The sequence below is a fragment of the Aquamicrobium aerolatum DSM 21857 genome (genome assembly GCF_900113935.1).
Lineage (GTDB): Bacteria > Pseudomonadota > Alphaproteobacteria > Rhizobiales > Rhizobiaceae > Aerobium > Aerobium aerolatum.
In genome coordinates this window covers 1-56,833 of the sequence record NZ_FORF01000009.1, presented here as the reverse complement: position 1 = coordinate 56,833, position 56,833 = coordinate 1, and the positions used below count along the sequence as shown (strand labels likewise).

The window sequence follows — 56,833 nt, the reverse complement described above, 5'->3', positions numbered from 1 at the left end:
CGCACATTGTCCGCAAATTTGCGTATCGCGAAAAAGAACGGGATTGAGAGGAGCCCGAGCGTGACGTGAAAAATGTCTCCGCGCAGCAGAAAGCCGATTGAAATGGGCATGGTCAGTGACAGGATAAGCACCATGACCATGCGGGGCGAGCCATAGTTCCGTCCGGCGATCGACGTCGCGGTGGCCAGCGTGATGCAGATGGCGGCAATCTCGGCGAACTGATCCGGAACCAGGTAGATGCCGGCAAAACAGAAAAGCCCGAGCGATGCCCCGTGCAGCGCTCCTCCGACGATGTAGATATTTTCCAGACGCCTGGCTTCTTCTCGTGTCCGCAATTTATGCGGGTCCGGCGCATGACGCATTCCGTAGAGACGTACGACGCCGATCAGCGCAATGGACGTTGCAACGACCAGATAGACCGGCTCAAGCGTCTTGAGATAAACCAGCAAGGCGAGAAAAGACTGCGCAACGATGCCGACGGCGAGCGTTACGCCATCGCGGAACAACGCCTGCACGAACGGGATATACAGGTCGAGCGGAAGCTCTTTATACTTTCTCGCCGGCATGGAATCGCGCACCGTATTAGACCGCCACCTTGCCACACGCCCATTAAGAAACACTTATGTGGAAGCGTACAATCCCTCCGTGATCGCTCAACTATTCTGCCATCGGCTTGCGCGTCCCACTATTCCGCGGCATGCAGAAGCGCCTGATCTTGCTGGTTCATCAGCCGTTGCATGAGACGCTCGCGTTCACCGGCTGCCTTCTCGACATTGGCGTGCTTGACGTGGCCGAAACCACGGATCAACGCGGGCACCGATGCCAGCGCCGCCGCTGCATCGATACGACCCGGCGCCATCTTGTCGAGAATGATTGTCAGATCGCTCTCATATTGGGACAGCAGGCGGCGCTCCATCCGTCGTTCCTGCGAATAGCCGAAAATGTCAAAGGCGGTTCCACGCAGCCATTTCAGCGTGGAGAGAGCTGCAAAGCCCTTCATCATCCATGGCCCGAAGGTCGACTTGCGTGCCTTCCCATCGGCGCCCTTGCGGCCAAGTATTGGCGGCGCAAGATGAAACTCCAGCCTCTCCCAGTCCTGGAACTGACCGGCCAGTTGCTGCCTGAAGCTGCCATCCGTATAGAGACGGGCCACCTCATATTCATCCTTGATTGCCATCAGCTTGAAAAGATTGCGGGCAACCGCATCGGTCACGGCGGTCGATCCCGGCACGGCTCTCGCCTCGGCATTGCGGATTGCCGCCACCCGGTCACGGTAGCGCTGCGCATAGGCAGCGTTCTGGTAGGCGGTCAGGAACTCCGCACGACGCTCGATCACCTCATCGAGTGTCTCGCTCAGCCGGCGAACCGGCGTGGAGGTCGTCTTCGCCTCCACCAGCACGCGCACGGCTTCCGGTTCGTGGGCGGCGCGACGGCCCCAGCGGAAGGCCGAGATATTCATCTCGATGGCCTGGCCGTTCAGTTCGATGGCCTTCTCAATCGCCTCTGCCGAGAGCGGCAATCCGCCATGCTGATAGGCAAATCCCAGCAGGAACATGTTCGCGCCGAGCGAATTGCCAAACAACTTGGCCGCTGCCTGCGTCGCATCGACGAAATGCGCCTTTTCCGGGCCAACAGCGACAGTGATCGCTCTCTTCAGCCGCTCCGTCGGCAATGAGAAATCAGCCGACCGCGCAAAGTCGCCGGGCATCACTTCGGCGGTATTGGCAACGAAGATCGTCTCGCCTTCCCGAACGGCCGACAGCACCTTCTTGTTGCCCGAAACGACAAGGTCGCACCCAAGGATGAGATCGGCCTTGCCGGCGGAGACACGTATGGCGTGAATATCGTCAGGTGTCGGGGCAATCCGCACATGAGAAAACACCGCGCCGCCCTTCTGCGCCAGACCGGCCATGTCGATCATGCCGCAGCCACGCCCTTCCAGATGGGCTGCCATGCCAAGCACCGCGCCAACCGTCACGACGCCCGTCCCGCCGATGCCATCGATGATCGACGACCAGCCTTCGCGTCCGAGCGGGAAAAGCGCCGGTGCAGGAACGTTCTCCAGCGGATCGGATGTGCCGGCGACGCCTTCCGCCTTGCGCAGCTTCGCACCATGCACGGTCACGAAGGACGGGCAGAAGCCGTTGACGCAGGAAAAATCCTTGTTGCACGATGATTGGTCGATCCGTCGCTTGCGGCCAAATTCCGTTTCCAGCGGCTGGACTGAGACGCAGTTCGACGCAACGCCGCAATCGCCACAGCCCTCGCACACGAGTTCGTTGATAATCACGCGCTTGTCGGGATCGGGAAATGTACCCCGCTTCCGGCGGCGGCGTTTTTCCGCAGCGCAGGTCTGGTCATAGATGAGAACGCTGACGCCCGGCACATCGCGCAACTCACGCTGGATGGCGTCGAGGTCGTCGCGATGGTCGATGGTCGCCCCGGCGGGAAAGCTCACATGCCCGGAATATTTGTCGGGTTCGTCGGTCACGATTGCGATGCGCTCGACCCCCTCGGCGCGAACCTGCGCCGCAATCATGTCGACGGTCAGACTGCCTTCGTGGGGCTGACCACCGGTCATGGCCACCGCGTCATTGTAGAGGATCTTGTAGGTGATGTTGGTCTTGCTGGCGATCGCGAAACGTAGCGCCAGCGAGCCCGAATGGTTGTAGGTGCCGTCGCCCAGATTCTGAAAGATGTGATCGCGCTTGGTGAACGGCGCCTGCCCGACCCATTGGGCGCCCTCACCGCCCATTGCGGTAAAGCCAACCGTCGAGCGGCCCATCCACAGCGACATGAAATGGCAGCCAATTCCGGCGTTGGCGATCGATCCTTCTGGAACCTTCGTCGACGTATTGTGCGGACAACCCGAACAGAAATATGGCGTGCGCCCCGCCACATCCTTGGTGTCAGCCAGCATCGCCTGAAACTGCTTCAGGCGACTGACACGCGCCGCGATCTCCTCCGAATGGCCGATCGTTTTCAGGATCCGCTCACCCAGCGCAATGGCGATATCGTTGGGATCCAGCGCGCCGGCGGCACCAAACAGCGCCGCACCGCGCTCATCCTTCTTGCCGACGATGATGGGCCTGCCGGGGCGATCATAGAGATGCTCGCGGAATTGCGTCTCAAGCAGCGAGCGCTTCTCCTCGACCACGATGATGGTCTCCAACCCTTCTGCGAATTGCGCCATATGCTCGTAATCAAAGGGCCATGGGCAGGCGATTTTGAACAGGCGTATCCCCAGCCGATTGGCCTCGGCCTCATCAATGCCAATGTCTTCCAGTGCCTGGCGCACATCCAGATAGCTCTTGCCGATGGTGGCAATACCTATCTTTGGCGTCCTGCCACCCGCATAGACAATCTTGTTGAGACCATTGGCGCGAATGAAGGCCGCAGCCGCAGCGCGCTTGTAATCATGCAGGCGCTGCTCCTGCCCGAACTGATCCAGTTCGTGGCGGATATTGAGCCCACCGGGAGGCATGTCGAACTCGGGCAAGACAATATTGAGCCTGTCCAGTGAGACATCCACCGACGCTGTCGACTCGACATTGTCCTTGACGCATTTGATCGCCGCCCAGGTGCCCGAAAAGCGCGACAGCGCAAAACCGTAAAGCCCATAGTCGATCAGTTCCTGGACCCCGGCGGGGTTGAAGATCGGCATCATCGCGTCGACGAAGGCAAATTCGGTGGCGTGTGCGTTGGTTGACGATTCTGCAGTGTGATCGTCGCCCATCAGCGCCAAGACGCCGCCATGTCTGGATGAGCCGGCCAGGTTGGCATGCCGGAAGACGTCGCCGGTTCTGTCGACGCCTGGTCCCTTGCCGTACCACACGGAGAAAACCCCGTCGTATTTGCCCTCTCCCATCAGTTCGGCCTGCTGCGTTCCCCAGCAGGCAGTCGCGGCCAGTTCCTCGTTCAGGCCGGGCTGGAAGACGATTTCCGAAGCCTCCAGTTCGCGTCTGGCATTCCAGAGCTGCTGATCGAGAGCTCCCAGCGGCGAACCGCGATAGCCGGAGATGTAGCCTGCAGTCGACAGACCGCTGCGCTGGTCAAGCTGTCGCTGCATCATCAACATGCGCACGACCGCCTGAGCGCCTGAAATGAAGACGCGTCCCTTCGACAGATCGAACTTGTCGCGCAGAGAAACCTCGTGCAGCGTCATGGCATATACCTCCTGCGCGTCCGACGACGCATGTCCTGTCGAGACGTGATCCTCATGACCGCGCACCGACGGCCCCTCCAAATCAACGTCCTCGCGTCTTCTAGCCTAAGGGCTCCGCCGAAATCGCGCAATCAGGCGCTGCCGTCGTCGGTCAATTTGGACACACCCATCAAAAAACAGAGAGCAATCGGGCAAATTTTGTCGACATTTCTTTTCAATCTTCATGCAAGCTGCTATCGCCGAAATGACTACCTCGAAAACCATTAGAAGTTCAAAAGCATCGAGGCGGAGGGGAGTGGCTGATACGTAGCCACGACGGAGGATCAACATGAACACGCGAGCGATATCGCAACGCAATCCTGTTGATTGCTTGTCCAGACGCAAGATCCAGGACATGCAATCATGAACATCATGGCTTCCACTATTCGCGCAATCAGCGCTGTGAACCGGTTGCTGGGCAACGTCTTTGCCTGGCTGTCGCTGCTCATGGTCCTGATATGCTTCACCGTTGTTGTGCAGCGTTATGCGCTCGGCTTCACAGTCCTGTGGATGCAAGACCTCTATGTCTGGCTGAACGGTGCGATGTTTACTGCCGTCGCGGGCTTTGCGCTTTTGCGCGACGACCATGTGCGGGTCGACATCTTCTATCGTCCCGCCAAGATCCGGACCAAGGCGATCATCGACCTGATCGGGGTCATCATCTTCCTGATTCCGTTCTGCTGGGTCGTCTACACCTACACCTGGAACTACGTCGCGCGCTCCTGGCGGATCGGCGAAGCGTCGTCAAATGTCGGCGGAATGCCAGGGCTCTACATTCTGAAGTCGTTCCTTCTGGTGTTTGTAGCCGTCATTTTCCTTCAGGGCATTGCGATGGCGCTCCGGTCCATCCTTGTACTGCGCGGCCGGGAAGACCTTCTTCCTGAAAAGCTGCGTTACCCGGTTCATCAGGAGTAGTCGCATATGGACTCTGTCATTATCGGCGAAATTCTCGCTGGCCTGATGTTCTTCGGTGTCATCGGCTTTCTCATGCTGGGCTTCCCCGTCGCCTTCTCCCTGGCGGGCGTTTCGCTCCTGTTCGGTGCCGTTGGCATGTTTTTCGGCGCATTCGACCCGTCGAATTTCGGCTCGCTGGCAAACCGCTATATCGGCTTTATGACCAACGAAGTCTTGGTCGCGGTGCCGCTCTTCATCTTCATGGGCGTTCTGCTCGAAAGATCGCGCATCGCCGAGCAGCTGCTGCTGACGATGGGCAAGCTCTTCGGCAACATCAATGGCGGCCTCGGAATATCCGTCATCCTGGTCGGCGCCATGCTCGCGGCCTCGACAGGGGTTGTCGGGGCGACGGTCGTCACCATGGGGCTCATTTCGCTGCCAGCGATGTTGCGCTCCGGTTACGATCCGCGTCTTGCCTGCGGCATCATCTGCGCCTCCGGCACGCTTGGGCAGATCGTGCCACCGTCCACCGTTCTGATCTTCATGGGCGACATCCTCACCGGCATCAATGCCCAGGTGCAGATGGCGAAGGGCAATTTTGCGCCAACGCCAGTCTCGGTCGGCGACCTGTTTGCCGGGGCACTGATCCCGTCGATCACGCTGGTCTGCATGTATCTTCTGTGGGTCATCTTCAAAGCCTATTTCGATCCGCAATCATGCCCGGCCACCCCGGTTCCGGAAGACGAAAAAGAAGGCCTCGCCAGAGAGATCGTGACTGCTCTGATTCCGCCTCTGGTGCTGATCGTCGCGGTGCTCGGCTCGATTCTTGGCGGTATCGCAACCCCGACCGAAGCTTCTTCCGTCGGTGCTGTCGGCGCGATGATTCTGGCGGCGATCCGCGGCAAATTCAACTTTCATGTCCTGCGGGAAGCGACTGTCTCGACGGCAGCCATCACATCGATGGTGTTCATCATCCTGTTCGGCGCGTCGGTATTTTCGATCGTTTTCCGCCTGATGGGCGGCGACAATCTGGTTCATGAGTTCCTGACCAGCCTTCCCGGCGGCGTTGCCGGCGCAATCCTGGTCGTGATGGTCATCATGTTCTTTCTCGGGTTCATTCTGGACACGTTCGAGATCATCTTCATCGTCTTGCCGATCACCGCACCCGTCCTGCTCAATCTGGGCGTCGACCCGGTCTGGCTGGGCGTGATGATCGGTGTGAACCTGCAAACCTCGTTCATGACGCCACCCTTCGGCTTCTCGCTGTTCTACCTGCGCGGGGTCGCACCGAACAATGTTTCAACGGGAATGATTTATCGCGGCATCATCCCGTTCGTGACGATCCAGCTGATCGCTGTGGGGCTGATCTTCACCTTCCCCGGATTGGCCACATGGTTGCCAAAATGGATCTATAGTTGAGCCACCGGCTAAACTCATGACCAGAGCCGGCGGCTGCATGCCGCCGGCTTTTTTACATCGCGCACGGTGAATTATGACGTCCATTTCCTATTCGGATAGCGGAGAAACGATGCGGCAGGCCCTGTCGCGGGTGATCCTTTCAATGACCGGAACGACCACCAGCCTGCGCGACTTTCTGGCAGCGATCGGCGATCATGGTCCGCTGCTGCTGAGCGCACTTCTGTGCGTACCCTTTCTCATCCCGGTCTCGATTCCCGGCGTCAGCACTGTCTTCGCATTGGCGATCCTGATGCTGGCGATTGGCGTGACGCTGAACCGAACCCCGTGGCTGCCGAAACAGATCCTCGACCGTCGAATCGACGCGCAGAAACTACGGCGCGTCCTCGAGCGCGGCGACACCATCCTTGCCAGACTTGAGACCTTCTCGCGCCAGCGCATCAGCCTGCTCACCAATGGCGTGCTTGCAGGACGTATCAACGGGCTTGCCATCATTGCCGGCGCGTTGCTCTTGATGCTGCCTCTCGGTCTGGTGCCGTTCTCCAACACGCTGCCGGCGATTGCGATCCTGCTCATTGCACTCGGCGCGTCCCAACGCGACGGCGCGCTCGTCATCGGCGGCTATCTGATGCTTCTTGCCACCTGCATCTATTTCGTGACCCTTGCCTATCTGGCATTCGTCGCCGGCAACGGTATCGCCTCGATGTTTTCTGGCGGTTGAAACGAAAAGCCCGGGATCGCTCCCGGGCTCTCGCATCAATGTCGACTTGCCAATCAGAGGTGAAAATACTTCTCGCGGGCCTGAACGAAAAGCGAGTCAGTGCCATCGGTCTTCTGCCGCACAATATTGAAGGCAGAGACGAAACTTTCAGCCGTCTTCTTGGTCAGTGGATCACTCGAATCGAGCAAGCCCTGGAAGATCTCTTTCGCTGCCACCGCTCCGGCCTCGAGGATTTCGTCGGGGAACTGCAGAACCTTGACACCATGATCATTGACAAGCGTCTGCAGGGCGCGAGGATCGTTGGCGGCAAAATCGGCAGCGACGGAATCGTACTCCGCCTGACAGACGTCTTTGATAATTGCCTGCAGATCAGCGGGCAGTGCCTGATATTTTGCCTTGTCGACGACCAGTTCTGTCGCCAGGCCCGGCTCGATGAAGCTTGGGAAATAGTAGTTCTTGGCAATCTGGTAGAAGCCCAGCGCAAGATCGTTGTAGGGGCCAACAAACTCGGCAGCGTCGAGCGTGCCGGACTGAAGTGCCTGGAAGATCTCACCGGCTGCAAGGTTGGTGACCGATGCGCCAAGTTTCTGCCAGACCTGCCCGCCCAGTCCCGGCGTACGGAAGCGCAGACCCTGAATGTCGGCAACCCCGGTCAGCTCATTGCGGAACCAGCCGCCAGCCTGCGTGCCGGTGTCTCCCGACAGGAAGCCCTGCACCCCGAACTGGTCATAGATTTCGTCCCAGATTTCTTGACCGCCAAGATAGCGCACCCAACCGGTCAGCTCTCGCGACGTCATGCCATAAGGAACGCCGGTGAAGAACGACAGGCCGGTGCTCTTGTTCTGCCAGTAATAGGCGGCGCCGTGGCTCATTTCCGCATTGCCGTCAATGACGGCGTCCAGCGCCTGCAGTCCAGGAACCAGTTCACCCGCCGAATAGACCTGAATCGTCAAGCGTCCGCCAGACGCCGCGGTGATGCGATCAGCTAGACGTTGCGCGCCAACACCCATGCCCGGAAAATTCTTCGGCCAGGTCGTCACCATCCGCCATGTCTGGTTGCCCTGCGCGATGGCTGGCGCTGCCAGCGTGGTGGCAGCGATCGCACCTGCGCCTGCAGCGCCTGCCTGCCTGAAAAACGAACGACGATCCATATAGTAACCTCCCAGTGTGGAAATGCATGACTTACTTCACAGCATACAGTTCGGGAGCGCCGGACACTTGTCCGCCATCCTCCCTCCCGAAGTATGCTTGCATCAATACACGCGATGAAAGCCGAGTCTAGTGACCGGATGCACTCCCAGCACTGATACGGCCATATTCCTGGCGACCGCCTGGACGATCGTGTCGCTTCCTCTGGCCGGCTTGGAAAGTGCCTCGAACATCATTAGATGTGAGAGCATCTATTGCTCAAAGGAGCCGCATCGTGACGATGCGGAGTTTGACATGCGCCAGCCGCTCGTTGCCGTTTCCACCGACGTTCGTCAGTTCGACAACTATGTCTGGCACGCTGCCCCTCAGCAATATCTCGAAGCGACGCTTTCCGTGGCAAACGCACTGCCGATCATGGTGCCATCTTTCGGCGCGCGCGTTGATCTCGGATCGCTGTTTGCGGCTGTTGACGGTGTTTTGATCACCGGTTCTCGATCAAATGTAAATCCAACCCTTTATGGCGCAGAAGCCACCGAGGCCAACGGGCCCTACGATCCCGACCGCGACTCCACCACGCTGCCTTTGATCCGTGCGGCCATCGATCAGGGCATCCCCCTGCTTGCGATCTGCCGTGGCATTCAGGAACTCAACGTGGCGCTGGGCGGAACCCTTGCCACAGAAATCCAGGAGCAGGAAGGAACGTGGGATCATCGCGCTCCGCCGAGCGAAGATCAGGACGTGCGCTTCAGCATCCGTCAGCCTGTGATCATCCGGGAGGGCACCTGCCTTGGCGACATTTTTTGTCCGCGGGAGATCATGGTCAATTCCGTGCACCGACAGGCGATTGGCCAGCTCGGCAACAGACTGCAGGTCGAAGCAACCGCCCCCGACGGCACGGTTGAAGCCGTGTCGGTCACCGGCTCGAAGGCGTTCGCCGTCGGCGTGCAATGGCATCCGGAATATTGGGCGAAAAGCGACGACGCTTCGGCGCGGATCTTCAAGGCATTTGGCGATGCAGTGCGCCAGCACGCCGCCCAACGCGCCGGGATGATTTCCGAAGCTGCCGAATGAAAAAACGCTAAAGCGCGTCGCGATCTTTCAGATGCGCTCCCTGCGCATTAGCGCCTTGTTTTACGCGAGTCAGGCCTTCCTGACCGCAAAGTCGCGCGTTTCGGCAACCGGTGTCAGCGCGCGCCCGCGCTCGACCCACTCGATCAGGTTGTCAACGACCAGATCAGCCATCGCCTGTCGCGTCGCCTGCGATGCAGATGCGACATGCGGCAACAAGGTGGCATTTTCCGCATTCAGCAATGTCTCCGGCACGTGCGGCTCATGTGCAAACACATCGAGCCCGGCAGCCATGATCGTGCCATCGGCAAGCGCTTGCGCCAAAGCATCCTCGTCGACACTCGAACCGCGCCCGACATTGATGAATACACCATTGGACCCGAGCGCCTTGAGGACCTCTGTGTTGATCGCCTTGTCGGTCGAAGCATCGCCTGGGGCAACGCAGATCAACGTATCGACGGCCACCGCCAACTCCGTCAGGCTTGCGTGATAGCGATAGGCAATATCGGCGACGGGACGACGATTGTGGTAGCTGATCGGCAGGCCGAACGCTTCCAGTCTGTGTGCAATCGCCAGACCGATCCGGCCAAGGCCGAAAATCCCCACCGAACGTCCGCGCAACGTGCCGCGCGTCAGCGGGTACGGTCCCTTGGTGATCCAGTTCCCTTCGCGCAACCAGCGCTCTGCTTTCGGCAACTCGCGAACCGTATTGAGCAGCAGCCCGACTGCCGTGTCCGCCACCTCACCACTCAGCACGTCCGGCGTGTTGGTCACGACCAGACCCAGCTTTGCCATGTCGCCAGCGTCGATATGGTCATATCCGACACCGAAACTGGACATGATCTCCAGCTTTGGAAATGCGCCAGCAAAGGCAGTGTCAAGCGACGAGGCTTTGAGGTCGGTTGTACCTACGATGCCCCGTATCCGCTGGCGATCTTCCTCGCTGACGAGCGCGACGTCAGGGCCGTCGATCTGAACCACCGGGAAAATTTCGCGCAGCCGCGCGGCCGCATGCGCGTGAAGCCGTCCGACAATAAGGATCGGATAGTCATGTACCGTCATCAGATGATGATCCTTCTGGCTCAGCGTTCGCGCGGAACACCGGTGGACGAGCGGACATGCAATTCTGGCCTGATCAGTTCCTGTCCGCCATGAACCTCAACGCCGTTCAGTCGATCCAGAAGAGTGCGTGCCGCGCGGCGTCCCACTTCACGCTGGCCATTCCAGACCGTTGTCAAAGCGGGAGTCGCGATGACGGCCTCTTCGAGATCGTCATAGCCGGTCACCGAAATATCAACACCGGGCGTCAGGCCGGCGCGCAAAATTCCGTTCATCAGTCCGATCGCCACCAGATCGTTCCAGCACACGGCTGCCGTCGGCTTTTCTTCAATGGCGAGAAAGCGCTGCGTCGCTTCGAAGCCCGCCTGCTTCGTGCGCGGGCCGGGAATGCGCCAGCCTTCGCGAACCTCCAGCCCGGCGGCTTCCATGGCGTTGACATAGCCGTGATAGCGGTCGCGTCCGGTCGATGTCTGGTCGGTGCCGCCGATCATGGCGATCCGTGTATGCCCAAGCGAGATCAGGTGATTCGTCGCCAGCCCGATCCCGTAGGCGTCATCGCCCCGGAATACCGGCACATCCGCTCCCTCGACCGAACGTGCAATCAGGACGGCGGGCAGGCCGTTGCCCTCGACCATGGCAATGTCTTCGGATGGCGTCCCGATTGCCGGCGACATGATCACGCCATCCGCGCCCAGCTGCAGCAGCGTGTCGATGAAAGTGCGCTGCTTTTCAAGCTGATCATAGTGGTTCGACAGCAGGAATGTCTGTCGGCTGCGATCCAGTTCCGTTTCGATCGAGCGCAGGATTTCGGCGAAGAACGGGTTCATGATGTCGTGCACGACGACACCGACGATCCCGGAGCGCGACGTGCGCAAACTCGCGGCCCGGCGATTGTAGATATAGCCGATGGCACGTGCATGGTCCTTGATCCGCTCGCGCGTTGCATCGGCAACCAGCGGACTGTCCCGCAAGGCCAGAGAAACGGTCGCAGTCGAAACGCCCAGCGCTTCCGCAATCGTCGAGAGCTTGATCTTTTGTGCCAGGGAACCCCCCTCCTCCGGATGCGCAATATTTAAAGTGTTTAAATCGAGCTTATGCCATGGACATAGCCCGATTCAAAGCTTTTTGGCCAGATGATCCGTCTCGCCATGGGGTGTCGTCCTGTTTGCCAGCCGCAATCGATGCTCGCGATGCAGGATATACAATCCGCTCGCGACAATGATGCTGGCCCCAACGACGGTCCACAGATCAGGCAGGTCGTTGAAGATGAGCCAACCCAGCGCGATCATCCACAGCATTTGAGAATAGGGATACGGCGCGAGCGCCGATGTGGTCGCAATTTTGTAGGCGCGGATCAAAAGGTAGTGCCCGAACCCGCCGAAGAAGCCGAGACCGAGCAGCAGGGCCCACTGGATCGGCTGTTGCGGAATCGAGCCATAGATCGGCACCGCCGGCAGCATGAACAAGGCCGGAGCCAGCGCGGAATAGAAGATCAGGCTCTCCGAAGACTCCGTCGCCCCCATCTTGCGCGTCATGATCACGTAGATGCTCTGACTGGTCATCGCCATGATGGAAAACAAATGACCGATCCCGAAAGCGCCAAGGCCGGGACGCGTGATGACCAGAACACCGACGAAGCCGACCAGAACAGCCATCCAGCGCCGCCAGCCGGCCCATTCACCAAGAAATGGCCCTGCCAGCGCCGTCACGAGCATGGGTCCAAAGAAGCCGATGGAAACGGTCTGCGCGAGTTGCAGGCTTTGGAGCGCAAAGAAGTTGAAGATCGTCGATCCAAACAGGAAAAGTCCGCGCAGAAACTGCGCCATCTTCGCATCCGAGCGGAAAAGCAGCGGGTTCGACCAGCCACGAAAAAGAATCAGCACCAGCACAAGGTGAACCGCAAATCGCACCCAGGCGACAAAAGGCGGTTCCAGTCCGCTCAGCACGAGATATTTGGCGCTCGCATCCAGCATCGAAAACAGGAAAAATGCCGCGATCACGAGCATGATGGCCGACGTTGGTGTCGCGACGTCGGTTGATGCGGTTCTGTTGGTCACAATGGCTGGCCGTTTATGAGGTGGGCGGATGCACCTTTCATCGGCCAACCATGATCATGACGCAAGAGGCGACCTATTCGGCCTCGATGAGCTCTTCCGAAATCGTCTCGCTTTCCGGGGCTTCGTCCACCTCGGAAATCTCAACGCCGGTGAGATTGGCTTCGACACGTCCAAGCAGCTTGGCCAGCGTCTTCTGCTCTTTCTTGTCGAGCCCTTTGAGCGCCTGCTTTTCGGTCTTCTTCACCGCTTTCTCGATCGCGCGCATCATCGCCCGACCTTCTTCGGTGAGGTACACATTCGCCTGGCGCGCGTCGGTGGCGCAGGCTCGTTTTTCAACATATCCCTGTGCCTGCAGGCGGTTGATGGTTTTTGTCACGGTCGGCGGGCGCACGCCAAGCTTGTTCGCCAGTTGGCCAAGCGTCTGCCCGTCGTCACGCTCCAGCGCCAGCATGATCTGGTCCTGCCCGGCATAAAAGCCATGCGCCAGAAGCCGCGCTGCAAGTGCTGTACGGGAAAGCCGGGCCGCCGAATGAAGCCGGCTCATCGTTGTCGCCTTGTCTGCCTTCGCCATGGGAATTCTCCGCCTCGACATGGATTGCTTGCGGGCCATCAGACGCGCTAGCGTTGGCGACCGCGCCCCAAACATCGCAAATCGACATAACAGAAACATGACAGCCAGCGAAACATCACACCAGCCCTTCCGCGATATTGTCGTCCTGCCGCTTGGCGCAACCGAGCAGCATGGCCCTCATCTGCCGTTCGAAACCGACACCATCATCGCCGAAGGCGTGGTCGAGCGCACACGCGCGATCCTGCCAAACGATCTCGCGGTCAGTTTCCTGCCGGTCGAGCCGGTCGGCTATTCCATCGAGCACATGGACGTGGCGGGCACGAAATCTCTGCGTTACGACGAGGCTGTCGAGCGCTGGATCGGATTTGGCGTGGAGGCACACCAGCGGGGCGCCCGGCGCTTCGTCATGCTCAACGCCCATGGCGGCAACTCGCCATTGATGACGATCGTTGCCACCGAACTGCGCGTGCGCTTTGGAATGCTGGCCGTGGCGACCAGCTGGACCCGTTTCGGCTACCCGGCAGAACTCGTCACCCCGCGCGAAAAATCCCTTGGCATTCACGGCGGCCTGATCGAAACCTCCGTCATGCTGGCGCTGCGCCCCGACCTCGTTGACATGGGCAAGGCTCGCCACTTCACGTCAGCGCAGGAAGGCTTCGAGCGCGACTTCACCCATCTGCGCGCTTACGGCCCCCACGCCTTCGGCTGGAAGATGAGCGACCTGTCCCAAGATGGCGTGACCGGCAATGCCGCCGGCGCTTCGGCGCAAATTGGCGAAGCCCTGCTCGACCACGCCGCCCAAGGGTTTGTCGAGCTTCTGCAGGATGTCGCCCGGTTCGACCTTTCAACATTGCGCTGAACCAACGGGAAGTCCGTGCAATCTCGGACGCGCCGTCCTATATGGACTGCGAAACAATCCAGCATTGCCCAAGAGGTCCTTCCATGGCGCAGGCACAGCCCCAAATCCCGGTCACCGTGCTCACCGGCTATCTCGGTTCCGGCAAGACCACCCTCCTCAACCGCATTCTCACCGAAGACCACGGCAAGCGCTACGCGGTGATCGTCAATGAGTTTGGCGAAATCGGCATCGACAACGACCTGATCGTCGAATCCGACGAAGAAATCTACGAGATGAACAATGGCTGCATCTGCTGCACCGTGCGTGGCGATCTGATCCGCACCGTGGAGGGCCTGATGCGCCGTCCGGGCCGGTTCGATGCCATTCTGGTCGAGACGACGGGCCTTGCCGATCCCGCCCCTGTCGCCCAGACCTTCTTCATGGACGAAGATGTTCGCTCGAAGACCAAGCTCGACGCCGTTGTCGCGCTGGTCGACGCCAAGCACCTGCCGCTGCGCCTCAAGGATTCCAAGGAAGCCGAAGACCAGATCGCATTTGCTGACGTGATCGTTCTTAACAAGACCGATCTCGTCAACGAGCAGGAACTGCGCGACGTCGAAGCCGCCGTTCGTGCGATCAACCCGTCAGCCCGCATTCACAAGACGCAGCGTTCGGGCGTGGACCTGAAGGAAGTGCTCGACCGCGGCGCGTTTGACCTCCAGCGCGCGCTCGACAACGACCCGCATTTCCTCGATGCCGACGATCACCATCATGATCACGATCACGAGTGCGGCCCCGATTGCGGCCATGATCACCACCATCACCACGACCACGACCACGATCATGGCCACCATCATCACCATGGCGTCTCGCCGATCCACGATGTCGGCGTCACCTCGATCTCGCTGCGCGGCGGCGACATGGACCCGAAGAAGTTCTTCCCGTGGCTCGAAAAGACGACGCAGATCGACGGTCCGAACATCCTGCGCCTCAAGGGCATCATCGCGATCAAGGACGACCCGGAGCGCTACGTCGTGCAGGGCGTGCACATGATCCTCGAAGGCGACCACCAGCGCGCCTGGAAGGAAGGCGAAAAGCGTGAGAGCCGCCTCGTCTTCATCGGTCGCGAACTGGACGTTGAACGTCTCAAGCGCACCTTCGAGGCGTGCCAAGCCTGATGCCGACAGTCGCTCCGCTTGACCTCGACGGCCACTGCATTGCGGCGGCCTGGCTCGGTTCCGTTCCGGCGTTTGCGATGGCTGACGGCCTCGTTCACCGGCTCGACAATGGCCACAGGACGACAGAGGCCCATGACGGGCTTCTGGCGGCTGTGCCCAGTCTCGACGGCAAGACCCTGATCACCGGCGGCGAAGACGGACGCGTCTGCGTCCTGTCTGCCGACGGCGCGATCAGGGAGATCGCGCATCTCGGTCGCAAATGGGTCACGGCTCTGGCCGCTGGCCCCCGCGACGCCGTTGCCTACGCCAGCGGCCGCGTCGCGCATGTCCGCCTGCCCGATGGCAGCGTGAAGGAATTTGCTCATCCACGCACGGTTGAGGGCCTCGCCTTCGCGCCCAAGGGCATGCGCATCGCGGTGGCCCGCTACAATGGCGCGACCCTGCATTTCCCCGCCGCAGCCGGCAAGCCGGTCGAGCTTGAATGGGCCGGGGCGCACACCGCCGCCACCTTCTCTCCCGATGGCAATTTCCTTGTCACCGCCATGCAGGAGAACGCGCTGCATGGCTGGAAGCTTGCAGACGGCAAGCACATGCGCATGGCCGGTTATCCCGCCAAGGTGAAGTCGATGTCGTGGGCGCCAAAGGGGCGCTGGCTTGCAAGCTCGGGCGCACCTGCCGCCATCTGCTGGCCATTCCTCACCAAGGACGGCCCCATCGGCAAGGCGCCGGTCGAACTTGGCACGCGCGGCGATGCCATGGTGACTTGCGTTGCATTCCACACCACCGATGAAATCCTGGCGATCGGCTATGCCGATGGCATGGTGCTCGGTGCGCGCGTCGCCGACCAGAAGGAGATCCTTTTACGTCGTGCGGGCAACGGTGCCATCACCTCGCTTGTCTGGGACGGTGAAGGCCAGCGCATTGCCTTCGGCTCGGAGGCAGGCGATTGCGGCGTCATCGACGTCGCAGGCTGATCTACTCGACGATGCATCTTATTGAACCTGACAGCGAGGCGGTTGCCGCCTCGCCGTCATTCTCCTGCTCCATGTCGTACACTTCGACGCGATAATTTCCCTCGGCATTCTCGCCCGAAGGCGCATCGACAGTCAGTTCGACATAGCCATGCGGCCTGTCGCCCAGGCGCTCCCGGTACAGCCGCAGCTTCAGCCCATCTTCGTCCAGCCAGTATTGCGCGACCTCGCCGCGCCCGAACTTTGTCTCGGCAAGATCTGCTGCCACGCCGTCCCCGCGCATATGCACCTCGCCATCGAAACTGAACAGGGCGCTCCCCATGCCACGGCTCACGCCGCCATCGAGGCGGATGAGCACATTGTCATCGTCCGCCCCGCAGGCAATCCCGCCTGATGCCAGAGCCTGCCCGCAGACCACAGACATGGCCATCGCCGCCATCAATACGCGCATCAGAATTCCCCTCATCGACCCATCAACCTTGTTTGTGCAAGCATGTTGCGGCTCCATTGCGGCGGCGCTAGGAGTTCTGAGCAATTGGAGGAAGCGGCGTGAGCGAAATGACAGAAATCATTGGCGGCATCAGCCGCTCCCGGATTGCGGCGGTGCGCGAACACGAGACGATGGTCTATGTCGCAGCGCGGCCTAGGTCTGAAGCGGCGATCGGCAAAGGTGCGCAGGGCTATCTCGGCGGCGTGCCGATGCACTGGATGCGCGACTGGCCGATGCCGTTTCCTTTCATCGTCAAGAAGGCGAAAGGCGCCAAGCTCACCGATATCGACGGCATCAGACTCGCCGATTTCTGCCTCGGCGATACCGGCTCGATGTTCGGCCACTCCCCTGCTCCCGTTGCAGATGCCATTCGCCGGCAGGCCAGACGCGGGCTGACCTACATGCTGCCCAACAGCGACGCGCTTGCCGTCGGCACTCTGTTGTCGGAACGCTTTGGGCTACCCTACTGGCAGGTAGCCACCACCGCGTCGGACGCCAATCGTTTCGCCCTGCGGGTCGCGCGCGCCATCACCAACCGCTCGAAGATCCTCGTCTTCAACGGCAGCTATCATGGCGCGGTGGACGAAACTTTCGTCCAGCTCCAGCATGGCGACCAGACCAACAAAAAGGGCCTTGCCGGCGAGTTTCGCGATCTTACCCAAGGCGCTGTCGCGGTCGAGTTCAACGATATCGAAGCCGTCGAGAAGGCGCTGGCGGAAGGGGACATCGCCTGCGTCATCACTGAACCGGTGATGACGAATTCCTGCATGGTTCTGCCCCAGCCCGGCTTTCACGACGCGCTCCGCGCGGCAACACGCAAGCACGGCACACTTCTGTTGATCGACGAGACCCATACGATCTCCACTGGGCCAGGCGGCTACACCCGCGCCTATGGACTGGAGCCTGATCTCTTCGTCCTCGGCAAGCCGATTGCCGGCGGCGTTCCGGCGAGCGTCTGGGGCATGTCGGCGGACGTCGCTGCACGTTGGCAGGAATACGAAGCGACCAAGGAGCCCGGCTACTCCGGCATGGGCACCACGCTGTCAGCCAACCCACTGCAGTTTGCCGCGATGCGCGCCATGCTCGAAGACGTCATGACCGACGACGCCTATAAGTGGATGGAGGAACGCGCCGAGCGGCTTCAGGAGGGACTTGCCAAGGTCATCGAGGACAACGGCCTTGCCTGGCATGTCGTGCGCGTCGGTGCACGCGTCGAGTTCATCTGCGCACCGGGGCCACTTGCCAACGGCACCGAGGCGGCACAGGCGCACGCACCGGAGCTTGAAAGCGTGATCCATCTTGGCCTTGTGAACCGTGGCTGCCTCATTGCCCCATTCCACAACATGATGCTGGTCTCGCCGGCGACCAAGAAGAAGCATGTCGACCGCCTGATCATGGCGTTTGAAGACATCGTGTCGGAGCTTGCGCAGTGACCACATCTCCATCCGGCTCGTCGGTCGACGAAGCCCGCGCTTTTCTGGATGCCCATCCGCAGATCGAAGCCTTCGACATCGTTCTCACCGATGCCAACGGCATCGGTCGCGGCAAGATCATCCGCCGTCATGAACTGCTGGCGCTCTATGAAAGCGGTCGTCATCTGCCGATCTCCATTCTCGGTCTCGACATTGTCGGCGAGGATGTTCACGAAACCGGCCTGATCTGGGATTCCGGCGATGGCGACCTGCGCGCCTGGCCGCTTCCGGGAACCCTCGTGCCACTCCATGGCACCAACCCGCCGCGCGGCCAGGTGCTGATGTCGATGTACCTGCTCGACGGCACCCCGATGACGAGCGACCCGCGCCACGCCCTGAAGCGACAGGTTGATGCGTTCTCGGCCCGTGGCTTGCGTCCTGCCGGTGCGTTCGAACTGGAGTTCTTTCTGCTTGCCAGCGAGCGCAATGCAGACGGTCGCGTTCAGCCAGCCCGCGCGGTGCTCGACGGGCGCGCCAGCGGCAAGACCGAGGTGTACTCGGTCGATCATCTCCACGGCATGGAGCCGCTGTTTTCGGACATCTACAAGGCCGCCGAAGCACAAGGCATCCCCGCCGAGACCGTGATTTCCGAATACGCGCCCGGCCAGTACGAGCTGACGCTCAACTACCGGCAGGACATCCTGCGTGCTGCCGATGATCTGCTGATGCTCAAGCGGCTGGTGCGCATGCAGGCGCGCCGCCATGGCGTCACCGCCTGCTTCATGGCCAAGCCGATCGAGCTATATGCCGGCTCGGGCATGCACCTACACGTGTCGATGCAAGATGCGTCTGGCACCAACGTCTTCACCGAAGAGCGCGACGGAGAATGGAACCCCCTCCTTCTCCACGCGCTTGGCGGCCTTGCCGACACGATGGCAGAATCCATGCTGGTGTTCGCCCCCCACGCCAATTCCTGGCGCCGCTTCGTGTCCCAGTCCTACGCGCCGATTGCACCGACCTGGGGCGTCAACAATCGCTCGGTCGCACTGCGTGTGCCTGCCGGCTCCAAGTCGGCCCGCCGCATCGAGCATCGTCCCTCAGGCGTTGACGCCAATCCCTACCTCGTCGCGGCGACGGTCCTTGCTGGCATTGCCAGGGGTGTGGACGAAAAGATCGATCCCGGCCCGGAAACCACCGGCAACGGATATGAATGTGCGCGCGTCGGTGAAGTCGAAATGCCCACAGACTGGCTCTCGGCGATCAAGGCTGCCGAACGATCCAGTTTCCTGCGCGAAGCGCTTGGCGAGGACATGCATCGCACGTTCACCGCGATCAAACGCGCCGAATATCTGCGCGTCGCCCGCACCGTCAGCGAACTCGACTATCATCTCTATCTTCACGAGGTGTAGCCAATCCCCCGTCCTGTAATCTCACGCAAAAATGTGATTGGACTTCGGCAGGAGAAGAACATATCAGGAACACATGTCTGTTCCTACGCTCCAGCAAAAGCTCGCCATCCTGGCCGATGCCGCGAAATATGATGCGTCCTGCGCATCTTCCGGCACCACCAAACGCGATTCCCTGAAGACCAAGGGGATCGGCTCGACGGAAGGAAGCGGAATCTGCCATTCCTACGCGCCGGATGGCCGATGCATCTCGCTCCTCAAGATCCTGCTGACAAACTTCTGCATCTACGACTGCGTCTACTGCATCAATCGCTCATCTTCCAATGTCAGGCGTGCGCGCTTTTCAGTCGATGAGGTCGTCAACCTCACGCTCGATTTCTACAAGCGCAACTACATCGAAGGACTTTTCCTCTCCTCCGGTGTCATACGCTCCCCCGATGAGACGATGATGGAGATGGTCGAGATCGCACGGCGCCTGCGCATCGACCACGGCTTCCAGGGCTATATTCACCTCAAGACAATTCCGGAAGCGAGCGACGAACTGATCGAACAGGCCGGGCTTTATGCCGACCGCCTGTCGATCAATGTCGAGTTGCCGACCGACGATGGCGTCAAGCGTCTGGCACCCCAGAAGAAGCCGGAGACCATCCGCGTTTCGATGGCCAATCTGCGCTCCAAGATCGAGGAAAAATCAGAACCAACCCAGCGCACCCGCAAGCGGCAACGCTTTGCGCCGGGTGGTCAGTCGACGCAGATGATTGTGGGCGCTGACGCGACAACAGATGCGGAGATCCTGCACACCTCGACCCGTCTTTATGCGGGCTACAAGCTGAAGCGCGTCTATTATTCCGCATTCAGCCCGATCCCCGATTCTTCATCTGCCCTGCCTCTGGTGCGCCCGCCGCTGATGCGCGAGCACCGGCTTTATCAGGCAGACTGGCTGATGCGTTTCTACGGTTTCGAGCGCAATGAGATCACCGCTGGGCGGCCCGACGGGATGCTGGATCTGGAGATTGATCCGAAACTTGCATGGGCGCTGGCCAACCGCGCCGTCTTCCCCCTCGACATCAACCGTGCGCCGCGCGAGATGCTTCTGCGCATCCCCGGCATCGGCGTGAAGGTCGTCAACCGCATTCTCGACATGCGCCGCTTCAAGCGTCTGCGCATCGAAGACGTTGCCCGCATCTGCGTGTCGATCGCCAAGGTCCGTCCCTTCATCGTCGCCGAAGGCTGGACGCCGCGCGGCCTTCTCGACAGCGAGAGCCTGTCAGACCGGCTCAAGCCAAAGCCCAAGCAACTAAGCCTTTTCTGACATGCGCTATTCGGTTTCTCTGGCGGGGGAAACGGACTTCGACGGCTGGCGCGATGCAGCGCGACGCCTGTCGCTCAACGATGTTGCGCCCGCCGACATCATCTGGCGCACAGGCGCAAGCGATGACCTGTTCGCGGCCGACACACCCTTGCCGGACGCTCCGGCAAATGCCACGCTCAATGTCCCGCGCGATTTCATCGACAAGGCCAAGGCAGTCGTGTGCCATTCGGATCCCGCGCGATTCACGCTGCTTTACCGTCTCCTGTGGCGGTTGCGCGACGAGCCGAACCTGTTGCGCATCGCCTCCGACCCCGACGTCATACGCCTGCGCGAGATGGAAAAATCGGTGCGCCGTGACAGCCACAAGATGCATGCCTTCGTGCGCTTCGTGAAGGTCGGCACAGGCGAGGACGAGCGCTTCGTCGCCTGGTTCGAGCCCGACCACTATATCGTCGAGCGCAATGCCGACTTCTTCATCCGTCGCTTTGCCGGCATGCGCTGGACCATCCTGACGCCTCACGCCTCGGCTGATTGGGACGGCGAAAAGCTGAGTATCGGACCGGGCGCGACAAAAGCCGACGCCCCCACGGAAGATGTCTCCAACGATCTGTGGCGCACCTATTTTGCGAACATCTTCAACCCCGCACGCCTCAAGGTGAAGGCGATGCAGGCCGAGATGCCGAAAAAGTACTGGCGCAATCTGCCGGAAGCCTCCTTAATCCCCGAACTGATCAAGGGTGCGGATGAAGCGGCCCGGCAGATGCTGGCAAAGATGCCCACGCTCCCCGCGCCGCACCATGCAAGAATTCAGGAACGCGTGTGGAGCAAGGACGTTGCCGCCTTGCCCGAGACAGCCACGACGCTCGAAGAGCTGTCTCTTCTGGCCAAGTCCTGCCGCCGTTGCCCGCTCTGGGCTGACGCAACGCAAACCGTCTGCGGCGAAGGCCCTTCCGATGCCCGCGTCGTGTTTGTCGGCGAGCAGCCCGGCGATCAGGAGGACATTGCCGGTCGGCCCTTTGTCGGTCCTGCCGGTCAGGTCTTCGACGCCGTGATCTCGCAAGCCGAGATCGACCGCCAAAAGCTCTACGTCACCAACGCGGTCAAACACTTCAAATTCGAACCGCGCGGAAAGAAGCGTATCCACCAGCGCCCGAATGTCGGCGAGATTTCAGCCTGTCGCTGGTGGCTCGACCACGAACTTGACCTGATCAAGCCGGAGTTCGTTGTCGCCATGGGCGCAACCGCTGCTCACGCGCTGCTCGGAAAATCCGTCTCGATCACGGCAATGCGGGGCCAGACGGTGGAGCGCAGCGACGGCCTGCGCGTTTTTCTGACGATCCATCCGTCCTTCATCCTGCGCATCCAGGACAAGGCGCAAGCCAGCCCCGAGCGCGCCCGCTTCCTGGACGACATGCGCGCGGTCAAAAGCCTGATGGCGGAGTTCAGTTGAGGGTAGTCTTGGCTGGCTTGCCAGCCACATAGACCTCACGAATGGCGCGATCATCGCCCAGCGTCTGCAGCAGGAACAGTTCTTCCGCCAGCGTCGTTACCGTCTCCATGCGCAGCGCCATTGTCGGCGTCGCCCGCGCATCCAGCACCGTGATATCCGCATCCGTACCGACATCAAGCGTGCCGATCCGATCATCCACCGACAGCGCCTTGGCGTTGCCAAGCGTGATCTGCCAGAACGAGGCAAATGGGTTGATCTTCTCGCCCTGCAACGCGATCACCTTGTAGCCTTCGTCCATCGTGCGCAGCATGGAGTAGTTGGTCCCGCCGCCGACATCGCTCGCCGCCGCAATCCGCAACGGCTTGGCGCGCTTCGAATAGCGCTGCCAGTCGAACAGGCCGGAGCCAAGGAACAGGTTCGAGGTCGGGCAGAACACGACGACCGACCCGCTATCCGACAGCACATCGGCCTCGCGCTCCGACAGATGGATCGAATGGCCGAACAAAGCCTTGGGGCCGAGCAGACCGTAATGGTCGTAAATGTCGGTATAGTCCTTCGACCACGGATAAAGCTCCTGGGTGAAGGCGATTTCGGCGTGGTTTTCCGACAGATGCGTCTGCATGTGGAGGTCCGGGTGTTCACGCATCAGCGCGCCCGCCATCTCCATCTGTTCCGGCGTCGAGGTGATGGCAAAGCGCGGCGTGATCGCATAATGCAACCGCCCCTTGCCATGCCAGTCGGCGATCAGCGCCTTGGTGTCGTCATAGCCAGATTGCGGCGAGTCGCGCAGCCCGTCCGGGGCGTTGCGATCCATCATCACCTTGCCGGCGATCACCAGCATGTCGCGCGACAGCGCTTCTTCGAAGAAGGCGTCAGCGCTTTGGCGATGCACCGAGCAATAGGCGGCAACCGTGGTGGTGCCATGGCGCACCATGTCGTCGCAGAACATGCGCGCGATGCGCCGAGCATGCTGCGCGTCGGAAAATTTGGTCTCTTCAGGGAAAGTATAGGTGTTGAGCCAGTCGAGCAGCTCCGCGCCATAGCTGGCAATCACCTGCATCTGCGGCACATGCACATGCGCATCGATGAAACCGGGCAGGATCAGGTTCGGACGGTGGTCGATGACCTTGGCGTCCCCGGCATCGCGTGCCAGCGCGGTGAAATCCCCCAGCGCCGCAACCTTGCCATCCTCGATCAGAACCCCGCCATCTTCTTCATAAACATACGAAGCGCGGTCATCGAGGCTCTCGGGCCGGGTGCGAAACGACAGGATGCGTCCGCGCAGGAGCAGTTTGGTCACTTGCCTCTCCCTTCGAACCACGCCACCAGAAGCGCGCGCTCCTGCGGCGTGATGTGTGAGACGTTGCCGGGTGGCATCGCGTGGCTGCGCCCGGCCTGCAGATAGATTTCACGTGCGTGCTCGGCGATCTGAACGTCGGTTTCCAGCGCCACGCCCTTGGGCGTAAAAGCGATGCCGTCCCAGCTCGGCTCTGCCGAGTGGCACATCGCGCAGCGCCCCATCACCGTGTCGCGCACGGCCGGAAAATGCTGCGAGGCCATATAGGCCTCGCCGGTTGCAGATACGCGCTGTTCGCCGGTCAGCACCTGCGGCACGGTCGACAGCCACATGATGACAAGGAACAGCACCGTCGCCAGCCCCCACGTCCAGTGCGGCTTGCCCTTACGCGCATGCATCGAGTTGAAATAGTGCCGGATCAGAACGCCGATCAGGAAGATCAGCGCCGCGATCACCCAGTTGAACTGCGTGCCGAACGCCAGCGGGTAGTGGTTCGAGAGCATCAGGAACACGACCGGCAGCGTCAGGTAGTTGTTGTGCAGCGAGCGCGTCTTGGCGATGCGGCCATATTTGGCGTCCGGCTTGCGTCCTGCAATCAGGTCGGCGACCACGACTTTCTGGTTGGGGATGATGACCAGGAACACGTTGGCCGACATGATCGTCGCGGTGAATGCGCCGATATGCAGGAAGGCCGCGCGTCCGCTGAAAATCTGCGTGTAGCCCCACGCCACCACCACCAGGATCGGAAACAGCACCAGCATCAGCAGCGTGTCGTTCTCGCCCAGCCGCGTCTTGCACAGCTGGTCATACATCAGCCAGCCCAGCACCAGCGAGCCGAACGACAGCGCGATGGCGACCGGCGCCGACACGTCCAGCACATTGCGGTCGATCAGGAACAGGTCGGCTCCGGCATAATAGACAATCGCCAGAAGCGCGAAGCCCGACATCCAGGTGGCATAGGATTCCCACTTGAACCAGGTCAGATGCTCCGGCAGCCGCTCAGGCGCGACCAGATATTTCTGGATATGGTAGAACCCGCCGCCATGGACCTGCCATTCCTCGCCATGCGCGCCAACCGGCATTCCTTCCCGCTGCACCAGACCGAGATCGAGTGCGATGAAATAGAAGGATGAGCCGATCCAGGAGATCGCCGTGATCACATGCAGCCAGCGGGCGGCAAAGGCGAGCCAGTCCCAGAATATCGCAAAATCGTACATTGCCGTCCCCTCAACATCCTGTGCCGTCCGATAGTCTGACCTGTCCTCACCAGACGGCAAGGTCATTGCACAGCTCAAACCGACTCTATGCGTTCCGCTTCAAACGAAAAGACGACAGATGCACGATGACTTTCAAAAAAATCTGGAAAATAATAGGCCAGCATAAAGGAACTGTCATTGGCCTATCTCGATAATCTCGCCGTCTTCGTCCGCGTCGTGGAGTTGGGAAACCTCTCCGCCGCCGGACGCGACATGCGTATCTCGCCCGCCGTCGCCTCCAATCGCATCAAGGAGCTGGAGAAGCATCTCGGCGTGCGCCTGTTCAACCGCACCACGCGCCAGCTGATGCCGACCGAGCATGGCCGCGTCTTCTATGACGGGGCGTGCAAGGTTCTGGAAACGATCCTCGAAGCTGAATCCGCCGTCAGCGCCCTGTCGGGCCAGCCGCGCGGATCGATCCGCGTCACCGCGCCGCTCGGCCTTGGCCGCCGCCTGATCGCCTCCGGCATCCCCGAATTTCGCGACCGCTATCCCGACATCGAAGTGCGGCTGCGCCTGTCCGACCACAATGTCGACATCATGAAGGAAGGCATCGACGTCGCGTTTCGCCTCGGCCTGCTCGAAGATTCCAGCCTGCGCATGCGCGGCATCATGGATTGCGAGCGCGTGCTGGCCGCTGCCCCTTCCTATCTGGCGCGGCGCGGCGAGCCGCAGACCGCACAGGATCTCGTCAGCCAGAAGCATGATTGCCTGATGCTGCGCTTTCCCGGCGCGAAAGAGCATAGCTGGACGCTGCGCACCCCCGATGGCCCGCAAAAGCTCGACGTGTTCGGCCCTTACGATTCCGACGATGGCGACGTCATCACCGGCTGGGCGCTGGCCGGGCGTGGCATCATCAACAAGCCGCGTTTCGAGATCGAGCCTTACCTGCGCGATGGACGGCTGAAAATCATCCTGCCGCAAAGCCCGCCCGCCCCGGTCCAGTTCGCCGCCGTCTATCCGCACAAGAAGTTTCAGGATCCCAAGGTCCGGCTGTTGCTGGATTTCATGGCCGACCGCTGCCAGCACATGATCCGCGACATTCTTGCCGGCAAGTCTGCCGATGAAACCCTTTCCCGTGAGGTCGTCCAACGCTGACCTGCCGTGCAACTTCCACCGTTCTGCAGCGTTGGTGCCCCTAGCAACCTGTCGCCACAAAGGAGTATCTCATGGCCAATCACACGACGCGGATCGACCTCAAGTCGAACACCAAGAAGACGATGATCGACCTCTTGAATGCCCGGCTTGCCGATGCGCTCGACCTCGCGCTCATCACCAAGCAGGCACATTGGAACCTCAAGGGTCCGCAATTCATCGCCATCCATGAAATGCTCGATGGCTTCCGCGCGACGCTCGACATTCACACCGACACTATCGCCGAACGTGCGGTGCAGCTGGGCGGCATGGCGCAAGGCACCAGCCAGACCATCGCCGAGACGACGAAACTCAAGCCCTATCCGACCGACATTTCCAAGACCAAGGACCATCTCGCCGAGCTGATCGAACGCTATGGCGCGGTCGCCAATCTGGTCCGTGCCGCGATTGATGAAAGCGACGAAGCCGGTGACGCCGATGCCGCCGACATCTTCACCGCCTTCTCCCGCGACCTCGACAAGAACCTGTGGTTCCTCGAAGCGCACGTTCAGGAAAAAGACTAAAAATCAGGCCGGATCGGCGACGGCGAAGCCACGAATGAGTTCCGCAGCAGCCAGCGCCGCGATCACTTCGGGGCGCTTGTCCTTCACGTCTGCCCCGCCGATCGGGCAGACGAGCTGCGCCAGGGCTTCGGCGCTGCCATCCGCCTCGCGCCGGAACCAGCTACTGAAAGTCGCCTTCTTGGTCTTGGAGCCGATCATGCCGACATAGGCGGCGTCGCCGCGCTTCAGCGCTTCGGCAACGATCAGGAAATCAAGCGCGTGGTCGTGGGTCAGCACCAGAAACGCCGCGCCCTTCTCCGCGTCGCGCACGACCGTTTCCGGCATTGCGCTTGCCACGGTGGCGATGCCCTCCGGCATCCCCTCCAGCGCCTCGGGGCGGGTCTCCACCACGGTCGCGTGAACCGGCAACAACGCCAGCACCGCCGCAAGCGCATGGCCGACATGCCCCCCGCCAAACACATAGACGCTGGGATAATCCGCTTCCATTTTGGCGATGCGTTGTGGCAGTGCGGCGCGCAAGTCGTCATCGACCAGCGCGATCTCCACAACCACCCGCCCGCCGCAGCACTGGCCGATCTCCGGCCCCAGCGGCACGTCGAGCCGGTCCTGCACGACGCTTTGCGCGATCATTTCGCGGGCGCGGTCGATGGCCATGAATTCCAGCCGGCCACCGCCGATGGTGCCGAAAATCGCGCCGGCAGACACTAGCATCCAGGTGTCCACCGCGCGCGGCGTCGAGCCGCGCGCTTGCGTGATCTTCACCAGCGCCACTTGTGGCCAGGCCGCCAGAAACTGGCGCAGCCGTGTCTGCATCCTGCTCATGGCGTGGCGGCAGCCTGCCCTTTCAGCCGCTCCAGCGTCATCAGCACCCGCTCCGGCGTCGCCGGCGCGTCGAGTTGCGGGCAGATCTTGTGGTCAGCGACGCTGGCAATCGCGTCCGACAGCGCATGCAGCACCGACAGGCCCAGCGGCAGCGGCGGTTCGCCCACCGCCTTGGAGCGATGGATCGTCGGCTCATAAGCCTGCGACCAGTCGGTCAGGGCGACATTGAAGATTTTCGGCCGGTCCGACGCCAGCGGGATCTTGTAGGTCGACGGCGCATGGGTGCGCAGCCGGCCCTTGTCGTCAAAGACCAGCTCTTCGGTCGTCAGCCAGCCCGTCCCTTGCACGAAACCGCCTTCGATCTGGCCGATATCGATCACCGGGTTCAGCGAACGGCCGACATCGTGAAGAATATCAGTGCGCTCAATGACATATTCGCCGGTCAGCGTGTCGACCGACACCTCCGAACAGGCCGCACCATAGGCGAAATAATAGAACGCATGGCCGCGTCCCTTGGAGCGGTCCCAGTGAATTTTCGGCGTCTTGTAGAACCCCGCCGCCGACAATTGCACTCGTCCGACAAAGGCCTGCCGCACCAGTTCGTTGAACGGAATTTCCTGATTCCCGACCCGCACCCGGTTGGGCAGAAACTCGATCTGGTCATGCGGCACGCCATAGCGTTCGGCCGCAAAATCGATCAGCCGCACCTTGATCTGATGCGCCGCATTCTGCGCCGCCATGCCGTTGAGGTCCGCCCCCGACGACGCCGCCGTCGGGGCGGTGTTGGGCACCTTGGCCGTGGTCGTCGCGGTGATCTTCACCCGGTCGAGATCGATCTGGAACTCTTCCGCCACCACCTGCGCCACCTTCAGGTGCAGCCCCTGCCCCATCTCGGTGCCGCCATGGTTCATGTGCACCGAGCCATCGGCATAGATATGCACCAGCGCACCGGCCTGGTTCGATTCGGTCTTGGTGAACGAGATGCCGAACTTCACCGGCGTCAGCGCGATGCCGCGTTTGACATATTTGCTGTTGGCGTTAAACGCCGCGATTTCGCGCCGCCGTCCGGCATAATCCGCACTCGTCTCCAGTTCGGCAACGATGCGCTGAATGATGCAATCCTCGACCTTCTGGTGATAGGGCGTGAGGTTGCGTTCGCCAGCTTCGCCCATCGGGTCGTAGAAATTCAGCTTGCGGATTTCGAGCGGGTCCTTGCCCACCGCAAACGCCACCTCGTCGATGATGCGCTCGGCACCGACCATGCCCTGCGGCCCGCCAAAGCCGCGAAACGCAGTGTTCGACACGGTGTTGGTGTGAAACAGCGCCGTGCGCGCTTCGACATGCGGCAGGAAATAGGCGTTGTCGCAGTGAAACAGCGCCCGATCGCCTACCGGCCCGGACAAATCAGCGGAAAAACCCGCCCGCAGCGCAAAGGTGTAATCGACGCCGAGAATGCGGCCCTCCGCATCGAAGCCGACATCGTAGTCGATAGCGAAATCGTGCCGCTTGCCGGTCGCGACCATGTCCTCATCGCGGTCGAGCCGCAGCTTGACGGCGCGATGCAGCTTCTTGGCCGCGATTGCTGCCAGCGCCGCCACCTGATTGGCCTGCGTTTCCTTGCCGCCGAAGCCGCCGCCCATGCGGCGAATTTCGATCGTCACCGCGTTGGAGGCAACGCCGAGCGCGTGAGCGACCAGATGCTGCGTTTCGGTCGGCCCCTGCGTCGAGCTATAGACGATGATGTCGTCGTCCTCACCCGGCACCGCCAGCGCGACCTGGCCTTCGAGGTAGAAATGGTCCTGTCCGCCAAGCCGCATCCGGCCCTTCACGCGCCGTGGCGCGGTGGCAAGGGCGGTGGCGACATCGCCGCGCTTCAGCGTCAGCGGCGTTGCCACCTGCTTGTCGGTCGCAATGTCCAGCGGCCAGATATCGACCACGGGCGCCTGCTCGTCATAGCTGACCTTCGCCAGCCGTGCGGCGCGGCGCGCCTGATCGCGCGTCTGCGCGATGACACAGAAAATCGGCTGGCCGTGAAACGAAACGACGCCATCGGCCAGAACCGGATCGTCCTGCATGCCTGAAGGCGAAATATCGTTGACGCCCGGCACATCCGCTGCCGTCAGCACGCAAACGACGCCCGGCGCCGCGCGTACCGCGTCGAGGTCCATCGCCGTGATCGTCGCCTTGGCGACGCTGGAAAAGCCCAGCCCCGCATGCAGCGTGCCGGCAGGTTCGGGCATGTCGTCAATATAGATCGCCGTTCCCGCGACATGCTTATGCGCGGAATCATGGCGCACATCAGTGTGGACGCCACCGGAGATTTTCTCGGCCTTGAGGTTCGGGGTGTGCTTGGTCATGGTCACGCCACCTCATATCGCGACACGCGGATCGGTGCCGTCGTGCCGCTATTTTCCAGATAGAACCGCATCAGCAGGTTCTTCGCCACCAGCATGCGATAGTCCGCCGACGCGCGCATATCGCTGAGCGGCGTGTAATCGGCCTCATAAGCCAGCATCGCCGCTTCGATTGTCGCCTGCGTCCAGGGCTTGCCGATCAGCGCCGCCTCGACAGTCCTTGCGCGCTTGGGCGTCGCCGCCATGCCGCCATAGGCGATGCAGGCCGACGCCACGACGCCACCCTTGACCACGACATGAAACGCGCCCAGCGCCGCCGTGATGTCCTCGTCCTGCCGCTTGGAAATCTTGTGCACGGCAAACATCGCATCAGGCTTTGGCAAAGGCACATGCAGCGCCTCGACGAATTCACCCTTGGCGCGATCCTGTTTGCCATAGTCGATGAAGAAATCCTCGACCGGGATCGACCGGCGCACATCACCCTTGCGCAAGGTCATCGTCGCGCCCAGCGCGATCAGTGGCGGCGGCGTATCGCCAATCGGCGAACCATTGGCGACATTACCGCCGACCGTGCCCATATTACGCACCTGATCGCCACCGATCCGCGCAATCAACGTCGCCAGTTGCGGAATGCGTGCCGCCAGTTCACGGCGCGCCGTGCTGTAATTGACGCCCGCGCCAATCGAGATCACGCCCCCGCTTTCGGAAATCTCCTGCAACTCCGTCAGGCCGCCGATGAACACCACCGGCGCAATCGCGCGCATCTGCTTGGTCACCCACAGGCCGACATCGGTCGACCCTGCAACGATAGTTGCGTTCGGCTCCGCTTCCAGCACGGCCGCCAGATCGTCAACCGATGCCGGCACGATCAGCCGCTCGCTGCCCTGCCCGATCTCGACCCGTGCGCCGTCCTTCAGCGCCTTGAGCCGCTCCAGCACCTGCGCGCGTTCCAGCGCCAGCGGATCACGCCCCGCATCGCCATAAGACGAGATCGCGCGCGCCGCCTTGATGATCGGCTCATAGCCGGTGCAGCGGCACAGATTGCCCTGCAGCGCCCGCTCGATTTCCGGGTCGGTCGGGTTCGGGTTGCGCATCCACATTCCGTAGAGCGACATCACGAAACCCGGCGTGCAGAAACCGCATTGCGAGCCGTGATAATCGACCATCGCCTGCTGCACCGGATGCAGCTTGCCGTCGCGCGCCGCCAGATGCTCGACGGTCACGACATGGCAGCCATCGAGCGAACCGAGAAAGCGGATACAGGCATTGACGCCTTCATAGACCAGCCCGTCGCGCCCCTGCCGCCCGACCAGCACGGTGCACGCGCCGCAATCGCCTTCGGCGCAACCTTCCTTGGTGCCGCGCAGCGAGCGGCGCACGCGCAGATAATCGAGCAGCATCTCGTCCGGCTTGACGTCGCTGATCGCGACCGCCTCATCGTTGAGCAGGAAACGGATTTCGGATCGAACGCCCATGATCAGCTGCCCCGGTAGGTGGAATAACCGAACGGCGAAATCAAAAGCGGCACGTGGTAATGCGCCTGTTCGGCCATGCCGAAGCGGATCGGAATCTGGTCGAGAAACAGCGGCTCCGGCAGGGCCGCACCGCTGGCGCGCAGATAGTCGCCCGCCATGAACACCAGCTCATACTGCCCGGTGGCAAAATCGTCGCCCTGAAGCATCGGCGCGTCGCAGCGCCCGTCCGCATTCGTCACCACATCCTTGATCTTGCGCCGCGTTGCGCCTTCCACAGCGTAGAGCTCGATCTTCATCCCCGCGGCGGGCTTGCCCGATGCCGTGTCCAGAACGTGGGTAGTCAGCCTTCCGGCCTGTGCCTGCGCCATCATGGCCTCCCTCATTGCCGCTTTGCGGCAGTACGCGCTTCAAATGTCCGTAGATTAAGCGATGCTAGCATACAGGCAGACCCGGACGACGACAAAAACTCTTTCAAACTTTCATGGGGGAATGGCACAGTGGTTTTCAACTATTCTTGGTAAAACAACGCAGGAGACAATATGCGGTACCCCAGAGACATGCGCGGCTATGGCGCAAATCCGCCCAATGCAAACTGGCCGGGCGGGGCGCATGTCGCCGTGCAATTCGTCATCAATTACGAGGAAGGCGGCGAGAACTGCATCCTGCATGGCGATGCCGCCTCCGAAGCGTTCCTGTCCGAAGTGGTCGGTGCCGCGCCGTGGCCGGGCAAGCGCCACTGGAACATGGAATCGATCTACGAATATGGCGCGCGCGCCGGGTTCTGGCGGCTCCACCGCATGTTCACCGCTGCCGACATTCCCGCCACCGTCTATGGCGTTGCCACCGCGCTCGCCCGCTCGCCAGACCAGCTGGCGGCAATGCAGGATGCCGGCTGGGAAATCGCCAGCCATGGCCTGCGCTGGATCGATTATCGCGACCATGACGAGGACACCGAAAAGGCCGACCTCATCGAAGCGATCCGCCTGCACACCGAAGTCGTCGGCGAACCGCCGAAGGGCATGTATCTGGGCCGCACCTCCGTCTGGTCGGTGCGCCTGACCGCAGCCGAAGGCAGCTTCGACTGGATTTCCGACACCTATGACGACGATCTGCCCTACTGGCTCGATCATGACGGCCACGGCAACGCGATCCCGCCGCAGCTGGTGATCCCCTACACGCTCGACGCCAACGACATGCGTTTTGCGACGCCCCAGGGCTTCAATTCCGGCGACCAGTTCTTCACCTATCTCAAGGACGCCTTCGACACGCTGTACGCCGAAGGCCAGGCTGGTCGTCCATCGATGATGAATATCGGCCTGCACTGCCGCCTGATCGGCCGCCCCGGTCGCGCCGCCGCTTTGCAGCGCTTCATCGACTACGTGAAAAGCCACGACCGCGTCTGGATTCCGACGCGCGGCCAGATCGCCGCCCACTGGCGCGAGCATCATCCCTACCAGCCGCAGGCGCTGCGTCCGAGCCGCATGAGCCGCGACGAATTCGTCGCCAAGTTCGGCGGCATCTTCGAACATTCCGCCTGGATCGCCGAACGCGCCTTCGACCTTGAACTCGGCCGCGCGCACGATTCCGCCGGCGGCCTGCACAATGCGCTGGCGCGCATCTTCCGCTCCGCCAGCGAAGATGAGCGCCTTGGCGTCCTCAACGCCCATCCCGACCTTGCCGGCAAGCTGGCGCAGGCCAAGCGCCTGACCGCCGAATCGACCGCCGAGCAGGCCTCCGCTGGGCTCGACGCTTTGACCGACGACGAACGCGAGATGTTCACCGCGCTCAACACTGCCTACACGGAGAAGTTCGGCTTCCCGTTCATCATCGCGGTCAAGGACAACACCAAGGCCAGCATCATGCAGGCCTTCCGCACCCGCATCGACAACGACCGCGCCACCGAATTCGCCACCGCCTGCAAGCAGGTGGAGCGCATCGCCCGGCTGCGGCTCAACGACATCCTGCCTGCCTGAAGGGACATCACATGAAGGGCCGCACCTATTATGCGCCGCACGGGGGCCTGACCCCGCAGACCGAACTGCACACCGGCCGCGCCGTCTTCACCGACGCCTATGCGGTGATCCCGAAGGGCGTCTACAGCGACATCGTCGCCAGCCTGCTGCCGTTCTGGGACAACACGCGCGCCTGGATCATCGCGCGGCCGCTGTCCGGCTTTGCCGAGACGTTTTCGCAATACATCATGGAAGTCGCGCCGGGCGGCGGCAGCACCCAGCCAGAGCCGGAAGCCGACGCGCAAGGGGTGCTGTTCGTCGTCGAAGGCAGCGTCACCGTCACCATCGAGGGCGCGGACCACGTGCTGACACCGGGCGGCTATGCCTATCTTCCGCCGGCCAGCGGCTGGACGGTGAAAAACACCGGCAGCGAAACCGCGCGCTTCCACTGGGTACGTAAGGCCTATGAATTCGTCGAAGGCATCGACGTGCCCGACCCGCTGTTTCTCAACGACAACGACATTGCCCCGACCCCGATGCCCGACACCAACGGCACCTGGGCGACGACGCGCTTTGTCGATCCCGACGATCTGCGCCACGACATGCACATCACCATCGTGACGTTCGAGCCCGGCGGGTCGATCCCGTTCGAGGAAACCCACGTCATGGAGCACGGCCTCTACGTGCTCGAAGGCAAGGCGGTCTACAAGCTCAATCAGGACTGGGTCGAGGTCGAGGCCGGCGACTTCATGTGGCTGCGCGCCTTCTGCCCGCAGGCCTGCTATGCTGGCGGCCCCGGCAAATTCCGCTATCTGCTTTACAAGGACGTCAACCGCCACGCCAAGCTGGCGTTCCGATGAGCCGCATCGTTACCGCCATCCCGCTGACCCGCGCGGCGTTCGCGCCGTTCGGCGATGTCATCGACACCGATTGCGACACGCACTACCCGATCAATCAAGGCAAGTGCGAGCGCTATCACGATCTGGCGAAGGTCGAGGCCGCGGGCGAAAATGCCCGCGTTCTGGTGTCGATCTTCAAGGGCACGCCCTATCCGTTCCCGCTCAAGCTGGAGATGGTCGAGCGTCACCCGTTCGGCAGTCAGGCGTTCATGCCGCTGTCGCCGGCGCCATTTCTGGTCGTCGTCTGCCACGACACGCCCAACGGCCCCGGCGAGCCGCACGCTTTCATCACCGCTCCCGGTCAGGGCGTCAACTACAAGCGCAATCTGTGGCATGCGGTGCTGACGCCCATCGGCGAACCGCAGGATTTTCTCGTCGTTGACCGTGGCGGCGACGAGAACAATCTGGAAGAACACTATTTTTCCGAACCATGGCAAATCAGGCTGCCCGCATGACCACCCACGACGCCGCCTTCCTCAACCGCCTGTTCGACGTCATCGAGCAGGACGTCGCTCCCAAGACCCAAGCCGGCGTCGGCCATGGCAACAAGCTGTTCGGCGCGGCAATCCTGCGCAAGAGCGACCTTTCGGTGGTAATCGCCGAAACCAACAACGAGCTGGAAAACCCGCTCTGGCACGGCGAGATGCACGCGCTGAAACGGTTCTACGAACTGCCCAAGGCCGACAAGCCCGACACGAAGGACTGCTATTTCGTCTCCACCCACGAGCCGTGCTCACTCTGCCTGTCGGCGATCACGTGGTCGGGTTTCGACAATTTTTATTATCTGTTCAGCCACGAGGATTCGCGCGACAGCTTTGCCATTCCGCACGATCTGAAGATCCTCAAGGAGGTCTTCACCCTCGATCCCGGCGGCTACAACGCCGAAAACGCCTACTGGAAAAGCTACGCGCTCCGCAAACTGGCCCACACGCTGCCGCAGGCAGATGCGGCGCAACTCGAAGCGCGTTTCGCGGCATTGTCAGCGCTCTACGAAAAAATGTCGGACACCTACCAGTCGTCCAAGGACGAAAACAACATCCCGCTCAACTGAAGCGCAGATGCAAAAATGGCGGGAGCCTCGAAAGCTCCGGCCAGTTTCATTTCCGACAGATAGTTGGATCAGACGCGCTCAAGCGCGACCGAGATACCCTGCCCGACGCCAATGCACATGGTTGCCAGCGCCAGCTTGCCGCCGCGCTCCTGCAACTCCAGCGCTGCCGAACCCGAAATACGCGCACCCGACATGCCGAGAGGATGGCCGAGCGCAATCGCGCCGCCATTCGGGTTCACATGCTGCGCGTCCTCGGGAATGCCGAGGTCGCGCAGCACCGCAATGCCTTGGGAGGCGAATGCTTCATTAAGTTCAATCACGTCGAAATCGGTCGGCTTGATGCCCAGACGCGCGCACAGCTTACGAGTTGCCGGTGCCGGGCCAAAGCCCATGATGCGCGGCTCAAGGCCAGCGACCGCACCGCCGACGAAGCGGGCAATCGGCGTCAGGCCATACTTCTTCACCGCCGCTTCCGAAGCGACGATCAGCGCTGCCGCGCCGTCGTTGACGCCGGATGCGTTACCGGCTGTCACGGTTCCGCCTTCCTTCTTGAACGGCGTGCCAAGCTTGGCCAGCGCCTCGATCGTGGTGCCGGCGCGCGGATGCTCATCCTTGTCGACGACAATCGGATCGCCCTTGCGCTGCGGGATCGTCACCGCGACGATTTCCTTGGCCAGACGGCCATTCTGCTGCGCGGCGACTGCCTTTTCCTGGCTGCGCACGGCAAACGCGTCCTGATCGGCACGCGAAATGCCGAACTGCTCGGCAACGTTTTCGCCGGTCTCCGGCATCGAATCGACACCGTACTGCTTCTTCATCACCGGGTTGACGAAACGCCAGCCGATGGTGGTGTCGTAGATCTCGGCATTGCGCGAAAACGCCGTATCGGCCTTGGGCATCACGAATGGCGCGCGGCTCATCGATTCGACGCCGCCAGCAATCATGATCTCGGCTTCACCGGCCTTGATGGCGCGCGCGGCAATGGTCAGCGCGTCCATGCCCGATCCGCACAGGCGGTTAATCGTGCCGCCGGGGATCGTCACCGGCAGTCCGGCCAGAAGAAGCGCCATGCGCGCAACGTTGCGGTTGTCTTCGCCAGCCTGGTTGGCGCAACCGTAGATCACGTCATCGATGGCTTCCCAGTCGATGCCGACGTTACGCTCCATCAGCGCCTTGAGCGGCACCGCGCCCAGATCATCGGCGCGAACCGACGACAGCGAACCACCGAAACGACCGATCGGTGTGCGGACATAGTCACAGATATAGGCTTCGGCCATCTCAAACCTCCGGTACGATAAGATCTTTCACAGGCCCGTCGATGACCAGTTCTGCACCGGTCACAGCCTGCAACTCCTCCACGCTCATGCCGGGCAGCTTTTCACGCAGCACGAAACGCGAATTGACGATATCGATCACCGCAAGGCTCGTGTAAACCGTCGTCACGCAGCCAACACCCGTCAGCGGCAGGCTGCACTTCTTGACGAGCTTGGGCTCACCCTTCTTGGTGACGTGATCGGTAATCACGCAGACACGCTTGGCGCCATGCACCAGATCCATCGCGCCGCCAACGGCAGGCACCGAGCCGGGACCGGTGCTCCAGTTGGCAAGGTCACCATTTTCAGCGACTTCATAGGCCCCCAGGATCGCGACATCCAGATGACCGCCGCGCACCATCGCAAAGCTGTCGGCATGGTGGAAGAACGAAGCGCCGGGGTTCAGCGTCACGGCCTTCTTGCCAGCGTTGATCAGATCCCAGTCTTCTTCACCGGCAGCCGGAGCCTCGCCAAAGTCGAGGATGCCGTTTTCGGTGTGATAGATGACTTCACGCCCGTCCGGCTTGAACTTGGCGACCATTTCCGGAAAACCGATGCCAAGATTGACATAGGCGCCGTCCTGAATGTCCTGCGCCGCGCGCCACGCGATCTGGGCGTTGGAAAGCTTGGTCGTCATGCCACGACTCCTTCACGCAAAAGCACTTCTTCCTGCTGCGGGTTCTGCACTTCGACAATCCGGTTGACGAAGATGCCCGGCGTGACAACGTGCTCCGGGTTGATCTCTCCGGCCTCAACCACCTTCGAGGCCTGAACCACCGTCACCTTGGCCGCCATCGCCATCAGTGGCGAGAAATTGCGCGCTGCCATGTGGTAGGTCAGGTTGCCCTTGGTGTCGGCCAGTTCGGCCTTGATCAGCGCAACGTCGGCCTTAAGCCAGCGCTCCTGCACATAGTGCTTGCCGTCAAACTCGGCGATCGGCTTGCCTTCGGCAACCAGCGTTCCATAGCTCGACGGGGTGTAGAATGCCGGGATGCCGGCACCGGCGGCGCGGATGCGCTCGGCCAGCGTTCCCTGCGGTACCAGCTCCAGTTCGATCTTGCCTGCAAGGTAGAGGTCGGTGAATGCCTTCGGATCGGTCGAGCGCGGGAACGAGCACACCATCTTGGCCACCATGCCGGCATAGAGCAGCGCAGCGATTCCAATCGCGCCGTTGCCGGCATTGTTGTTGATGACCGTCAGGTTCTTCGGCGAACCGGTCTTGCGGAAACGCTCGACAAGGGCATGGATCAGTTCGATCGGGGCACCGGCCCCGCCAAAACCGCCGATCATCACGACGTCGCCATCTGCAATGTCCGCGACAGCAGCCTCGACGCTTGAGCTCAGTTTGTTCATTACGCTCCACCATTCACAGCGGGTTTTCACGCGCTAAAGTTCGTATTGCGAACATAAGTTTTGTATGCAATACTTTTCTAGATGATGGAAGAAGACGAGTCAACGAAAACGCAAGCTGGCAGGGACCATGTCGGATCGCTGACGCGCGGGCTTGCGGTCATGGAAATTCTCGCCGCTCACCCCGCAGGGCTGACGCTGACGGAAATGGCTGAAAAGGCAGGATTGACGCGCGCCGGTGCACGCCGCTTCCTGCTCACGCTGGTCGCCAGCGGCTATGCGGTTCAGGACGGGCGCAAGTTTCAGCTCACCCCACGCCTGATCGCCACCGCCCGCACCTGGATTTCGGGCCAGACGCTGTGGGCCTATGGCGAACAATTCATGCGCGAGCTTTCCAATCGTCTCAACGAATCCTGCTCTGCAGCGGTGCTGGCTGACGAGGACGTCGTTTACGTCGCGCGCGTGGCAGGACAGCGCATCCTTTCCGTCGCGCTGCATGTCGGCACGCGCCTTCCCGCCATCTGCACAGCGATGGGGCGGGTTCTTCTCTCTGGTCTTTCGCAGGTCGAAGTTGAGCGTTTCCTTGCGCGTGCACGCATCGAAGCCCGCACACCCAAGACGATCACCGATCGCAAGCAGCTTGGCCAGGAGATCGCGCAGATCCGCGACAAGGGCTACGCCACGATGGACGAGGAACTGGAGATCGGCCTGCGCTCGATCGCGGTTCCGATCCGCGACCGGTCGGGAACGATCGTTGCCGCCATCAACGTCTCAACGCAGTCGGCAAGATTTTCCGTATCCGGGATGGAGCAGGAACTCCTGCCGCATCTGCGCGCGGCAGCTGCTGCAATCGAGGACTATTTCGTCGTTCACTGAACATCAGGACGCGCGCCTGCGGGCGCCCTCCTCGTTCATTGCGGCCCGCATGCGACGTGCCAGCGCGGTTTGGAATCCATTGCCGATCGCACGGCTTGCGCGATCCTGCCGATCATTGTTGGCAACATCGTCGGCCAGCGCCAGAAGCGCGTCGACGAACGAGCTTTCGCCCGGTGCCAGCAAAGCCTCCACGACGGCATCGTCGCGGGCAGTCTTGGTGAGATGTAGATCATTCGGTTCCATGTGCGGAACATAACCCGCCACCGATGACGGGACGACGACACCACCAAGGCAATACCGCGACAGTTCTGAGTCAAACCACCGCGCTATCGCCCCAATGGTAAACGCCGAAACGGGATCAGACGTAGCGGTTGACGATATTCTCCAGATATTCCTGCCGCCCGGAGCGTGGCTGAGGCTCGATATTTTGCGAAAGAACACGTTGCGCAATGTCTTCCAGCGAGCGCTCGCCAGCCAGAATCGCCTTTGATTCCAAGCTATTCCAGCCCTCGTAGCGCTGCTCCAATGGCGCGATCAGCGCCTTGTCTTCCAGCATCCGCGCCGCCGCCTTCAGGCCGCGCGCGCAGCAGTCGATGGCGCCGACATGCGCCACCAGCAGGTCTTCCGCATCGAGCGACTGGCGACGCAGCTTGGCGTCGAAGTTGGTTCCGCCGGTAGTAAACCCGCCGCCCTTCAGCACTTCATAATAGGCCAGCGCCATTTCCGGGACGTTGTTGGGAAACTGGTCGGTGTCCCAACCCGACTGGTAATCGTTCCGGTTCATGTCGATCGAACCGAAAATGCCAAGCGCATTGGCCATCGCCAGTTCATGCTCGAAACTGTGACCCGCAAGGATCGCATGGCCCTGCTCGATATTGACCTTGACCTCACTCTCAAGCCCGAACTCCTTGAGAAAACCGAAAACCGTTGCAACATCATAATCATACTGGTGTTTGGTCGGTTCCTGCGGCTTGGGTTCGATCAGGATCGCACCGTCAAAACCGATCTTGCGGGCATAATCGACCACCATCGAAAGGAACCGTCCGGCCTGCTGGCGTTCGCGTTTCAGGTCGGTATTGAGCAGGGTCTCGTAGCCCTCGCGACCACCCCACAGCACATAATTCTCGCCGCCAAGCCGCTTGGTGACGTCGATGCAACTCTTCACAGTAGCTGCGGCATAGGCGAAGACATCCGGGTCGGGATTGGTCGCCGCGCCGGCCATGTAACGGCGATGCGAGAACAGATTGGCGGTGCCCCACAACAGCTTGACGCCTGATTTTGCTTGCTTTTCCGCAAACACATCAGCGATCTCGTCGAGCCGCGCGATGCTCTGCGCCAGCGTCTCCGCCTCCGGTCGGACATCGGCGTCGTGGAAGCAATAATAGGGCGTTCCGAGCAGGGAAAAGAACTCGAAGGCGACATCTGCCTTCAGTTTCGCAGCTTCCATCGTATCGTCAAACCAGGGACGCTGGAACGTCTGGCCGCCAAATGGATCACCGCCCTGCCAGGCGAAGGAATGCCAGTAGGCAACCGAAAACCGCAGATGATCTTCAAGCCGTTTACCCAGCACGATCTCGTCGGGATTGTAGTGGCGAAAAGCGAGTGGATTGGTTGATTCCGGCCCCTCATATCGAACGGGCTGCAGGTCGCCGAAGAAGCCGCTAGTCATGATGAAACTCCTTTGATGGCTGGATAAAGCGCCCGATAGCGCCGGTAGGCATGCTCGAAAGCCGGCCCAAGTTGTGTATCTGGATCAATGGTTTGCGCGACTTTCGGCGACGTGCACACGGCCAGCGGATCGGCATTTTCCGCCGCAATCAGGCCGACCCGCGCCGCACCGAACGCCGCGCCAAAATCGCCATCGGCAGGCAGATCGACAGGGATTTGCAGAGCGGTCGCAATCGCCTTCAGCCAATACACCGACCGCGATCCGCCACCGACAGCGACGACACGGGATAGCTCGGTCCCAGCTTGTCGAAGCGCTTCGAGACTATCGCGAAACGCGAAGGCGACACCCTCCAGAACCGCCTGCGTCAGCGCCTTTCGGTCGGTCTGATGCGACAAGCCATCAAACACGCCACGAATGGCCGAATCGTTGTGCGGGGTGCGCTCGCCGGCAAGGTAAGGCAGGAAGGTGACGCTGCCCGGCGCCATGAGCGCATCGTCCAACTCGGCGGTCAGCTCGTGCGCTGATTTGCCGGTGATCGAGGCGAGCCAGTTGAGCGAATCCGTTGCCGAAAGGATGACGCCCATCTGGTGCCATGCGTTTGGCAGCGCATGGCAGAACGTATGCACCGCACTTTGCGGATTGGGCAGATAGGCGGCATTGGCGGCAAACAGCACGCCGGAAGTTCCAAGTGAGACAAAGGCTTGGCCCTCACGCACCACCCCCATGCCGCAGGCGGATGCAGCATTGTCGCCTGCCCCGCCGGCCACGACGACATTGGCGGACATGCCCCAGCGCGCGGCGATCTGCGCGCGCAGCTGGCCACTGACCTGCGTGCCCTCAACGAGGTCGGGCATGTAGCTTTCGTCCATGTCGGTCGCGGCCAAAAGCTCGCGCGACCATGCCCGGCGGCCGACATCCAGCCATGAAGTTCCGGCAGCATCAGACATTTCGGAGGTGAATGAACCAATCAACCATGACCGCAGGAAGTCCTTTGGCAACAACACCTTACGAACTTTGCACGCAATTTCGGGCTCAAACGAATTCACCCAAGCCATCTTGGGGGCCGTGAAGCCCGGAAAAACGATGTTTCCGGTCAGTTTTCGGAACAATGGATTGGCATCGAGAGCGGCTGCTTCGGCGTGCGCGCGGGTGTCATTCCACAAAATGCAGGGACGCAGAACCGCGCCGGATTGATCCAGCAAGGTTGCCCCGTGCATCTGGCCGGACAGACCGATGCCACGCACCGCGGCAAGCTCCTTCGGATGACTCAACTTCAGCGCATCGAGGACATTCTCGGTCGCGGCAATCCAGCTGGCAGGATCCTGCTCCGACCAGCCGTCATGCGGCCGCGAAACCTCAAGCGAAGACGTCGCCGACGCCACCGGATTCTGGGCGTCGTCGATCAACAGCGCCTTGACGCCAGACGTCCCGAGGTCGATCCCCAGATACATGCGATGCTCCTCCCTGAGGGGAGCACCTTAGCGCAAATCCGATTTATTTCGCAATCCGCAAAAAATAGGAGATGGCACGCTACGACGCCGAACGGCGCGGCGTCAAACCGGCGCCATCTCCGGCAACCCTGCCCTTTTCGCGATCAGGTGCGAGAACGGACTGTCGGGTCGGGCTGTCTGGCGTTCGGCGGCAAGGGCTGTGGCCAAGGGGGCGTTGCCGGCGCGAATGGTCGCCTCGATCAGCGTCAGGTCGATGACGTCGCGCTGGGCGTGGCTGCCACCGAAACGATGGGCGATGCTGCGGATCGGCTTGAGCAGGCGGACGGTTTCGGCGTAGTTGCCGTCGCCGAAGGCAAGGATCGCGCGCGCGACCGGCGCGCCGACATCGCGGGTGAACGCGGCATTGTCCCCTGCCCCGGCAATGGCGGCGTCCTGCGCGGCGATGAGGCGGCGGGCAAGATCGGGGCGATTGCCGCCGACAAATGCCATCATCGCATGGGCATCGTTGAAGGCGTAATTGGCGCTGTCGGCATGCGGCTCCCAATTGGCGGCAAGCGCCTGCCAGCGATTGCCCACATCGACGCCGGACAGATGCAGCCGCCATAAAAGCGCGGAGGCGTCGACCATGTTGAGCGCGACGGTCGAATGGTTGCCGAAGATCGGCCCGTCATAAAGCGCTAGCACCTCGTGCGGCTCGCCAAGTTCGAAATGATAGAGCGCCAGATGCCACCAATTGTGGACCTGCAGGAAACTTTCCTTCGTCCAGTGATCGGTGCTGGCGCGCATCCAGGCGATGCCGTCGCGCTGACGGCACTGCATCTCCATGACATGCGCCACGGCGTGCTGCGCCCAGCCGTCGCGCGGCTCCAGCTCGACGGCGCGGCGGCCTTGGGCTTCAGCGCGGGCATAGTCGGCGGTTTCCTCAAGGCCGAAGGCGTGCATGCCGAGCATGGCGTGATAGCCGGGCATCGTCTCGTCCCAGAACGGCAAAGCGCGCGCCATCCGGTCGCGCAACAGCCTTGCATTGCCGGTGAAAAAGTCGATCTGGTGGCCGGCCTGCAAGGCCAGCGCATCGCGCGGATGGTCGATGGTCAAATCTTCCAGCACCGCGCCGGCCTGATGCCAGTTGCCAGCGGCCAACGCGCCGAGGGCGGCAACGTGGCGCTGCTCGCGCTGCGTGCCACCAAGTTTGCGGGCAGCTTCAAAACAGGCCTGCGTCACCGGCTGGGCGGCGCGTTCCGTCGACAGGCCATAGAGGTAGCCCTTGAGAATATAGGCCATCAGGAAATCGGGATCGGTTGCAATCGCGCGGTCAAGCGCTCCGACCGGATCGCCGACAAATCGCTGCAAGCCACGCAGCGCCTCGTCGTAATCGCCCAGGCTGTTTGCGCTTGCGCCGGTCAGCGCCAGACCGAGATTGTCATTGAGAGCCATCGTCACACCCCATCGTCAGAAATGGAACGGTGCGCCATGAGACGGCGACCGTCAACGTGGATTCGCGCTGAAAGAGACGGTCTGCGCCGTCAGGTGCTTGGACGCCAGCGGTCATCGGAGCCTCGGGTGAGGATCGGCGTTGCAATCGCGCCGTGGACGGGCACTTCGCCATGATGCGCATGCCAGGCAGTGCCTTGCAGCATGGCGAATACCGCCGCTTCAGGACGCAGCCCGGCGGTGGCGAGCAGGCGCAGCACCGAGGCAAGCGAGGTGCCGGAAGAGACAACATCGTCGACCAGCACGAAGCGCCGCCCCTGCAACAGCGGCAGCATGCGCGGGTCGAGATAGATACGCTTTTCGCCGCCGGGGGTGGTGATCGACTTCAACGGCTCGGACAGCGCCTCGTCATACCAGAACTTGCGCGACGTGCCGAGCGCGACCATGCGCGGATGGCCGAGCCGGCGCGCGACATTGGCGGCCACCGGCAGGCCGAGCGTCGGCACGCCGACGATGATTTCAGGCCGGTAGGCGGAAGCGAGATCGGTCATCACCAACGCCAGCGCATCCTCGACGACGAAGCTTGCCTGATTGACGATCAGCGACGCGACGGCGCGGTCCTGCCCGCCCGGCAGGACGCGGATCGGCAGCGCCAGCTGGCGGCCATCGGGCAGGCAGGCCGGATAGAGGCCGAAAAACCCTGCGCCCGGATCGGTGGCGTGGGTCTGCGGCGGATAGATCTCCTGCCAGAACTGATGCGGGGCGAGCATGGCGTCGTGCTTTCCGTGTTGGCGACACTTGTGATAGTCCATCGCAGGCGACGAAACCGTCCGACGCCTTTTTATCCGTGCAGCGAGCCCTGTCCAGACATGAACGATTTTCTCTCCCGTGAAGACCTTGAGCAATTGGTGGCGTTGCGCCGCGACCTGCATGCCCATCCCGAACTGGGCTTCGAGGAGGAGCGCACCGCGAAAATCGTCAAGGACTATCTGGAGGCATGCGGCATTCCCGCCGAAATCGGCATCGGCAAGACCGGCGTCGTCGGGACGCTGAAGCTGGGCAACGGCACCGAGACGATTGCGCTGCGTGCCGACATGGACGCGCTGGCGATGCCGGAAACGGCGAGCGCGGAAGAGCGCCCCTACCGCTCGAAATTCGACGGCAAGATGCATGCCTGCGGCCATGACGGCCATACGGTGATGCTACTCGGCGCGGCCAGGGCGCTGGCAAACCGCAGGGCGTTTTCCGGCACGGTGCATTTCGTGTTCCAGCCCGCCGAAGAAGGGCGCGGCGGGGCGCAGGCGATGGTCGACGATGGCCTGTTCGAGCGCTACGCGATCGACCGCTTCTATGGGCTGCACAACATGCCGGGCATTCCGGTGGGCGAAATCGCCGTGGTGCCGGGGCCGCAGCTGGCGTCGTCCGACCGCTGGGAAGTGACCTTCACCGGCGTCGGCACCCATGGCGCGAAGCCGCATCTGGGGATCGACGCGACGGTGGCTGCCGGGCAGTTCCTGACCGCGATCCACACCATCGTGTCGCGCACCGTCGATCCGCTGGAGCCGGCCGTGGTCAGCGCCTGCGCAATCTCGGCGGGTGATTTCAAGGCGCTCAACGTGATCCCGAACGCCGTGCATATCGGCGGGACGGCACGCGCCTACAGCCACACCGTGCGCGACCAGCTGGAACAGCGCATCGGCGAGCTGGCGGCGGGGATCGCCGCAGCCAATGGCGTCAAAGAAGCCTATCGCTATAGCCGCGGGATGCCACCGGTCATCAACGACGCGGACGCCACCGCGCGCGCCACGGCAGCGGCGCAGGCCGCATTCGGCGACGGCAAGGTGATGACCGCCTATCCGCCGTCAACCGCGGGCGACGATTTCGCGATCTTCTCGGAGATCGTGCCGGGCGCCTATGTCTGGCTCGGCAACGGCCCCGCCACCGACGGCGCGCTGCACCACAACACCAATTACGATTTCAACGACGGCGCCATCGAGCCCGGCGTGCGTTTCTGGACCACACTGGTGGAACGGGAATTGCAGGCGGGGTGACGTGGGTGCGCGCCTCGAAGGACGCACGGGGTGGACCGCCTCGCGGGTGGAGGCGGTCGGGCATGGATTCTCGGGGCGGGCCCGAGGATGTGAGCGATCAGGCAGGTTGCGCGAAGGCGGCGAGGATGCGAGCCCAGGAGCGGATGCCTTTGTGATAGCTCGACAGATCGTATTTCTCGTTCGGGCTGTGGACCCGGTTGTCGAACCGGGCGAAGCCGACCAGAAGCGCGTCCATGCCGAGGCGGCGCTTGAATTCGCCGAGGATCGGGATCGAGCCGCCGGTGCCGGCGACGGCAGCTTCACCGCCCCATTCGTCGGCCAGCGCGCCGAGCGCCTGACGCAGCATGACGCTGTCGAGCGGCATCACCGTCGCCGGGCTGCCGCCATGCGGCGTGAAGCGTACCGAGCAATCTTCCGGCAGGCGGCTTTGCACATGAGCACGGAACGCGGCGCGGACCTGTTCGGGGTCCTGCCCCTCGACCAGACGGAACGAGACTTTCGCGCTGGCCTTGGCCGGGATGACGGTCTTGAAGCCTTCGCCGGTGAAGCCGCCGATGACGCCGTGGATCTCATAGCTGGGGCGCGCCCAGACCTGCTCCAGAACAGTGCGGCCTTCCTCGCCAGCCGGAACCGACAGGCCGATGTCGGACAGGAAGCCGGCCTGATCGAACGGCAGCCGCGCCCATTGATCGGCGACTTCGGCGGGTAGTTCGCGCACGCCGTCGTAAAAGCCGTCGAGCGTGACCGAACCGTCCGGGGCGCGCACGCTGGCGAGCACATCGGTCATCACCTGCAACGCGTTGCGGGCGGCGTTGCCGAACATGCCGGAATGCAGGTCGCGGTCGCCGGCGGTGATTTCGAGCTCTTCGCCGACGAGGCCGCGCAGCATGGTGGTGATCGCGGGAATGTCGCGGTTCCACATATCGGTGTCACAGACCAGAATCGTGTCGGCGACCAGCTCGTCGGCGGTCTTTTCGAGGAATGGCGCGAGGCTCGGGCTGGAGATTTCCTCCTCGCCTTCAAACAGCATCGACACCTGGATCGGCAATTTGCCGGTGACTTTCTTCCACGCGCGGCAGGCTTCGACGAAGGTCAGCAGCTGGCCCTTGTCGTCGGATGCGCCACGGGCAACGATATGAGTGTCGCCGTCGGGCTGCTTGACGAGGGTCGGCTCGAACGGATCGGAGTTCCACAATTCCAGCGGGTCGGCGGGCTGGACGTCGTAATGGCCGTAGAACAGCACATGCGGACCGGTGCCGCTGCGGTCGTGGCCGACCACCATCGGGTGACGCTCGGTCGGACGCACCGAGGCGTCGAAGCCGAGGCCGGACAATTCGTCGGCGAGCCATTTGGCGGCGCGCTGGCAATCTTCGGCATGAGCCGGGTCGGTCGAGACCGACGGAATGCGGATCAGGTCGCACAGACGCGCGACGCTGTCGTCCAGTCCGGCGTCGATTTCAGCCAGAACCTTGTCGAGATCGTTGTTCATGAAACTCACCTGTGTTGGGCGTCGAGGCGAACCATCTCGGCCTTGAATTCGCTGGCGATCTGGAGCGCGTCGCGCAGGACTTTCTTGCGTTCCAGCGTCAGCACCTCGCGGTCGCGCATCAGCCATTGGCCATCGACCATGACGTCGCGGACGTCATTGGCCATCGCGGCAAAAACCAGCATCGAATAGTGATCGTAGATCGGGTGCAGGCGTGCGGCTGACAGGTCGATGCGGATCAGATCGGCCTGCTTGCCGGGCTCGAGCGAGCCGATACGGTCGGCCATGCCGAGCACCTTTGCGCCTTCGAGCGTCGCCATGCGGATGACGTCCATCGCCGGCATCAAAGCGCGGCTGCCGCCAGCGATCTTCTGGAACATCGTCACGGGGCCGAACTGCGCAAACAGGTCGAGCGTGTTGCCGCTCATCGCGCCATCGGTGGCGATGCCGACCGGGATGCAGGCAGCACGCAAGGCGGTGATCGGGGCGATGCCGCGGCCGGCCTTGCCGTTGGAGCGGGCATTGTGGGCGACAGCGACACCGGATTGCGCCATCAGGGCGATGTCGGCTTCGTTGACATACATGCAATGGGCAGCGATCAGGCCTTCACGCAGAAGCCCCGCCTTGGCGGTGACTTCGACCGGGGTCATGGCGTAATTCTTCGACGCCCATTCCATCTCCGGGCCGGTTTCCGACAGGTGCATCTGCACCGGCGTGCCGGGGTGGTCATCAACCCAGCGCGCGACGCGGTTCATCACCGCGACATCGGTGGAGTACGGCGCGTGCGGCGCGAGCGATGGGGTGATGCGCGGATGGCCGGAAAACTCGGCGAAAAGTTCGTCCATCAGAGCGAAGCCTTCGTCGGCGTTTTTGTGGTCCGGCGGATCGAAATCGGCAATTGTCTGGCCGATGACGCCACGCATGCCGGACTGGTGAACGACGCGCGCGACTTCGGTTTCGAAATAATACATGTCGGCGACGGTGGTGACGCCGCCCTGAATCATCTCATAGGCGGCAAGCGCCGTGCCGGCGCGCACCATCGGCGGCGTGACGAATGTACGCTCCAACGGCAGGATGTAGCGATAGAGCCGGTCGTCGACATCTTCGCCAAGGCCGCGAAACAGCGTCATCGCCATGTGGCAATGCGGATTGACCATGCCGGGCATGACGATATCGCCGCCGACATCGATAATCTCGGCGCCATCAAGGGCAGGTGCTGGCCCTGCCCCGGCAGCGACAATGCGCTCGCCTTCGACATGGACAAAGCCACCCTCGATCACCGGCATGTCTGGCGTGCACGGCAACAGAGTGGCGTTGACGAGAAGCGTGGTCATTCCGGCTTGAGAATGCTGCACTGGTCAAGCACCGGCACCAGCTTCGCCGTCGAACCCGGCTCCAGCGGCGAGGACAGTGGACCATTGGCCAGCAACGGACCTGCGGCGCTGTCGCACTGATACTGGTAAGCGCGGCCAAGATAGGTGCGCAAGCCGAGCGTGGTCGGGATGCCCTGCGCGTTCGGGTCGGCGGTCACCGACAGGCCATCGGCGCGGGTCGCCAGCACGAAATCGTCCGGGATGTTTTCGAAGCGCGACACGGGCAGCGACAGCTCGACGCCGCCGGGGGCCTGCGCCTTGACGTTTTCGCCTTCGCGCGCGGTCACCTTCATCGGGATCAGGTTTTCAAAGCCGACGAAGCGGGCGACGAACGCATTGGCCGGGCGCTGATACAGCACTTCCGGCGTGTCGAGCTGCATGATGCGGCCCTGATGCATGATCGCGACGCGGTCGGAGATCGAGAACGCCTCCTCCTGGTCGTGGGTGACATAGAGCGCGGTGGTGTTGTTGGCCTGCTGCAGCTTGCGGATTTCCACCCGCATGTCGACGCGCAGCTTGGCGTCGAGATTGGACAGCGGCTCATCGAACATCAGCAAGGGCGGCTCGACGACGAGCGCGCGCGCCAGCGCGACACGCTGCTTCTGGCCGCCCGACAGCGCGCCTGGCAGACGGTCGCCCAGCTGTGAAAGACCGACACGCTCCAGCATCGCGCCGGCGCGCTTGGTGCGGTCGGCAGCGGCAATGCCGCGCTGCTTCAGGCCGAAGGCGACATTGTCGAGCACGCTGAGATGCGGGAACAGCGCATAGTTCTGGAACACCAGACCGATGCCGCGCTTATAGGCCGGCAGCTTGGTCAGGTCGGTGTCGCCGAGGCGAATCGCGCCGGCGGTCGGCTCAAGGAAACCGGCGACGAGGCGCAGCGTGGTGGTCTTACCGCAGCCGGATGCACCGAGCAGCGAGACGAGTTCACCGGCACCGACATTCAGGCTCAGATCGTCGAGAACCTTGGTGGTGCCGTAGTGGGCGGTCAGATGTTCAACTGTCAACGGATGGGTCATGGCTCGCTTTCTACTTGGCGAGGAAGGTCAGGCCGAGCGTGCGCTCGACCACCGCCATCACGGCGACGGTGAGCAGCATGAGCAGCACGGAAACGGAAGCGATCACCGGATCGAAGAATTGCTCGACATGGGCGAGAATCTGGATCGGCAGCGTCGAGACGCCGGGGCCGGTGAGAAACAGCGACACCGAAACGTCGTTGATCGAGGTGATGAAGGCGAGGATGAACGCCGCGATCACACCCGAGCGCACATTCGGCAGCACGATGGTGAAAAAGGTTTTCAATGGCCGGCTGCCAAGGCTGATCGCCGCTTCCTCGATGGAAAAGTCGAACGAGGCAAGGCTGGCCGAGATCACCCGCACGCAATAGGGCAGTACGATCAGCGTGTGGCCGACGAGCAAGGTGGCGAAGATCGGCGTCTGGTACTCGACGGCCACCGAGCGCAACAGCGAGAAGCCGAGCACCACTTCCGGCACCAGGATCGGCAGCACGAACAGGGTCGACAGCCAGGATGGCAGCTGGATGCGATAGCGGTTGAGCGCATAGGCAGCGGGAATGCCGATCAGCAGCGCAAGGCCCGTGGCGAGAAACGCGATCTGCAGGCTGGTGATGATGGTGCGGCGGAACGCGCCCATCTCGAAGATGCGCTCGAACCAGTGCAGGGTGAAGCCCTGCGGCGGGAAGGTCAGGTAGGACGTGTCCGACACCGACGCGCCGAGCACGATGATCAGCGGTCCCATCAGGAAGATGTAGACCAGCACGGTCAGCACGATGAGGCTGGGATTGAGACGGGTTGTCATGTCAGGTCGCCATCGGATTGAGACGGCGGGCAACGCGCGTCATGAGAAGAACCACCACCACCGTGACCACCACCATGATGGCCGCAATGGTCGATGCGCCGACCCAGTCGAACGCCACCATGGCGCGCTGGTACATCAGCGTACCCATCACCATCTGGCTTTCACCGCCGAGCAGCTGAGGCGTCGCGTAGGAGGTGAACGAGCCGGTGAAGACGAGCACCGCGCCAACGATGATGCCAGGCACGGCGAGCGGGAAGATCACCTGACGGAACGTTGCGGCAGGCGTTGCGCCGAGCGAGGCGGACGCCTGGATCAGATCGTCGGGAATGTTTTCCAGAACGCCGACCAGCGTCAGGATCATCAGCGGCACGAACAGATAGACCATCGCGATGATCACCGACCACTGGGTGTAGAGCATCGAGAACGGCTCGTCGGTGACGCCAATCGAGATGAGGAAATTGTTGAGAATGCCGTTCTTGCCGAGAATGATCAGCCAGGCGAAGGAGCGCACCACCACGCCGGTGAGCAGCGGAAACACGGCGGCAATGATGAGCAGGCTCTTCAGGCGCCCCGGCGTGCGCGACACCACATAGGCGGTGAGAAAGCCGATGAGCACCGAAACGAAGGTGGTGACCAGCGAGATTTCAAGCGTGCGCCACAGCACCGAGCGACGGAAACCGCTGGCAAAAAACGCCTGATAGGGCGCAAACAGCCCCTTCGGCTCGAGGAAGGTCGCGATGATCGTGGCGGCCACAGGCAACACCAGGAAGATCACCACGAGCAATGTCGCCGGGGTGGAAAGTCCCCATCCGGCCAGGCGTTTCAACACTGCATTCGTCCTTTCGGAAGCGTTACAATTCGCATCACGGGCGCATATTGCACCCTTGCCGCGTCATTCACGGCTGGGTGCGTCTGCACCTTTGGCCGGGGACTTGGGTCCACCCTGCCCTTAAGCGGCCCGATAAGCCCTTCCTTGCCCGCAAATGCAACAGAAACTCGTAGTTTTCGACAGGAAACGGGCGTTTTGCCGCGTCATCGCGACAGTCTGTGCGGCCTGCACCGGCCAAAGCGTATCGCGATCTTTCAGATTCGCTTCACGCTACAAATGCAAAAGGGCGGCTGTCGATGACAACCGCCCCTTGGCGAACTTACATGCCGAAAATTTCGTTCCAGCGCTCGATCCAGTCGTTCTTGGCGCTGTTCATCTTGGAATAATCGACCCGCTTGAGGTTCTCGATCATCTCCTTGCCGTAGGTCCACTTCTGCGCGGCCTCCGGCGACAATTCGACACTGGCGACGACAGGCGCATCGACGCCGTTCTCGGCGATGAGCTTCTGACGGGCCGGGTCGAGAATGAAGTTGATGAACTCATGCGCGCGATCCGGATTGGCCGCGCCCTTCGGGATGTTAACGGTGTTGAGGGTCGCGATGTCGCCATCCTCAAGCTTGGCCCACACCACATTGGGAACCGCAGCCTGCAACTGGCCAAGGGCGAAGTCCTGAACCAGCGAAACGCTGATCTCGCCGGTGGAGAACAGGTTGATCATCTCCGAACCGGTGTTGTAGTTCTTCACCACATTGGCCTTGAGCGCCTCGATTTCGGCGAATGCCGGGTCGGCATCCTCAAAAGCGTCGGTGCCGGCCTTGTCGCCAGCGATCATGACAACCATCGGGCCAGCGGTGGTGGTGATGCCTGGCAGGGAGATCTTGCCATTCAGGTCTTCACGCCACAGGTCGGCCCATTTGGTGATCGCCGGATCGACCTTGGTCGAATCGTAGACGATGCCGACGCGGCCGATGGTGTAAGCCGGGCCGTAGCCGCCCTGCGGATCCTGAGCCAGCGGGTAGAGGCCCTGCAGGTTCGGAACCTTGGCCGGGTCGATCTTCTGGAACAGGCCTTCGTCGATGCCGATCTGCGAGAACGCGTCGGTCAGGTAGATGACGTCGACGCCGCCGCCGCCACGGATCTTGACCTTGTTGAGACGGTCGGCGTTGTTGCCGGTCTCAAACACCAGCTCGCAGCCGCACTGCTCCTGGAAAGGCTTGACGATATATTCGTCCAGCTTCTCGCCGTTGAAACCCCACCACGAAATCGTCAGGGTCTCAGCCTGCGCCGAAACCGCCGAGAGAGCCAGGCCGGAAACTGCGGCCAGGATCGTGTTACGCACCATGCTCATGTCACGCCTTCTTTCTGGGCTTCCGCAGAACGCCTGCAGACCAGCCTATCTCCACGAGAATATTTTCGACGCCGGCTTGCCGCAAGCCCCACAAGCACGGCAAGCGCGTCGATGGGGTCAGTTCCCCCATGAATCTTCGCGCGATCACAAAAACGGCGTACCGATTCTGAGCGCTCAGAGCGAGGCCGCTGCCCTTGCCGCCTGGTCATAAGCGCCTGACACCGAGCGAAGCAGCGCCGCCACGCGCGACATTTCCTCCGGGTTGTGACCGAGCTGGCGCACGCTCTGCACCACCAGCGCCTCGCGCACCTCGCCATAGCGCTTGCACAGCGCGGCCCCGGCCTCGGTGATACCGACCGTCTTTTCCTTGCCCTTGCGACCGACTGCCACGAGCTTGTGCTCGACCAGCTTCTTGATCGCATAATTGGCCAGATGCGTGTCCTCGATGTTGAGCACGAGACAGACATCGGCAAGCGTCTTGGCGCGCTGGCGGTGGTTGACCAGATGCATGATCAGCACCTCCAGCGGCGACAGGGCCGGCCCACCGGCAGCGACCGTGCAACGCACCACCCAGCGCTGGAACGAGTGATTGGCCATGGTCAGCGCAAACTCGATCTCGGACAGCGCCGGCAAGCCCGAATTGGCCAGATGCGCCGACGACACCACAGGCCCGACCAAGGCGGCGATCAGTTGCTCATCATCGTGCTCGGCAGCCATAGCGCTATCTCCGGAAAGACGGTGAGGATCGCGGTCGCCAGCACCAGAAGCAGAAAGAACGGCAAGGCATAATATGCGATCTCGAAAATGTTCTTGCCGGTTATGGACTGGATCACGAACAGGTTGAAGCCGACCGGCGGCGTGATCTGGCTCATTTCCACGACCATCACCAGAAAGATTCCGAACCAGATCGGGTCGATGCCAGCCACCAGCACCATCGGCAGGATCACCGATGTGGTCAGGACCACAATGGAAATGCCATCGAGAAAGCAGCCCATGACGATGAAGAACACCAGCAACACCGCAATCAGCGCGTATTGCGAGAAGCCCTGATCGCTGATCCACGAGGCAAGGATGCGCGGAATCCCGGTGAAGCCCATCGCCACGGTGAGGAACGACGCCCCGGCAAGGATGAAGGTAATCATGCAGCTGGTGATCGCGGCACCGCGCAGCGAGGCGACGAAGCCGTCCCAGTTCAGCCCGCCGCTGAAACCGGAGATGACCATGGCCCCGACGACGCCGATCACGGCTGCCTCGGTGGGCGAGGCAAGCCCGGCATAGATCGAGCCAATGACGCCGATGATCAGAAGCAGGGTCGGCAGCAACAGGCCGAGCGCCCGCAGCTTTTCTTTGGCCCCCGCAAGCGGTTCAAGCGGCGGCATCTTGTCCTTGTTCATCAACGCCCAGACGACAATGTAGGCGCTGAACAGAAAGGCAAGCAGAATGCCCGGCCCGACACCGGCAAGGAACAGGCGCGCAATGCTCTGCTCGGTTGCCGCGCCATAGACGATCATGATGATCGACGGCGGGATGAGAAAACCGAACGTACCGGACCCGGCGAGCGTGCCAAGCGCCATGTTTTCGGCATAGCCGCGCTTGCGCAGTTCGGGCAGCGACATGCGCCCGACCGTGGCGGTGGTCGCCGCAGACGAGCCGGATACACAGGCAAACAGCGCGCAGCCAAAGACGTTGACGTGCAGCAAGCGGCCCGGAAGACGGCGGGTGAACGGTGCCAGCCCCTCGAACATGTCGGATGAAAGCCGGGAGCGGAACAACAATTCGCCCATCCAGATGAACATCGGCAGCGCCGTCAGATCCCAGCTGTTCATCGCCCCCCAGACACGGCGGGCAAAGACGGACGACACCGGCGCGGACGTCGCGATTTCCATCGCGACAAGGCCCACGGCCATCAGGGCAAAACCAACCCAGACGCCCGCCAGCAACAGTCCGAACAAGACGACGACAAGCAGGAGCGAGAGAAGACCAATATCCATCAATGGCCTCCCTCGGTGACTTCGCGGGTGCGCTCCTGGTGTCGGAACGAAGGCTCGCCGCCACGCAGTAGCTGGAACATTTCATCAAGAAGCGCGATCAGGAAAATGACGATGCCGGCGGTCATGACCGCCTGCGGCACCCATAGCGGCATGGGGATGATGCCAAATGAGACAGACCCGTTGCGATAGGTCGCCAGCGTCTGCATCAGAATTGCCCAGGCGGCAAAACCGGTCAGGCCGATGCCGACCAGCAAGGCAAAGCCGGTCATCACCCTGTCGGCGCCTTCGCCAAACCAGCGTAGCGCAAGTGTGACGCGCACATGCCCTGCGGCGCGCAATGTGCGAGCGAGCGCGAGAAAGGCGGCCGCGACCAAAAGAAACCCGCCGATCTCGGCAAGCGAAGGAATGATGAAGCCGGTTCGCGGCATGCCAAGCAGAACCAGCAGTCGGTCCAGCAACCGCGCGGCTACCTGAACGAAAACCAGCACCGCGATGAGGACCATGGAAAGGCACGCGCCCACGAGGGCGCCGCCATAGAGGGCATCAAGTGCCTTGCGCATGAGATCGAATCCCTGAGCCGAAAGGGTGGGAACATGGCCCACCCATCTGCAAGATCACTTGTTGCGGAACGCTTCGACCACGGCCTGCCCAGAGGCACCGGCCTTGGCTTCCCATTCCGCCGTCATGGTCTTGCCGACCTCCTGCAGCTTGGCCGCCACCGCCTCGGTCGGCTTGGAGACGATCATGCCGCCTGCTTCAAGCTCGCCGATCTTCGCTGCGGTTTCCGCCTTCGACATCTCCAGTCCACGCGTTTCAGCCGCGGCGGCTGCCTCGCGCAGCGCGTTGCGCTGAGCTTCCGGCAGCGCCTCGAAAGCCTCCGTGTTGACCACGATGACATTGTTCGGCAGCCAGGCCTGGACGTCGATATAATGGGTGACGAAATCCCACGCCTTGGCGTTGGCTCCGGTCGACGGCGACGTGATCATCGCCTCGACACGCCCGGTGGTGAAGGCGGTGGCAACGTCGGTCTCTTCAACCTGTGTCGGCGTTGCCCCGAGAAGCTGGGCGAGTCGCTCCGACGCCACATTATAGGCGCGGAACGCGAGCCCCTCGAACTGCGCCGGCTCGGTGACTTCCTTGCGCAGATAAAGGCTCTGACCCGGCCATGGCACGGCATAAAGAACCGTCAGACCGCGCGCGGCAAGCTTGGCCGCGATCTCGTCACGTGACACCGACCAGAGCTTGGCCGAAGCGTCATAGGACGATGCCAGGAACGGAATCGAATCCAGACCATACAGCGGGTCTTCATTGGCCAGGCGCGACAGCAGGAATTCCCCGATCGGCACCAGACCATCGCGAACCGCATCCGGAATTTCGGCATGGCCAAACAGCGAGTTGGCCGAGTGCACCGTGATCTTCAGGTCGCCACCGGTGGCCTTGTCGACGTCATCGGCAAACTGGCGAATATTCTGCGTATGGAAGATACCATCACCGTAAGGCGTCGGCATATCCCAACTCGTCTGGGCAAATGCTGCCCCGGCGAACAATGTAGCAAACGCGCCGCCCAGCAGCACGGACCTAGTATAGCTGATCATGACTTCGTTCCCTCTCTGTTGGCGGATCTGTTGTTTCAGTCCTGTCCTTGTTGATCGCGTTGACGCGACGTGAGGGAAAGATTGATCTTACGCTTTCAATTTGTCAACGAAATACAGACAACTGATCGAATTGATCTTGGCTAAAGCAGCTCCCACTTGCGGGAGACATGCTTGCTTTTGCGCATGTCTTTATCCCGAAACCGGTTCCCACTTTCGGGAGACATGCGATGGCCCGAAAAGAAAAAGCCCCCGCAAATTGCAGGGGCTTTGTTCAATCAAATACAGCACTCAGCTAGGCGTCCGTACCATGAACACCGCACCCGGTCCGTAGGCGCAAAGCGCCTCGCTCATGTCGCGCTCTGAAGGCGCGAAGCCGAATTTCGACCAGAACGGCGCGGTTCCATAGACGGAAATCAGCGCCATGCTGTCGAAAGCGGTAGCCTCGGCGAGCAAGTGCTCAATGATCGGACGCGCATGACCACCGCCACGCAGGCGCGGGTGAAGCGCAATGTCGTGAATGTAATATTGGGTCGCGTCCGACGGAATCTCATCAGGCATCCGGTCAAGCACAGGCGGCTCGAACGGGCGGATCGGATGCGACATCACATAGCCGCCGATCGCGCCATCCTCCCCGGCCAGAACATGGCAACCGGCGGGATAAAGGCGCAGCCTTGCAGCGACCACCGCCTCCCGTTCGGGAAGTTCGGGGTGAACAGCATCCGATACCAGCTGTACCCCTGCAACATCCCCCTCCCCCATGGCGCGCCACTGCAACATCGCTGCGATTCTCCAGATTTTTCAACGGGTTGTGCAGGTGCAACAGCGGCAATCGGAACGCAAGCAAGATGAGCGCAGTTCACGAAAGTTTGCGATCTTGCGCCATGGATCCGTAAGCCTGCGCGAACTTATGCGAGACAAGACACATCCGGCCTGCAGCCGAACGGTAAGTCATGAATGACATTGATTTGGTTTTGGTTGCGGGGGTTGGATTTGAACCAACGACCTTCAGGTTATGAGCCTGACGAGCTACCGGGCTGCTCCACCCCGCGTCACCTTTAGAGCCGGGCTTTTGTGCCCGGGAGCGAAGTCAGGCGTAGCCTGATGAGGTGAGGCCGTCAAGCAATCGATTGAGGATCGATTGTAGGCCGAACGGGCTGCTCCACCCCGCGTCACCTTGGTCCTTGCTGATGCATTGGACCACATTTTGTCCTGAATGACAAAAGGGGCTGCTGCCCCTTTGATGCGCCGCTTTGTTGCGGCTTGTTTGTGATGAGAATATTTCATGTGTTTGG

The 56,833-nt window shown here is 61.8% G+C and carries 53 protein-coding genes and 1 tRNA gene (1 of these 54 cut by a window edge); 19 read left to right on the top strand and 35 right to left on the bottom strand.

Translation table 11 applies throughout. The annotated features are described in order from the left end of the window. Positions 1–566, bottom strand: partial view of a putative bifunctional diguanylate cyclase/phosphodiesterase gene (locus BMZ42_RS08995; RefSeq protein WP_091521242.1) — the 5' end (the start) only. Its footprint begins 1,771 nt before the window's first position; the window shows 566 of its 2,337 coding nt (coding positions 1–566); its start codon is at positions 564–566; the stop codon falls past the left edge of the window. A gap of 119 nt (positions 567–685) precedes the next feature. Beyond that, on the bottom strand, positions 686–4,165 hold the full coding sequence (locus BMZ42_RS08990) for an indolepyruvate ferredoxin oxidoreductase family protein (protein WP_091521465.1): 3,480 nt from the start codon (positions 4,163–4,165) through the stop codon (positions 686–688). Positions 4,166–4,567: 402 nt separating this feature from the next. Here BMZ42_RS08990 and BMZ42_RS08985 point away from each other — a divergent pair, with 402 nt between their 5' ends. From BMZ42_RS08985 to BMZ42_RS08975, 3 genes are all read left to right on the top strand, one after another. Beyond that, the gene (locus tag BMZ42_RS08985; RefSeq protein ID WP_091521239.1) at positions 4,568–5,119 is read left to right on the top strand and encodes a TRAP transporter small permease subunit; all 552 of its coding nucleotides are present in this window, start codon (positions 4,568–4,570) and stop codon (positions 5,117–5,119) included. 6 nt (positions 5,120–5,125) lie between these two features. Further along, positions 5,126–6,517, top strand: a complete 1,392-nt coding sequence (locus BMZ42_RS08980; RefSeq protein ID WP_091521237.1) for a TRAP transporter large permease — start codon at positions 5,126–5,128, stop codon at positions 6,515–6,517. Positions 6,518–6,626: 109 nt separating this feature from the next. After that, complete coding sequence (locus BMZ42_RS08975) at positions 6,627–7,235, top strand: exopolysaccharide biosynthesis protein (protein ID WP_244523210.1); 609 nt, start codon at positions 6,627–6,629, stop codon at positions 7,233–7,235. 53 nt (positions 7,236–7,288) lie between these two features. Here BMZ42_RS08975 and BMZ42_RS08970 read toward each other — a convergent pair whose 3' ends face one another. Beyond that, complete coding sequence (locus BMZ42_RS08970; protein ID WP_091521232.1) at positions 7,289–8,386, bottom strand: TRAP transporter substrate-binding protein; 1,098 nt, start codon at positions 8,384–8,386, stop codon at positions 7,289–7,291. A 292-nt stretch (positions 8,387–8,678) separates the two neighbouring features. On the opposite strand from BMZ42_RS08970, the gene BMZ42_RS08965 reads away from it, so the two are divergent. Continuing rightward, positions 8,679–9,455, top strand: coding sequence for a gamma-glutamyl-gamma-aminobutyrate hydrolase family protein (locus BMZ42_RS08965; RefSeq protein WP_091521462.1), 777 nt, complete (start codon positions 8,679–8,681; stop codon positions 9,453–9,455). Between the two features lie 69 nt (positions 9,456–9,524). On the opposite strand, the gene BMZ42_RS08960 is transcribed toward BMZ42_RS08965, so the two are convergent. The 4 genes from BMZ42_RS08960 to BMZ42_RS08945 all read right to left on the bottom strand — a co-directional run bounded on the left by BMZ42_RS08960 (position 9,525) and on the right by BMZ42_RS08945 (position 13,139). Beyond that, the gene (locus tag BMZ42_RS08960) at positions 9,525–10,514 is read right to left on the bottom strand and encodes a 2-hydroxyacid dehydrogenase (RefSeq protein WP_091521230.1); all 990 of its coding nucleotides are present in this window, start codon (positions 10,512–10,514) and stop codon (positions 9,525–9,527) included. A 20-nt stretch (positions 10,515–10,534) separates the two neighbouring features. Then, positions 10,535–11,554: a LacI family DNA-binding transcriptional regulator gene (locus BMZ42_RS08955; protein WP_091521227.1), complete on the bottom strand. Its 1,020-nt coding sequence runs from the start codon at positions 11,552–11,554 to the stop codon at positions 10,535–10,537. A 72-nt stretch (positions 11,555–11,626) separates the two neighbouring features. After that, positions 11,627–12,517, bottom strand: a complete 891-nt coding sequence (locus BMZ42_RS08950) for a DMT family transporter (RefSeq protein WP_091521459.1) — start codon at positions 12,515–12,517, stop codon at positions 11,627–11,629. 124 nt (positions 12,518–12,641) lie between these two features. Next, positions 12,642–13,139 (bottom strand): MarR family winged helix-turn-helix transcriptional regulator, encoded by a 498-nt coding sequence (locus BMZ42_RS08945; RefSeq protein ID WP_091521225.1) that lies wholly within the window; start codon positions 13,137–13,139, stop codon positions 12,642–12,644. Between the two features lie 97 nt (positions 13,140–13,236). Here BMZ42_RS08945 and BMZ42_RS08940 point away from each other — a divergent pair, with 97 nt between their 5' ends. The 3 genes from BMZ42_RS08940 to BMZ42_RS08930 all read left to right on the top strand — a co-directional run bounded on the left by BMZ42_RS08940 (position 13,237) and on the right by BMZ42_RS08930 (position 16,129). Beyond that, positions 13,237–13,998, top strand: coding sequence for a creatininase family protein (locus BMZ42_RS08940; RefSeq protein WP_091521223.1), 762 nt, complete (start codon positions 13,237–13,239; stop codon positions 13,996–13,998). A gap of 83 nt (positions 13,999–14,081) precedes the next feature. Then, complete coding sequence (locus BMZ42_RS08935; protein ID WP_091521221.1) at positions 14,082–15,155, top strand: CobW family GTP-binding protein; 1,074 nt, start codon at positions 14,082–14,084, stop codon at positions 15,153–15,155. Next, complete coding sequence (locus BMZ42_RS08930) at positions 15,155–16,129, top strand: WD40 repeat domain-containing protein (protein WP_091521218.1); 975 nt, start codon at positions 15,155–15,157, stop codon at positions 16,127–16,129. Before BMZ42_RS08935 ends, BMZ42_RS08930 begins: the two co-directional genes overlap by 1 nt. A 1-nt stretch (position 16,130) precedes the next feature. Here BMZ42_RS08930 and BMZ42_RS08925 read toward each other — a convergent pair whose 3' ends face one another. Next, positions 16,131–16,577 carry a hypothetical protein gene (locus tag BMZ42_RS08925; RefSeq protein WP_091521215.1) on the bottom strand — a complete coding sequence of 149 codons (447 nt, stop codon included), beginning with the start codon at positions 16,575–16,577 and terminating at the stop codon, positions 16,131–16,133. A gap of 107 nt (positions 16,578–16,684) precedes the next feature. On the opposite strand from BMZ42_RS08925, the gene BMZ42_RS08920 reads away from it, so the two are divergent. The 4 genes from BMZ42_RS08920 to BMZ42_RS08905 all read left to right on the top strand — a co-directional run bounded on the left by BMZ42_RS08920 (position 16,685) and on the right by BMZ42_RS08905 (position 22,196). Beyond that, on the top strand, positions 16,685–18,049 hold the full coding sequence (locus tag BMZ42_RS08920) for an aspartate aminotransferase family protein (protein WP_091521213.1): 1,365 nt from the start codon (positions 16,685–16,687) through the stop codon (positions 18,047–18,049). Beyond that, a complete protein-coding gene (locus tag BMZ42_RS08915; protein ID WP_091521211.1) occupies positions 18,046–19,437 on the top strand; it encodes a glutamine synthetase family protein in 1,392 nt (463 codons plus the stop codon). The genes BMZ42_RS08920 and BMZ42_RS08915 overlap by 4 nt, the downstream gene beginning before the upstream one ends. Positions 19,438–19,510: 73 nt before the next feature. Beyond that, the gene (locus tag BMZ42_RS08910) at positions 19,511–20,746 is read left to right on the top strand and encodes a putative DNA modification/repair radical SAM protein (protein WP_091521209.1); all 1,236 of its coding nucleotides are present in this window, start codon (positions 19,511–19,513) and stop codon (positions 20,744–20,746) included. Between the two features lies 1 nt (position 20,747). Further along, positions 20,748–22,196 (top strand): UdgX family uracil-DNA binding protein, encoded by a 1,449-nt coding sequence (locus tag BMZ42_RS08905; protein ID WP_091521207.1) that lies wholly within the window; start codon positions 20,748–20,750, stop codon positions 22,194–22,196. Here BMZ42_RS08905 and guaD read toward each other — a convergent pair. Both guaD and BMZ42_RS08895 read right to left on the bottom strand, forming a co-directional pair. Next, positions 22,189–23,496, bottom strand: coding sequence for a guanine deaminase (gene guaD, locus BMZ42_RS08900; protein WP_091521205.1), 1,308 nt, complete (start codon positions 23,494–23,496; stop codon positions 22,189–22,191). The two genes, BMZ42_RS08905 and guaD, sit on opposite strands and share 8 nt — an antisense overlap. Beyond that, complete coding sequence (locus BMZ42_RS08895) at positions 23,493–24,710, bottom strand: urate hydroxylase PuuD (RefSeq protein WP_091521203.1); 1,218 nt, start codon at positions 24,708–24,710, stop codon at positions 23,493–23,495. Before BMZ42_RS08895 ends, guaD begins: the two co-directional genes overlap by 4 nt. Before the next feature lie 177 nt (positions 24,711–24,887). On the opposite strand from BMZ42_RS08895, the gene BMZ42_RS08890 reads away from it, so the two are divergent. Then, complete coding sequence (locus BMZ42_RS08890; protein WP_091521200.1) at positions 24,888–25,847, top strand: LysR family transcriptional regulator; 960 nt, start codon at positions 24,888–24,890, stop codon at positions 25,845–25,847. A gap of 71 nt (positions 25,848–25,918) precedes the next feature. After that, the gene (gene dps, locus BMZ42_RS08885; RefSeq protein WP_091521198.1) at positions 25,919–26,407 is read left to right on the top strand and encodes a DNA starvation/stationary phase protection protein Dps; all 489 of its coding nucleotides are present in this window, start codon (positions 25,919–25,921) and stop codon (positions 26,405–26,407) included. 3 nt (positions 26,408–26,410) lie between these two features. Here dps and xdhC read toward each other — a convergent pair whose 3' ends face one another. Genes xdhC through uraH form a run of 4 tightly spaced genes read right to left on the bottom strand, consistent with a single transcriptional unit; the run spans position 26,411 to position 31,441 of the window. After that, positions 26,411–27,229 (bottom strand): xanthine dehydrogenase accessory protein XdhC, encoded by an 819-nt coding sequence (gene xdhC, locus BMZ42_RS08880; RefSeq protein ID WP_091521196.1) that lies wholly within the window; start codon positions 27,227–27,229, stop codon positions 26,411–26,413. Further along, positions 27,226–29,586, bottom strand: a complete 2,361-nt coding sequence (gene xdhB / locus BMZ42_RS08875) for a xanthine dehydrogenase molybdopterin binding subunit (RefSeq protein ID WP_091521193.1) — start codon at positions 29,584–29,586, stop codon at positions 27,226–27,228. Before xdhB ends, xdhC begins: the two co-directional genes overlap by 4 nt. A 2-nt stretch (positions 29,587–29,588) precedes the next feature. Further along, positions 29,589–31,058, bottom strand: a complete 1,470-nt coding sequence (gene xdhA / locus BMZ42_RS08870) for a xanthine dehydrogenase small subunit (protein ID WP_091521191.1) — start codon at positions 31,056–31,058, stop codon at positions 29,589–29,591. A 2-nt stretch (positions 31,059–31,060) separates the two neighbouring features. After that, positions 31,061–31,441, bottom strand: coding sequence for a hydroxyisourate hydrolase (gene uraH, locus BMZ42_RS08865; RefSeq protein WP_420492455.1), 381 nt, complete (start codon positions 31,439–31,441; stop codon positions 31,061–31,063). A gap of 156 nt (positions 31,442–31,597) precedes the next feature. Between uraH and puuE the strand changes: the two genes are divergently transcribed. From puuE to BMZ42_RS08845, 4 genes are read left to right on the top strand one after another with little or no spacing between them, the layout of a single operon-like run. After that, positions 31,598–33,031: an allantoinase PuuE gene (puuE, locus tag BMZ42_RS08860; RefSeq protein WP_091521189.1), complete on the top strand. Its 1,434-nt coding sequence runs from the start codon at positions 31,598–31,600 to the stop codon at positions 33,029–33,031. An 11-nt stretch (positions 33,032–33,042) separates the two neighbouring features. Continuing rightward, entirely contained in the window at positions 33,043–33,870 is an 828-nt protein-coding gene (locus BMZ42_RS08855) for a bifunctional allantoicase/(S)-ureidoglycine aminohydrolase (protein ID WP_091521187.1), read from the top strand. Further along, positions 33,867–34,364: an ureidoglycolate lyase gene (locus tag BMZ42_RS08850; RefSeq protein WP_091521184.1), complete on the top strand. Its 498-nt coding sequence runs from the start codon at positions 33,867–33,869 to the stop codon at positions 34,362–34,364. The genes BMZ42_RS08855 and BMZ42_RS08850 overlap by 4 nt, the downstream gene beginning before the upstream one ends. Next, positions 34,361–34,960 (top strand): nucleoside deaminase, encoded by a 600-nt coding sequence (locus tag BMZ42_RS08845; RefSeq protein WP_091521455.1) that lies wholly within the window; start codon positions 34,361–34,363, stop codon positions 34,958–34,960. Before BMZ42_RS08850 ends, BMZ42_RS08845 begins: the two co-directional genes overlap by 4 nt. 68 nt (positions 34,961–35,028) lie before the next feature. Here the strand turns inward: BMZ42_RS08845 and pcaF are convergent, their stop codons facing one another. From pcaF to BMZ42_RS08830, 3 genes are read right to left on the bottom strand one after another with little or no spacing between them, the layout of a single operon-like run. After that, positions 35,029–36,237, bottom strand: coding sequence for a 3-oxoadipyl-CoA thiolase (pcaF, locus tag BMZ42_RS08840; RefSeq protein WP_091521182.1), 1,209 nt, complete (start codon positions 36,235–36,237; stop codon positions 35,029–35,031). A gap of 1 nt (position 36,238) precedes the next feature. Next, positions 36,239–36,910: a 3-oxoacid CoA-transferase subunit B gene (locus BMZ42_RS08835; RefSeq protein ID WP_091521180.1), complete on the bottom strand. Its 672-nt coding sequence runs from the start codon at positions 36,908–36,910 to the stop codon at positions 36,239–36,241. Next, complete coding sequence (locus BMZ42_RS08830; RefSeq protein WP_091521178.1) at positions 36,907–37,626, bottom strand: 3-oxoacid CoA-transferase subunit A; 720 nt, start codon at positions 37,624–37,626, stop codon at positions 36,907–36,909. The genes BMZ42_RS08835 and BMZ42_RS08830 overlap by 4 nt, the downstream gene beginning before the upstream one ends. An 84-nt stretch (positions 37,627–37,710) precedes the next feature. On the opposite strand from BMZ42_RS08830, the gene BMZ42_RS08825 reads away from it, so the two are divergent. Beyond that, complete coding sequence (locus BMZ42_RS08825; protein ID WP_091521452.1) at positions 37,711–38,499, top strand: IclR family transcriptional regulator domain-containing protein; 789 nt, start codon at positions 37,711–37,713, stop codon at positions 38,497–38,499. Positions 38,500–38,502: 3 nt separating this feature from the next. Here BMZ42_RS08825 and BMZ42_RS08820 read toward each other — a convergent pair whose 3' ends face one another. From BMZ42_RS08820 to BMZ42_RS08800, 5 genes are all read right to left on the bottom strand, one after another. Continuing rightward, positions 38,503–38,742: a hypothetical protein gene (locus BMZ42_RS08820; protein ID WP_091521176.1), complete on the bottom strand. Its 240-nt coding sequence runs from the start codon at positions 38,740–38,742 to the stop codon at positions 38,503–38,505. 115 nt (positions 38,743–38,857) lie between these two features. Beyond that, the gene (gene xylA, locus BMZ42_RS08815; RefSeq protein ID WP_091521174.1) at positions 38,858–40,168 is read right to left on the bottom strand and encodes a xylose isomerase; all 1,311 of its coding nucleotides are present in this window, start codon (positions 40,166–40,168) and stop codon (positions 38,858–38,860) included. After that, the gene (gene xylB, locus BMZ42_RS08810) at positions 40,165–41,619 is read right to left on the bottom strand and encodes a xylulokinase (protein WP_091521172.1); all 1,455 of its coding nucleotides are present in this window, start codon (positions 41,617–41,619) and stop codon (positions 40,165–40,167) included. Before xylB ends, xylA begins: the two co-directional genes overlap by 4 nt. Positions 41,620–41,721: 102 nt before the next feature. Further along, positions 41,722–43,053: a tetratricopeptide repeat protein gene (locus tag BMZ42_RS08805; RefSeq protein ID WP_091521169.1), complete on the bottom strand. Its 1,332-nt coding sequence runs from the start codon at positions 43,051–43,053 to the stop codon at positions 41,722–41,724. A gap of 89 nt (positions 43,054–43,142) precedes the next feature. Next, positions 43,143–43,820 (bottom strand): phosphoribosyltransferase, encoded by a 678-nt coding sequence (locus BMZ42_RS08800; protein WP_091521166.1) that lies wholly within the window; start codon positions 43,818–43,820, stop codon positions 43,143–43,145. A 99-nt stretch (positions 43,821–43,919) separates the two neighbouring features. Here BMZ42_RS08800 and BMZ42_RS08795 point away from each other — a divergent pair, with 99 nt between their 5' ends. Further along, a complete protein-coding gene (locus BMZ42_RS08795) occupies positions 43,920–45,101 on the top strand; it encodes an amidohydrolase (protein WP_091521165.1) in 1,182 nt (393 codons plus the stop codon). 97 nt (positions 45,102–45,198) lie between these two features. Here the strand turns inward: BMZ42_RS08795 and BMZ42_RS08790 are convergent, their stop codons facing one another. The 13 genes from BMZ42_RS08790 to BMZ42_RS18160 form a co-directional block, all read right to left on the bottom strand. Continuing rightward, complete coding sequence (locus tag BMZ42_RS08790; protein WP_091521162.1) at positions 45,199–46,590, bottom strand: M20/M25/M40 family metallo-hydrolase; 1,392 nt, start codon at positions 46,588–46,590, stop codon at positions 45,199–45,201. 5 nt (positions 46,591–46,595) lie between these two features. Continuing rightward, positions 46,596–47,921 (bottom strand): amidohydrolase family protein, encoded by a 1,326-nt coding sequence (locus BMZ42_RS08785; protein WP_091521160.1) that lies wholly within the window; start codon positions 47,919–47,921, stop codon positions 46,596–46,598. Next, complete coding sequence (locus BMZ42_RS08780; RefSeq protein WP_091521158.1) at positions 47,918–48,979, bottom strand: ABC transporter ATP-binding protein; 1,062 nt, start codon at positions 48,977–48,979, stop codon at positions 47,918–47,920. The genes BMZ42_RS08785 and BMZ42_RS08780 overlap by 4 nt, the downstream gene beginning before the upstream one ends. Before the next feature lie 10 nt (positions 48,980–48,989). Next, positions 48,990–49,778, bottom strand: coding sequence for an ABC transporter permease (locus BMZ42_RS08775; protein ID WP_091521156.1), 789 nt, complete (start codon positions 49,776–49,778; stop codon positions 48,990–48,992). 1 nt (position 49,779) lies between these two features. Beyond that, the gene (locus BMZ42_RS08770) at positions 49,780–50,604 is read right to left on the bottom strand and encodes an ABC transporter permease (RefSeq protein ID WP_091521450.1); all 825 of its coding nucleotides are present in this window, start codon (positions 50,602–50,604) and stop codon (positions 49,780–49,782) included. Between the two features lie 322 nt (positions 50,605–50,926). Next, a complete protein-coding gene (locus BMZ42_RS08765) occupies positions 50,927–51,955 on the bottom strand; it encodes an ABC transporter substrate-binding protein (RefSeq protein ID WP_210185217.1) in 1,029 nt (342 codons plus the stop codon). Between the two features lie 174 nt (positions 51,956–52,129). Beyond that, on the bottom strand, positions 52,130–52,672 hold the full coding sequence (locus BMZ42_RS08760; RefSeq protein ID WP_175556676.1) for a winged helix DNA-binding protein: 543 nt from the start codon (positions 52,670–52,672) through the stop codon (positions 52,130–52,132). After that, positions 52,642–53,946, bottom strand: coding sequence for a TRAP transporter large permease (locus tag BMZ42_RS08755; protein ID WP_091521153.1), 1,305 nt, complete (start codon positions 53,944–53,946; stop codon positions 52,642–52,644). Before BMZ42_RS08755 ends, BMZ42_RS08760 begins: the two co-directional genes overlap by 31 nt. Continuing rightward, positions 53,946–54,506: a TRAP transporter small permease gene (locus tag BMZ42_RS08750; protein ID WP_091521442.1), complete on the bottom strand. Its 561-nt coding sequence runs from the start codon at positions 54,504–54,506 to the stop codon at positions 53,946–53,948. The genes BMZ42_RS08755 and BMZ42_RS08750 overlap by 1 nt, the downstream gene beginning before the upstream one ends. Positions 54,507–54,560: 54 nt before the next feature. Beyond that, complete coding sequence (locus tag BMZ42_RS08745) at positions 54,561–55,541, bottom strand: TRAP transporter substrate-binding protein (protein ID WP_210185216.1); 981 nt, start codon at positions 55,539–55,541, stop codon at positions 54,561–54,563. 288 nt (positions 55,542–55,829) lie between these two features. Next, positions 55,830–56,318, bottom strand: coding sequence for a GNAT family N-acetyltransferase (locus BMZ42_RS08740; protein WP_091521150.1), 489 nt, complete (start codon positions 56,316–56,318; stop codon positions 55,830–55,832). Positions 56,319–56,513: 195 nt separating this feature from the next. Further along, positions 56,514–56,590: transfer RNA gene (locus BMZ42_RS08735), tRNA-Met, on the bottom strand. A gap of 38 nt (positions 56,591–56,628) precedes the next feature. Then, positions 56,629–56,833 (bottom strand): hypothetical protein (locus BMZ42_RS18160; protein ID WP_210185215.1); only part of this gene is annotated, 205 nt, incomplete at its 5' end.

What these genes read in the sequence shown, in the direction of transcription:
- BMZ42_RS08990 (WP_091521465.1), bottom strand. Translation starts at nt 4,165, where the DNA reads ATGACGCTGCACGAGGTTTCTCTGCGCGACAAGTTCGATCTGTCGAAG.
- BMZ42_RS08985 (WP_091521239.1), top strand. Translation starts at nt 4,568, where the DNA reads ATGAACATCATGGCTTCCACTATTCGCGCAATCAGCGCTGTGAACCGG.
- BMZ42_RS08980 (WP_091521237.1), top strand. Translation starts at nt 5,126, where the DNA reads ATGGACTCTGTCATTATCGGCGAAATTCTCGCTGGCCTGATGTTCTTC.
- BMZ42_RS08975 (WP_244523210.1), top strand. Translation starts at nt 6,627, where the DNA reads ATGCGGCAGGCCCTGTCGCGGGTGATCCTTTCAATGACCGGAACGACC.
- BMZ42_RS08970 (WP_091521232.1), bottom strand. Translation starts at nt 8,386, where the DNA reads ATGGATCGTCGTTCGTTTTTCAGGCAGGCAGGCGCTGCAGGCGCAGGT.
- BMZ42_RS08965 (WP_091521462.1), top strand. Translation starts at nt 8,679, where the DNA reads ATGCGCCAGCCGCTCGTTGCCGTTTCCACCGACGTTCGTCAGTTCGAC.
- BMZ42_RS08960 (WP_091521230.1), bottom strand. Translation starts at nt 10,514, where the DNA reads ATGACGGTACATGACTATCCGATCCTTATTGTCGGACGGCTTCACGCG.
- BMZ42_RS08950 (WP_091521459.1), bottom strand. Translation starts at nt 12,517, where the DNA reads ATGCTCGTGATCGCGGCATTTTTCCTGTTTTCGATGCTGGATGCGAGC.
- BMZ42_RS08945 (WP_091521225.1), bottom strand. Translation starts at nt 13,139, where the DNA reads ATGGCGAAGGCAGACAAGGCGACAACGATGAGCCGGCTTCATTCGGCG.
- BMZ42_RS08940 (WP_091521223.1), top strand. Translation starts at nt 13,237, where the DNA reads ATGACAGCCAGCGAAACATCACACCAGCCCTTCCGCGATATTGTCGTC.
- BMZ42_RS08935 (WP_091521221.1), top strand. Translation starts at nt 14,082, where the DNA reads ATGGCGCAGGCACAGCCCCAAATCCCGGTCACCGTGCTCACCGGCTAT.
- BMZ42_RS08930 (WP_091521218.1), top strand. Translation starts at nt 15,155, where the DNA reads ATGCCGACAGTCGCTCCGCTTGACCTCGACGGCCACTGCATTGCGGCG.
- BMZ42_RS08925 (WP_091521215.1), bottom strand. Translation starts at nt 16,577, where the DNA reads ATGCGCGTATTGATGGCGGCGATGGCCATGTCTGTGGTCTGCGGGCAG.
- BMZ42_RS08920 (WP_091521213.1), top strand. Translation starts at nt 16,685, where the DNA reads ATGACAGAAATCATTGGCGGCATCAGCCGCTCCCGGATTGCGGCGGTG.
- BMZ42_RS08910 (WP_091521209.1), top strand. Translation starts at nt 19,511, where the DNA reads ATGTCTGTTCCTACGCTCCAGCAAAAGCTCGCCATCCTGGCCGATGCC.
- BMZ42_RS08905 (WP_091521207.1), top strand. Translation starts at nt 20,748, where the DNA reads ATGCGCTATTCGGTTTCTCTGGCGGGGGAAACGGACTTCGACGGCTGG.
- BMZ42_RS08895 (WP_091521203.1), bottom strand. Translation starts at nt 24,710, where the DNA reads ATGTACGATTTTGCGATATTCTGGGACTGGCTCGCCTTTGCCGCCCGC.
- dps (WP_091521198.1), top strand. Translation starts at nt 25,919, where the DNA reads ATGGCCAATCACACGACGCGGATCGACCTCAAGTCGAACACCAAGAAG.
- xdhC (WP_091521196.1), bottom strand. Translation starts at nt 27,229, where the DNA reads ATGAGCAGGATGCAGACACGGCTGCGCCAGTTTCTGGCGGCCTGGCCA.
- xdhB (WP_091521193.1), bottom strand. Translation starts at nt 29,586, where the DNA reads ATGACCAAGCACACCCCGAACCTCAAGGCCGAGAAAATCTCCGGTGGC.
- xdhA (WP_091521191.1), bottom strand. Translation starts at nt 31,058, where the DNA reads ATGGGCGTTCGATCCGAAATCCGTTTCCTGCTCAACGATGAGGCGGTC.
- uraH (WP_420492455.1), bottom strand. Translation starts at nt 31,441, where the DNA reads ATGAGGGAGGCCATGATGGCGCAGGCACAGGCCGGAAGGCTGACTACC.
- puuE (WP_091521189.1), top strand. Translation starts at nt 31,598, where the DNA reads ATGCGGTACCCCAGAGACATGCGCGGCTATGGCGCAAATCCGCCCAAT.
- BMZ42_RS08855 (WP_091521187.1), top strand. Translation starts at nt 33,043, where the DNA reads ATGAAGGGCCGCACCTATTATGCGCCGCACGGGGGCCTGACCCCGCAG.
- BMZ42_RS08850 (WP_091521184.1), top strand. Translation starts at nt 33,867, where the DNA reads ATGAGCCGCATCGTTACCGCCATCCCGCTGACCCGCGCGGCGTTCGCG.
- BMZ42_RS08845 (WP_091521455.1), top strand. Translation starts at nt 34,361, where the DNA reads ATGACCACCCACGACGCCGCCTTCCTCAACCGCCTGTTCGACGTCATC.
- pcaF (WP_091521182.1), bottom strand. Translation starts at nt 36,237, where the DNA reads ATGGCCGAAGCCTATATCTGTGACTATGTCCGCACACCGATCGGTCGT.
- BMZ42_RS08835 (WP_091521180.1), bottom strand. Translation starts at nt 36,910, where the DNA reads ATGACGACCAAGCTTTCCAACGCCCAGATCGCGTGGCGCGCGGCGCAG.
- BMZ42_RS08830 (WP_091521178.1), bottom strand. Translation starts at nt 37,626, where the DNA reads ATGAACAAACTGAGCTCAAGCGTCGAGGCTGCTGTCGCGGACATTGCA.
- BMZ42_RS08825 (WP_091521452.1), top strand. Translation starts at nt 37,711, where the DNA reads ATGGAAGAAGACGAGTCAACGAAAACGCAAGCTGGCAGGGACCATGTC.
- BMZ42_RS08820 (WP_091521176.1), bottom strand. Translation starts at nt 38,742, where the DNA reads ATGGAACCGAATGATCTACATCTCACCAAGACTGCCCGCGACGATGCC.
- xylA (WP_091521174.1), bottom strand. Translation starts at nt 40,168, where the DNA reads ATGACTAGCGGCTTCTTCGGCGACCTGCAGCCCGTTCGATATGAGGGG.
- xylB (WP_091521172.1), bottom strand. Translation starts at nt 41,619, where the DNA reads ATGTATCTGGGGATCGACCTCGGGACGTCTGGCGTCAAGGCGCTGTTG.
- BMZ42_RS08805 (WP_091521169.1), bottom strand. Translation starts at nt 43,053, where the DNA reads ATGGCTCTCAATGACAATCTCGGTCTGGCGCTGACCGGCGCAAGCGCA.
- BMZ42_RS08800 (WP_091521166.1), bottom strand. Translation starts at nt 43,820, where the DNA reads ATGCTCGCCCCGCATCAGTTCTGGCAGGAGATCTATCCGCCGCAGACC.
- BMZ42_RS08795 (WP_091521165.1), top strand. Translation starts at nt 43,920, where the DNA reads ATGAACGATTTTCTCTCCCGTGAAGACCTTGAGCAATTGGTGGCGTTG.
- BMZ42_RS08790 (WP_091521162.1), bottom strand. Translation starts at nt 46,590, where the DNA reads ATGAACAACGATCTCGACAAGGTTCTGGCTGAAATCGACGCCGGACTG.
- BMZ42_RS08785 (WP_091521160.1), bottom strand. Translation starts at nt 47,921, where the DNA reads ATGACCACGCTTCTCGTCAACGCCACTCTGTTGCCGTGCACGCCAGAC.
- BMZ42_RS08780 (WP_091521158.1), bottom strand. Translation starts at nt 48,979, where the DNA reads ATGACCCATCCGTTGACAGTTGAACATCTGACCGCCCACTACGGCACC.
- BMZ42_RS08775 (WP_091521156.1), bottom strand. Translation starts at nt 49,778, where the DNA reads ATGACAACCCGTCTCAATCCCAGCCTCATCGTGCTGACCGTGCTGGTC.
- BMZ42_RS08765 (WP_210185217.1), bottom strand. Translation starts at nt 51,955, where the DNA reads ATGAGCATGGTGCGTAACACGATCCTGGCCGCAGTTTCCGGCCTGGCT.
- BMZ42_RS08760 (WP_175556676.1), bottom strand. Translation starts at nt 52,672, where the DNA reads ATGGCTGCCGAGCACGATGATGAGCAACTGATCGCCGCCTTGGTCGGG.
- BMZ42_RS08755 (WP_091521153.1), bottom strand. Translation starts at nt 53,946, where the DNA reads ATGGATATTGGTCTTCTCTCGCTCCTGCTTGTCGTCGTCTTGTTCGGA.
- BMZ42_RS08750 (WP_091521442.1), bottom strand. Translation starts at nt 54,506, where the DNA reads ATGCGCAAGGCACTTGATGCCCTCTATGGCGGCGCCCTCGTGGGCGCG.
- BMZ42_RS08745 (WP_210185216.1), bottom strand. Translation starts at nt 55,541, where the DNA reads ATGATCAGCTATACTAGGTCCGTGCTGCTGGGCGGCGCGTTTGCTACA.
- BMZ42_RS08740 (WP_091521150.1), bottom strand. Translation starts at nt 56,318, where the DNA reads ATGTTGCAGTGGCGCGCCATGGGGGAGGGGGATGTTGCAGGGGTACAG.